This is a genomic window from Achromobacter sp. UMC46 (genome assembly GCF_014170335.1).
Classification (GTDB): Bacteria; Pseudomonadota; Gammaproteobacteria; order Burkholderiales; family Burkholderiaceae_B; genus Achromobacter.
In genome coordinates this window covers 55,815-111,952 of record NZ_LZZS01000033.1, presented here as the reverse complement: position 1 = coordinate 111,952, position 56,138 = coordinate 55,815, and the positions used below count along the sequence as shown (strand labels likewise).

Here is a 56,138-nt window from a genome sequence, read left to right as displayed (position 1 = left end):
CTGGATGCCGTCTTTCGCGCGCTGGCCGATCCCACGCGCCGCGACATGCTGCGCAGTCTGACGCAAGGGGATCAGACCATCGGAGAGCTGGCTGCGCCCTTGCGCATGAGTTTTGCCGGCGCCTCCAAGCATGTGCAGGCCCTGGAACGCGCCGGCCTGATCCGGCGCACCATCCATGGCCGCACCCATATATGCAGCCTGAATCCCGAACCCATGGCCGAAGCCATGGAATGGCTGCGTTTCTATGAACAGTTCTGGGCGGGCAGGCTGGATGCGCTGACCTCGGCGCTGGCCTCCCATTCCCCCCCGCCCCCGTCCCTAGGAGAGCAACATGAGTGATCACGGCGTCGTCATGGATCCCACGACCTTGCGCTTTACCCGCCAGCTACCCGCCAGCGTGGAAACCGTGTGGGCATTTCTGACCGAATCCGAAAAACGGGGCCGCTGGCTGGCCACCGGCGACATGGAACTGCGCGAAGGCGGCGGCGTGACCCTGCGTTTCGTTCATGCGGACCTGTCGTCCGTCACCGAAGCCACGCCGGCCCCCTATCAGGCTTACGAGAACGGCGTGACCACCCACGGCGTCGTCACCCGCTGCGAGCCGCCCCGGCTGCTGGCCTTCACCTGGGGCGGATCCAAGGGCGAACCTTCCGAAGTCATGTTCGAACTCACGCCCGAAGGCGAAGGCACGCGGCTGGTGCTGACGCACCGCAAGCTGAGCTCCCGCGACGCCATGATCGACGTGGCGGGCGGCTGGCATACCCATCTGGGCGTGTTGTCGGCTCGGCTGGAAGGGCGGGATCCGGGCCCGTTCTGGTCCGCGCACCAGCACTGGGAGACCGACTACAAGGCGCGCATCGCGGGCGCATAGAGTCGTTCAGTAGCAACTATCACGGCGCAGCGACAGATAAATACTGGCTAATCGCTGCGCTTTGCAGTAACATCAATCCGTGATTTTTCCGCAAAAAACCGGGCTTCGGTCACTCTGCGTGCCAACCTGTATCCCTTCGGGTCACCCCCAAGATACTCAGGCTGCCCCCGGTTTGGTTGAGATTATCTCGAACGGACTATTACGAACGACGAACGACGCCGCAACATTGTTTTGCCTACCGGCGTTGCAACAATCGCCCCAACCCGCTTCTTCCGGCGCTGTGCGCTTGCACGGTGCCGCGACCAAGCCGCGCACTGCGCGCATATTGCCCACGCTGCGCGAGTATCCGTCATTTCAGACATCCACTGGGGATGCCATGGCCCTTACCCGCGCTTGCCCGAACGTTTCACGTTCAAACCGCTGGACCTGGTTATTTGAGTCCAACGCGCATGCCGCCTCGCGCGGCGCGTCATGCCGCCGGCCTGGCTGCGCGTATTGATCAAGGAGTAGAGAATGGCTAAAGAAGAACTCATCGAATTGGATGGCATCGTTGACGAAGTGCTGCCCGATAGCCGCTACCGCGTCAAACTGGACAACGGCATCGAAGTCGGCGCCTACGCCTCCGGCCGCATCCGCAAGCACCGCATCCGCATCCTGGCGGGCGATCGCGTCACCCTGGAAATGTCGCCGTATGACCTGACCAAGGGCCGCATCAACTTCCGTCACAAGGACGAGCGCGCTCCCGCTCCGCATCGTCCCCAGCAGTACCGCCGTTAAGCCAGGGCTCCAGGGCCGGCCCCAGGCCGGCTCCCTGCTGCCCTTTGTTCGCGCGGGCTTTTAAGCCCGAGCCGCGACATGCCGTAATGCGTGGGACGTCCATTCGTGAAAGAATGGCGCGCTTGCCAGGCGCAATGTCTGGCGGGATACGCATGAAGCAAGATGGAACTTAAAGAAGAGTTGCAAGCCGCTGCCGACCAGCTTTCCCTGGCACGAAGAAGATTCGTGAAAGGGGAGGAAGGCCTGCGCCTGCTCTACCAGTCGCGCGAGGGGTTCATCAACAGCCTTCGCAACACCGGCCTGACCTACGCCGAAGCCAAGATCAAGTACGACAACTGCCTGGACGATCAGGAAGCCCAGCAACGCCATGTGCGCCAGCAGATGGAATACGCCGAGCGCATGCACCAGTTCGTACTGAACAAGATCGCCCAGCAGACCGCCACGGCCTGAACGATCCCGGCCTGGACAATCAGGGCTTGAACGCCCCGATGAAGATCGCGGGATCGACCCGCGCGTCATTCAGGCTGACGTTCCAGTGCAGGTGCGGACCGGTCGCCCGTCCTGTCGCCCCCACCTTGCCTACCACGCCGCCGCGCGGCACCTCGTCGCCCACTTTCACGTCGATGGCCGACATGTGGCAGAACATGCTGACGAAGCCCTGCCCGTGGTCGACGAACACGGTCTTGCCGTTGAAGAAATAATCCCCCACCAGCACCACCACGCCCGCCGCCGGCGCCTTGATCGGCGTCCCCGAAGGCACGGCGAAGTCCAGGCCCGAATGCGGATTGCGTTCCTGGCCGTTGAAGAAGCGGCGCAGGCCGAACGGGCTGGACAGGCGGCCGCCGTTGACCGGGCGGTCAAGCAGCAGGTTGCTGGGCGTGACACCGGCCCGATAGGTTCGGTTGGCCGCGCTTTGCTCGGCCATCTCGCGTTCGATGCGCTTCATGTCGTCCGGGTTGGGATCGACCTGGCGCGGATTCTTCAGGGTGATGTGCTGCGCCACGTATTCCTTGGCGCCCACCTTGAACGGCAGCTTGCGCTGGCCGCGGGCATCGCTGACCACCACCTGCTGCTCGCCGGGCTTCACGCTGAGCGGAATGCCGACCACCGCGATCCACTGCTTGCCCTCTTCCCGCACGACCAGCACGCGCCGGTCCAGGAAGCTCACCTCGGGTGCGCGGTCGGCGTCGCCCAGCGCCAGCACGGCCACGCCACCGGGCACGGGCGCATTGAGCTTGCGCGAAATGAAACCTTGCTGCGCTTGCGCGCGCACGGGCAACCCGAATCCGATGGCGGCGGCGGCCAGGCCTGCGCGCAGCACCTCGCGGCGATTGAACATGGCGCTTACAGGCACAGGTTCGCGGGTTCGATGATGGTTTGGTCGCGACGGGCGATGCGAGTCGACAGGCGGGCTTCGGTCTTGCCCTTCCAGGTCGTGGTCGTCAGCACGGCTTCGACGCCCAGGCTGTCTTCCTGGACCAGCTCAAAGCCGTTGCGTACCGCGTTCTGCTTGAAATTGACGCCCTGGTTCTTCCAGGCGTCGGCCACGCACGTGGTGTAGTCCTCGGCCGTGCGCTGGGTCGCGCCGTAGAAGACCGGATCGCGCTGGCGCACGTCTTTGACATTGGCGCAGGCCGTCAACGCGGCCAGGACGGTAAGGGACAGGGCGAAACGAACCTTCATGACGGGAATACTCTCAAGCGGGGGGGTGGACAGGGGTGGCCAAAACTATAACGCAGCGATAAACGGCAATGACGCCGCCGCGGCTCAGGGCTGCGCCGCGCGGCGCGCCGACTTGGGACGGAAGGCGTCGATGACTGCCGGCTGCGTTTCCGCATACGGGCCGCCAATCAGGTCGATGCAATAAGGGATGGCGGCGAAGATGCCCGGCACCATTATGGTGCCGTCTTCGCCCCTCAACCCTTCCAGCGTCTCGCGTATGGACTTCGGCTGGCCCGGAAGGTTCACGATCAAGGCGGCGTGGGACGGGGTTTCGCGAATGACGGCGACCTGGCGCGACAGGATCGCGGTCGGAACGAAGCGCAGGCTGATCTGGCGCATCTGTTCGCCAAAACCGGGCATTTCCTTGGTGGCGACGGCCAGCGTGGCCTCGGGGGTCACGTCGCGCCTGGCCGGCCCCGTACCGCCGGTGGTCAACACCAGGTCGCACCCGCAGATGTCCACCAGCTCGATCAGCGTTTCGGAAATGCGGGCGGGTTCGTCCGGGATCAGGCGGTCCACCGCTTGCCAGGGGGAAACCAGCGCGGAGCCCAGCCATTCCCGCAGCGCGGGCAGGCCCTGATCCTGATAGGTGCCGGAAGAGGCGCGGTCAGAGACGGACACCAGGCCGATGATCAGGTCGTCGGGATGGCGGCGGGCGATTCGGGGCGTGGCGGTCATGGGCGGCAGCGTGGTGAAAAGGGGAAAAAGGCGGGATCGGCGCCGAATGGCGGCGGTCGGCGAGGTCAATCATGGAAATCCAGAACCACCCCGCGATGTCGATGCTATCGCATTCTTTCCCAGGAGAAAGCGCGCCAGCAGCCGAGCCGGGGCCCCGCGCGCTGTCGCAAAAAAGCGAATTGGGCCCCGGCCCCGGTTTCCCGCGCTTGTTCCCGTCACGCGCGCTGGATAACATCCGCTAACAAAATTCCTTCCGATAGCCCGCCGCGACGCCCGCCCATCCATGTTCAAACGCACTCTACGGCAGCACGCGCTGGCCGCGGCGCTGGCCCTGTCCGCGGCCGCCGCTTGCGGCGGGTGGGCCTGGCATTCCCTGGCGCTGAAAACCGGGCCTGTGCCCGCGGCGGCACCCGGCATCTATATCCCGAACCTGGGCAACACCCTGCAGGAGCAGACGCGCAACCTGTCGCGGATGAGCCAGGCGCTGCGCACGGGGGACCGGCTGGTGATCCTGGGATCGTCCGAGCTCACCAGCAACGACCTGCGCTTCGTGCCCTACCGCTATCTGGCCGACGAATTGCAAATGCCGGTGCTGGCCTATGGCCATTCGGGCTTCCAGTCGCTGGGGATGCAGTTGGTGCTGGCCGCGCTGGCCGACGACCTCTCGCCGGCCTCGCGCGTGGTCGTGATGCTGTCGCCCGGGTGGTTCGACGGCGATGGCGGGCTGGGTCCGGACGAATTCAAGGAGCACGCCAACCCGCTGCTACCCCGCCTGATGCAGCAGCCTGAAGGCCGGGCGGAACTGGCGCGCTGGCTGCGCGACAAGGGCGACGCCGGCGTGGCCTGGTCCATGGTGGCCGAACAGGCCTACGTGTTCCGCCAGCGCCTGGTCGACCTCTGGGCCCCGGCGTACGCCGCACCGGTTCCCGAGCGGGAACGCGACGGCCCGGCGGCGGCGGCCCGCGTGGTGGATTGGGATGCGCTGGCCAGCCAGGCCCAGGAGGCCGAGCAAAGCCAGATGGGCGGCAATCGCTACGCGGTGCGCGACGACTTCTTCAATAAGTACCTGCGCGCGATCCCCGAAGGCGGCAAGACCGCCTACCTGCCTCAGCCGCTGACCGGCCGCGACGAACTGCGGGAACTGACGGCCCTGATGGCGCTGCTGCACCAACGCGGCGCGCGCGCTCTGTTCGTGATGCAGCCCCTGCACCCGATGGTGTTCAAGGACCTGGCCCGTTTCGAGCCTATCCAGCGCGACGTCGCGGCGCTGTGCCAGCGCTACGCCATGACCTGCATGGACATGTATGGCGCCCCCTTCGAAGTCGGCATGCTGCGCGACGTGCAGCACCTGGGCGAACTGGGGTGGCTGCGCGTCAACCAGAAGATCGCCGAAGTCTTCAGACCCTGAAAGGCGCACGCAAATGAAAAGAACCCTTTGGCTCTGCCTGCTGTACCTGGGCGTCGTCGCCGTGATGCTGATCCAGGCCGACACGGCGGCCAATCTGGGCAAACCGATGGAAATCGAGTTCCAGTACTCGAAATTCTGACGCCCCCGGCTTCGCGGGGAAGGCGGCGGTGGTTTTTCGACGCAACCAGGGTCAGGTCACAAATCTGCAATAATCGGCTCCTCTCGCCGGAACCCTCGCCCCCCCGCCTCCATGTTCGACCTATTCCACGGCCTAGATCTCTGGGTTGGCCTCAGTCTTGTGCTGGCCCTGACATTCGTCCTGGCCTTCGAATTCATCAACGGCTTCCACGACACGGCAAACGCCGTGGCGACGGTCATCTACACCAAAGCCATGCCGCCGCATCTGGCGGTGGTGCTGTCGGGCATCTTCAACTTCCTTGGCGTGTTGCTGGGCGGCGTGGGCGTGGCCTACGCGATCGTCCACCTGCTGCCGGTGGAACTGCTGATCAACGTGGACACCGGCCGCGGGCTGGCCATGGTGTTCGCCATGCTGGCGGCCGCCATCGCCTGGAACCTGGGCACCTGGTACTTCGGCATCCCCGCGTCCAGCTCGCACACCCTGATCGGCTCGATCCTGGGCGTGGGCCTGGCCAACGCGCTGATCACCGACCTGCCGCTGGCCGATGGCGTCAACTGGGGCAAGGCCGTCGATATCGGGCTGTCGCTGGTGGCTTCGCCGGTGGCTGGATTCCTGGTGGCGGGCGGCTTGCTGCTGCTGCTCAAGCGCTGGCTGCCGCTGTCCAAGATGCACAAGACGCCGGACCAGCGCCGCGCGATCGACAACAAGAAGCACCCGCCGTTCTGGAACCGCCTGGTGCTGGTGCTGTCGGCCATGGGCGTGAGCTTCGTGCACGGATCCAACGACGGGCAGAAAGGCATCGGTCTGATCATGCTGGTGCTGATCGGCATCGTGCCGGCCAATTTCGTGCTGGACACGACCAGCACCACCTACCAGATCGAGCGCACCCGCGACGCGGCGAACCACCTGAACGTGTTCTACCAGCGCAACGAAGCCATGCTGGGCGACTTCCTGGCGCTCAAGCGCTCGGACGCGGCCACCGAACTGCCGCGCAATTTCCGCTGCGACCCGGAACTGACCGTGCCGACCATCGCCGCGCTGCAGACCGACCTGGCCGGCGTCAGCAACTACGCCGACCTGTCCGCCGACAAGCGCATCGACGTGCGCCGCTACCTCCTGTGCCTGGACGACACCGCCAAGAAGGTCTCGCGCATCGAAGGGCTGCCCGCCCGCGAACGCGCCGACTTGCAACGCCTGCGCGCCGACCTGACCGCCACCACCGAATACGCGCCCTTCTGGGTGATCGTGGCCGTGGCGCTGGCGCTGGGCGCGGGCACCATGGTCGGCTGGCGCCGCGTGGTGCTGACGGTGGGCGAAAAGATCGGCAAACAGGGCATGACGTATGCCCAGGGCATGTCCGCGCAGGTGACGGCGGTGGCCGCCATCGGCCTGGCCAACGTGTTCAGCCTGCCGGTGTCGACCACCCACGTGCTGTCTTCCGGCGTGGCCGGCACGATGATCGCCAACAAGACCGGGTTGCAAGGCAACACCGTGCGCAACATCCTGCTGGCCTGGGTGCTGACCCTGCCCGCCTCGATGGCGCTGGCGGCCGGCCTGTTCTGGATCGGCGTGCAGATCACCGGCTGATCCCGCCCCGCCTTACCGGCCCGCGCAGGCGACCTGCGCGGGCTGCGCAACACTCTGGCTACCGCGCCAGGCTGTTTTCCGCCCCCGCCCGCGTCTACCATGACGCCATGGCGACCCAGACCCCCACCCTGCATTACATTTTCGACCCGCTTTGCGGCTGGTGCTATGGCGCCGCGCCGCTGGTGGATGCCGCGCGCGGCATCGCCGGCCTGGCCGTGGCCGCCCACGGCGGCGGCATGATGACCGGCAGCAACCGCCAGCCCGTCACCGACGCGCTGCGCCGCTACGTCATGCCGCATGACGAACGCATCGCCGGCATGACCGGCCAGGTCTTCGGCAAGGACTACTTCGATGGCCTGCTGCGCGACGCGAACGCGGTGTTCGACTCCGAACCGCCCACCACCGCCATCCTGGCTGCCGGCAACGTGGCCGGCCGGGAATTGGATCTGCTCAAGCGTCTGCAACGCGCGCACTATGTGCAGGGCCTGCGCATCGCCGAGCCAGAAGTGCTGAAGACGCTGGCGCGGGAGATCGGCCTGGACGGCGACGGTTTCGATGCCGCCTATGCGGCCGCGCAAGGCGCCGAAACGGCTGCCCACATCGCCGAAAGCCGCCGCCTGCTGACCCAGGTCGGCGGCTCGGGCTTCCCGACGCTGGCGCTGGAACACAACGGCGCCTATGCGCTGCTGGAACCCGGCCGCTACCTGGGCCGCCCGGCCCAGTGGCAGGCGGACCTGCGCGCTCGCATCCAGGGCTAGGGCAGCGCGCCTGCCCGGCCCCGGGGCAGGCGCGTCAGCCCTCTTCGATGTCTCCGTCGCGCTGCAATGCGCGGTGCATGGCCGGGCGATCGCCCAGCCGCTCCACATAGGCGCTGAAGACCGGCGATTCCGGAATCACCTTCACCTGCATCATGTATTGCAGGGATCCGCCCAGCACGATGTCCACCGCCGAAAAGTGGCTGCCCAGAAAATAGGGCCGCGCTTGCAGGACCCGGGTCAGCACCTGCTCGACTTCATCCGCCGACCCCCACCCAGGGGCGCCGCCCTGGTGCGGCTGCTTGAACGCGCGTTCGACCATGGCGGGTTCGAACACCCCGGTGGAATAGGACAGCCAGGTCAGATACGGGCCGCGGCCGGCGTCGCCGACCAGCGGGCCCAGCCCTTTTTCCGGAAACAGGTCCGTGAGATACAGCGCGATGGCCGGGGTTTCAAATACCGGCACCCCGTCGTGCACCAGCGCCGGCACCTTGCGGTGCGGATGGATGTCGATGTAGTCCGCAGGCATGTGGCCCGCGCTGTCGGTGCCGCGGATGGACACCATTTCGGTGTCGTACGGCACGCCCAGTTCCTCAAGCAGCCACAGGATCCTGAACGACCGCGAGCGCGGCGCATGATAGAGCGTAAGCATGGTCGGCCTCCTTGGAGTCCGATTATTTTGCCTTGGCAGCCTCAGCCCGCCAAGGCCAGCAACACCCCGTATCCCCCCATGCCCAGCAGGACGGCCACGCCGGTATTGCTGACCAGGCGCGCGGCCACGCCGGTGACGACCAGGCCGCCCACATAGGGCGCGATGCGGGCGGCCTGCGTGCCCGCGTCCAGCAAGTCCGGCACGATAACGGCCGCCGCGATGCCCGCCAGCAGGCTGGGGCCCAGCGCGGCCAGCGCCGAGCCTTCGCGCGACAAATGCCGCAGCAGGCGGCTGCGTTCGGACAGCATGAAAGGCAGCGCGCGCGTCAGGTAGGTGATCACGGCCATCGCGATCACTGCGCCCCAGAAACCCAGGCCTTCGGCGTTCATGCGGACCTCTTCAAGCGATAAGCGGCGCAGCCGATGACGGCGCCCGTCAGGATGGCCAGGCTGGTATGCCCCATTGCCGCCACCACGCCCGCGCCCGCCACGGCGGCGATCACAGGCAGGCCCATGCCGCGCTTGGCGCTCTGGCACACCAGCGCCATGAACAGCGCCGGCAACGCGAACCGCATCACCTGGGACAACATGGGGTAATGGCGTTCCAGCCCGTCGCCGGCATAGACGCCGACGGCGGTGCCGGCGATCCAGGTCAACCACGCGCCCAGCCCCAGCGCGATCATCCAGCCTTGGCGGCGACCCGTCGGTACGCTTTGCAGGCGGTTGAAGGCGGTGGCGAAGACTTCATCGGTCAGCAGGAAGGCGACTTTCAGGCGGTCGCGCAGGGCCGCCGGCAGAAAGCGGGACAGCAAGGGCCCGTACAGCAGATGGCGGGCGTTCAGCAGCGAACACAGCGCCACCACCCACAGCCAAGGCGTACCGGCCTTGATCGACGCCAGCAGCAGGAACTGGCTGGCGCCGGCATAGACGAACACCGAAATCAGGATCACCTGCAACGGGGTCAAGCCTGCCGCGATGCCGGCGATCCCGAACGTCACTGCCACCGGAAAATAGCCGATCATGACCGGCAGACAGGATTTCAGCCCGTCGATGCGCGCGCTGCCCGCGAGGGCCTGCGCGGGGGAGGAAGACGTCTCCAAGGTGCTTTCCGCTTGTTTGTTGTGGCAAGGCAAGCGCGTAGTTTACCCATCCTGCAGGGGCGCCCGGCCAGGGCGCCACCTCACTGTTCCGGCATGCCCAGCGCCCGCAAGTGCGCTTTCAGGCGCCGCACCTCCTGGCTCAGGTCCAGGATCAGCGCCACGGCGTCCAGGCTGGCGCCGAAATCGTGCTCCAGCCGGCGCGCGTGCAACGCGCGCTGCAGGTCGACGCTGTAGAAGCACCATTCGGCGGGCTGCCTGCCGCTGGCGTTGACGATGCCCACTTCGACCAGTTGAGCGACCCATTCCACTTCCGCGCCGCAAGCGCGGGCCAGGTCGTCCGCGCTGAGCGGCTGCGATTTGCCCACGACGGTGGCGCTGGTGATGACAAGCTTCTTCATGGTCAGACCCCCAAGTGGCGCCGCGGGTTGAAAGGCACGTCCTGCTGCAGCTTGCGATAGGCCGCACGCGCGGCCTCGCTATCGGCTGGCGGCAGCACCAGGTCCAGCACCAGGTAAAGGTCGCCCGGCGGATCGCCGGGAATGCCGCGGCCGCGCAGCCGCAGCTTGCGCCCGTTGCCGGAGCCGGCCGGGATCGACACCTCGACCGTGCCGCCGGGCGTGGGCGTGTCCACCTGCGCGCCCAGCGCGGCTTCCCACGGGGCGACGGGCAGCGTCATGTAAAGATCGCGGCCTTCCGCCCGGTAGCGCGGGTGCGGCTTGAAGCGCACTTCCAGGTACAGGTCGCCGTTTTCGCCGCCGCCGTAACCGGGCATGCCCTGCCCCGCCAGACGGATGAACTGGCCTTCGCGCACGCCCGGGGGAATGCGCACACTGAGCGTGCGGGTCTTCATGTGGGGATGGCCCTGGTCGTCCATCTCCATCGACCTCAGGCTGATATCGCGCGTGGCGCCCTTGAGCGCGTCTTCCAGATCCACCTCGACTGCGGCGTGGTGGTCCTCGCCGCGTGCGCGGAAGTCCTGCTGGCGCGCCCCGCCCCGCTGGCCGCGGCCGCCGAACAGCGACGAGAAGAATTCGCTGAACTGCGCCTCGTCGCCGGGCGCCGCACCCCGATGGAACTCGAACCCTTCGTCCCACCCGGGCGGCGGCTGGAAACCGCCGTCGGACGACACGCCGGCCGCAAGATTGTCATAGGCCTGGCGCTTTTCCTGGTCGCGCAGGACGTCGTAGGCTTCGTTGACGTCGCGCATGCGTACCTCGGCGTCGCTCTCCTTGCTGACGTCGGGATGGTATTTGCGGGCGAGTTTTCGGTAAGCGCGCCGGATCTCGTCTTCGGAGGCGCCGCGCTCGACACCAAGCGTGCTGTAGTAGTCCTTGAACTCCATGTTCCAGCTCACCTTAAAGGTTTCGGCCGCGTCGGGCGGTGCCGCATCCGGCCTTGAATATCAAGAAGATAGGGGTTGCAGAGCGTTTTTTCAATGCGCAATATCAGGCGCCGGCATGCGTGCATAATGTTTGGTTGCCCCCTTTTCGGGGCATGGCCGGCCGCCGCCGGCCAGGATCTGCCACAGGAACCGATCGTGCTGGAAATCATCGACGTCGACTTCTCAAACCCGGAACATGGCCGCCAGGTGCTGGCCATGCTGAACGACTACGCAAGCGGCCCGATGGGCGGCAATTCGCCCCTGCCCGCCTACGCGCAGCAGAACCTCATCGCCGAACTGGCCCGCCGCCCGACCGCCCACGCCCTGCTTGCCCGTGTCGACGGGCAGCCCGCCGGCGTGGCGATCTATCTGGAAGGCTTCTCCACCTTTGCGTGCCGGCCCCTGATCAACCTGCACGACCTGGGCGTGTCGCCCCGTTTCCAGGGCCAGGGAATCGGCAAGCAGCTGCTGGACGCGCTGGAAGCGCGGGCCCGCCAGATGGGCTGCTGCAAGATCACGCTGGAAGTGCTGGAAGGCAACGCCGTGGCCCAGGGGCTGTACCGCAAACTGGGCTTCGAGGGCTACGCGCTGGACGACACCACCGGCCGCGCGATGTTCTGGCAAAAGAAGCTTGTAGCCTGAGTGGCGTAGTATGTGATTTTTACCGGGCGGCCCCCTTTTCCCGCCGTCCGGCCACCCATCGCAGGATTCACGATGAAGATGAGCAACATCCCCTTCGGCACCACGGACTGGTCCGAAGTGGAACGCACCGAACACGCTGGCGACACCGGCATGGCCTATTGGCGCACCCGCCAGTTCGGCGACCTGAGGGTCCGCATGGTGGAATACACCGCCGGCTACCTGGCCGACCACTGGTGCAGCAAGGGCCACATCCTGCTCTGTCTGGAAGGCGAACTGCTCACCGAGCTGGAAGACGGCCGGCAGTTCGTCCTGACCCCGGGCATGAGCTACCAGGTGGCCGACCAGGCCGAGCCCCACCGCTCCTCCACCGCCACGGGCGCCAAGCTCTTCATCGTCGACTGACGCGCCGGCGCGACACGCGAAATTGCAATTGCGTTACGCTTTGCGATTCATGCGGCGCCGCGCCATCCGCCGGATCCGCACCGCCGACCACGACCCCGCCTGACCGGAGACAAGACTTGGGCGCCCCGATTACGCTATACGTCGATTCCCTGTTTCTCAGCCCCTACGCCATGTCGGCCTATGTGGCGCTGACTGAAAAGAAATTGCCCTTCGAAGTGCGCCCGATCGATCTGGAAGCGGGCGAGCAACGAATGCAGCCGTACCAGTGCCGTGCGCTGACGGCGCGCGTGCCCGCGCTGACGCACGACGGCTTCAACCTGACCGAATCCAGCGTCATCGCCGAATACCTGGAAGACGTGTTCCCCGCGCCCGAGCATGCCGCGCTGTATCCCCAGGCCCCGCGCGAGCGCGCCCGCGCCCGCCAATTGCAGGCCTGGCTGCGCAGCGACCTGGCAACGCTGCGCCAGGAGCGTCCCACCGAAACGGTGTTCTACGGCGCAGCCGGCCAGCCGCTGTCCGATGCCGCGCACGCCGCCTCCGCCAAGCTGATCCAGGTTGCCAGCTACCTTATCGGGGTGGACCAGGCGTCCTTGTTCGACGAATGGTGCATCGCCGACCTGGACCTGGCGGTCATGCTCAAGCGCCTGGCCCTGGACGACCTGCCCGATCCCCTGCGCGCCTACGCCGATGTCCAATGGCAGCGGCCCTCTGTCCGGAAATGGCTGGAGCACAACGCCGCCGCGCGGGCCTGACGACCACCCGGAGCCGTGATGCAATTGCTGGATCACGTCTCCATCCCCGTTTCCGCACTGGCTGACGCCCGGCCGTTCCATGACGCCGGCGCTTCCCGCAACGCAACGTTTCCTGCAAACTCTGCAATAAAGCTGAAAGAAGGGACAGTCTCGTCCCGAATTTGACCGGCATCAAGCCCTTCCATGTTGCGACGCAGCATTCGATGCGGTGTAATGGGGAGGTCAACTCGGCCGGTTCCACTCGGGATCGGCCCGGCGGCCTTCCGCCGTCGGGAGCAACTAACAGGAGATCGCTATGGCCGGAACCGGCAACGATCGCGTCCCCACCCCGTCCTTCAACCCCTGGACGGCCGCCTACGAATATGCCGTGGATGCCTGGCAGCGAGGCGTGCTCTACGCAGACGTGCTGCGCCAGCGCGGCAACCAGTACCACGAACACATGGCCAAGCGAGCGCCCAACGTGCTGAGCATGGAGTTCGAGCTGGTGCTGGATGGCCGCGAACTGCCGCGCCCCGTCAACTACGGGCTGTTGCGCATCAAGCCGCCGGCCGACGTGGAAACCGATCCGATCAAGCGCCCCTTCCTGGTGGTGGATCCGCGCGCGGGCCATGGCCCGGGCATCGGCGGCTTCAAGCCGGAAAGCGAAATCGGCGTGGCGGTGCGCGCGGGCCATCCCTGCTACTTCGCGACCTTCCTGCCCCAGCCCATGCCCGAGCAGACCGTCGAAGACGTGATGATGGCCGAAGCGCGGTTCCTGGAAGAAATCATCGCGCTGCATCCCGACGCCGAAGGCAAGCCGGTCGTGGTGGCCAATTGCCAGGCGGGCTGGCAGATCATGATGACTGCCGCCATCCGCCCGGAATTGTTCGGCCCCATCATCGTGGCCGGCGCCCCGCTGTCGTATTGGGCAGGCTGGCGCGGCAAGAATCCGATGCGCTATTCCGGCGGCCTGCTGGGCGGCAGCTGGCTCACGGCGATGACCAGCGACCTGGGCAATGGCAAGTTCGACGGCGCCTGGCTGGTGCAGAACTTCGAAAACCTGAATCCCGCCAACACCTTGTGGTCCAAGCAGTACAACCTGTACTCCAAGGTGGACACCGAAGCCGACCGCTACCTGAGCTTCGAGAAATGGTGGGGTGGCCACGTTTTCCTGAACGGCCCCGAAATCCAGTACATCGTCGACAACCTGTTCGTGGGCAACCGGTTGGCCACGGCCGGCCTGGTGACCTCCGACGGCATCCGCATCGACCTGCGCAACATCCGGTCGCCGATCGTGGTGTTCTGCTCGAAGGGCGACAACATTACCCCGCCGCCGCAGGCGCTGGGCTGGATCCCCGACCTCTACCAGAACGAAGCCGAAGTGCTGGCCCACGGCCAGACGATCGTCTACGCCGTTCACGAAAGCATCGGCCACCTGGGTATTTTCGTGTCCGGCAGCGTGGCCCGCAAAGAGCACCAGGAGTTCACGTCGAACATCGACATGATCGACGTGCTGCCCCCGGGCATCTACCAGGCGGAGATCGCCGACAAGACGCCCGATACCCCGAACGCGGATCTGGCGTCCGGCAACTACGTGCTGTCGTTCGAACAGCGCACGCTGGATGACGTGCGCGCCATCGTCGACCGCAAGGAAGAGGACGACCGCCGCTTTGCCGCCGTGGCCCGCATCTCGGACATCAACCTGGGCATGTACCGCAGCTTCATGCAGCCGTGGCTGCGCGCGCTGGTCACCCCGCAATTCGCGGAATGGAGCCAACGCCTGCATCCGCTGCGCCTGCCTTATGAACTGATCTCGGACCGCAACCCGGTCATCGCGCCCATCGCCAAGATCGCCGAACAGGTGCGCGAACAGCGCCAGGCGGCCCCGGCCTCCAACCCGTTCCTGATGGCGCAGGAGATGTTCTCGAACTGGGTCGAAACCAGCCTGAACATCTGGCAGGAATTGCGCGATTCGGCCGATGAACGCACGTTCATGGGCGTCTACGGTTCGCCGCTGGTGCAGGACCTGGCCGGCCTGGGCGCCAAGTCCGGCCCGCCGCGCAAGCATCCGGGCGTCTCGCCCGAGCATCGCCGCTTCATGGAAGACCGCGCCGCCGAATTGCGTTCGATGGTGCAGGAAGGCGGCCTGCGCGTCGCCGCCATCCGCATGCTGCTGTATGTGTCCGGCGCCGAAGGCGGCCTGGACGAGCGCAGCTTTGCGCTGATCCGCAAGATGCGCGCCGAATCCGACAACGCGTTGACCTTGCAGCAGTTCAAGGACCTGACCCGCGACCAGGCCCTGATCCTGACGCTGGATTCGGACGCCGCCCTGCTGGCGATGCCGCATCTGCTGGAAGACTCGCCAGCGCCGGCGATCCGCGACGCGCTGGAGACGATGAAGCGCGTGCTGCAAGCGGGCGAACCCCTCAATCCCGCCGCCCGCGCGAGCCTGGACGAGATGGAGCGCATCTTCGTGGCGGCCGAACGCCGCGCGCAGAAGCGCGACACTGCGCACGCGCCGGCCAAGCGACCAGCCAAATTGCCGGCCCCCGCGCCTGCCATGCCCGCCTTGAAGCTGGTCGAAGCCGCCGCCCAGGTGCCGGCCAAGAAGGCACGCCTCCACCCCGCGGCGGCCGAATCGGCAGCGGCCAAGGCTGCGGAGGGCGCCGCGACCAAGGCTGCTGCAAAGGTCGCCACCCAGCGGAGCGCGAAGTCTGCCACGGCATCGACGGCGGCACCGGCAACCAAATCCGCCGCCAAGCCCGCCCCCGCCAAATCCCCTGCGAAACGCGCGACCAAGACCGCAGCCCGTCAATCCGCCAAGGCCAAGACCGCATGACCCTGCCCACCTCGACGCATTACGACAAGCTGATCGCGCGCGCGCAGACGCTGGAAGCGGCCTTCTGCGCCATCGCCCACCCTTGCGACGAGCCCTCGCTGTCCGCCGCGCTGGAGGCACGCGACCTGGGGCTTTTGCATCCCATCCTGGTGGGTCCGGAAAAGAAGATCCGCGACACGGCTGCGCAGTTCAACCTGAACCTGGGCGACGCCCGCATCGTGGACGTGCCGCACAGCCATGCGGCCGCCGAGACCGCCGTGGCGCTGGTGCGCAACGGCGAGGCCACGCTGCTGATGAAGGGCAGCCTGCACACCGACGAGCTGATGCACGAAGTCGTCGCGCGCACGACCGGCCTGCGCAGCGGCCGGCGCATCAGCCATGTGTTCATCATGGAAGTGCCGACCTACGCCGAGCCGCTCTTCATCACCGACGCGGCCATCAACATCTTCCCCGACCTGGAAACCAAAGCGGACATCATCCGCAATGTGATCGACCTGCATCACGGCCTGGGCCTGGGCGAACCGCGCGTGGCGATCCTGTCGGCCGTCGAGCAGGTCACCCCCAGCATCCCCAGCACCATCGAAGCCGCCGCGCTGTGCAAGATGGCCGACCGCGGCCAGATCGCCGGCGGCCTGCTGGACGGCCCGCTGGCGCTGGACAACGCGATCAGCCCGGACGCCGCCCGCATCAAGGGCATCCGCTCGCCGGTGGCCGGCGTGGCGCAGGTGCTTGTCGTGCCCGACCTGGAGGCCGGCAACATGCTGGCCAAGAACCTTACCTTCCTGGCCAATGCGGAAGCGGCGGGCATCGTGCTGGGCGCCCGCGTGCCCATCATCCTGACCAGCCGCGCGGACAGCCCGCGCTCGCGCCTGGCGTCCTGCGCGGTGGCGGCGATCTACGCCCACCACCTGAGCCAGCAGGCGGCCCGCCCGCTGGCGTGACGCGCGCCCCAACGCTACCGGATCCCAGAGCCATGAGCGACACCATCCTCGTCATCAACGCCGGCAGTTCCAGCATCAAGTTCTACCTGTACGACATCGACGGCAACCACGAGCTGGCGCCGCGCCTGGGCGGCCAGCTGGAAGGCATCGGCACGTCGCATCCGAAACTGCGCGTGCGCGACGCCGCCGGCCAGACCCTGGTGGAACGCGACATCGCGCCCAGCCACGCGCCCGACGTGCCCAATGGGCAGGAAGTCGTCGGCACCTGGCTGAGCGGACACCTGGGCGGCGCGCCGCTGGCGGTGGGGCACCGCGTGGTGCACGGCGGCCCCGATCTGTCCGAACCGGTCCTGATCGACGATGCCATCCTGGCCAAGCTGGACACCTTCACCCCGCTTGCGCCGCTGCACCAGCCCAACAACCTGGCGCCCATCCGAGTCATCCGCGAACGCCGGCCCTGGATTCCGCAGGTCGCCTGCTTCGACACCGCGTTCCACCGCAGCCATTCCGACGTGGCCGACCGCTACGCGCTGCCCGAATCGCTGTACCAGGAAGGCGTGCGCCGCTACGGCTTCCACGGCCTGTCCTACGAATACATCGCGCAACGGCTGCGCCAGGCCCTGCCCGAGCTCGCGATGGGCAAGATCATCGCCGCGCACCTGGGCTCGGGCGTTTCCGCCTGCGCCATGTCCGAGGGCAAGAGCGTGGACAGCACGATGGGCTTCACCGCGCTGGAAGGCCTGCCCATGGGCACGCGGCCCGGCCGGCTGGACCCGGGCGTAGTGCTGTGGATGATGGAACGCGGCATGGACCACGACCAGATCGAGCACCTGCTGTATCACGACTGCGGCATGAAGGGCCTGTCCGGCATCAGCAACGACATGCGCGAACTGCTGGCCAGCGATGCACCGTCAGCCCAACTGGCGCTGAAGTATTTCGCCTGGCGCGTGGCCGAAGGCATGATCGGCCTGGGCTGCGCCATGAACGGCATCGACGGCATCGTCTTCACCGCCGGCGTAGGGGAAAACTCCGCCGCGATCCGCCAGTCGGTCGCCGACCACTGGGGCTGGCTGGGCATCAAGCTGGACCCGGAACGCAACGCCCAGCACGGGCCGCGCATCTCCAGCGACGACAGCCGCATCGGCGTATATGTGATCCGCACGAACGAAGAGCTGATCATCGCCCAGCACACGCTGGCATTGGTGCGCCAACGATGAGCGCGCACCTTCCGCTGGCCGGCAAGCGCGGCCTGGTCACGGGCATCGCCAACGCGGACTCCATCGCCTGGGGATGCGCCAAGGCGTTCCGCGCCATGGGCGCCGAGCTGGCCGTGACCTATCTGAACGACAAGGCGCGGCCGCATGTGGAGCCGCTGGCGCGGCAAGTGGACGCGTCGCTGCTGATGCCCTTGAACCTGCTGAACGACGGTGAACTGGAGGCCGTGTTCGGCCGCATCACGGACGAATGGGGCGGCCTGGACTTCGTGCTGCACTCCATCGCCTTCGCGCCGCGCGATGACCTGCATGGCCGCGTGACGGACTGCTCGCGCGCGGGCTTCCTGCAGGCGATGGACGTGTCGTGCTGGTCGTTCATCCGCATGGCCAAGCTTGCCGAGCCGCTGATGGCCAACGGCGGCGCCCTCTTCTGCATGAGCTATTACGGCTCGCAGATGGTTGTCGAGCACTACAACATGATGGGGCCGGTCAAGGCCGCACTGGAATCCGCCACCCGCTACCTGGCCGCGGAACTGGGCCCGCAAGGCATCCGCGTGCACGCCATATCGCCCGGGCCATTGAAAACGCGCGCGGCCTCCGGCATCGCCGAGTTCGACGCCTTGCTGGACCGCGCCCAATCGAAGGCGCCGGCGCGCAGCCTGGTGTCGATCGACGATGTGGGCGAAGCCACCGCCTGGCTGGCCACCGACGCCGCGCGGCGCATGACCGGGCAGACGCTGTACATCGACGGCGGGTACCACATCATCGATTAGGCCAGCACGGGCGCCACGGGGCGCCCGCTGATCCTAGCCCAAGGTGGCCGGTGCCCCCTGGCGCCAACGCTCGATGGCTTCCACCGCCTGTTCAGGGCTGCCGAAAATCTTGTCGCGGCCGATCTTCTTGACCAGCCCCGAGCGCTCCAGCGCCATGCGGAATTGCCCGTGGCCGCCTGCGACCAGCAGCGCGATGCCGCGGGCGTCCAGTTCGCGCTTGAGCTCGTACATCGCTTCGACTGCATCCGCGTCGGCCTGCGTCATTGCTTCAGCGTCCAGCACGAACCATTGCGCGTCTCCGGCTTGCTCCATGACCTCGCGCGCGCGGCGGCGAAAGGCGTCGGCGTTGAAGAACCAGACCGACGATTCGAACAGCCACACGACGACGCCGGGCACGGGTTGCGCGTCGGGATTCAGGTGCAGCTTGCCCAGTACCGATTCCCCCGGCAACCGGCCCAGCAGCGCGTCGCGCGGATTGCCCGACACGTACATGGCGTACAGCAGGGTCGCGCCCACCGACACGGCCACGCCCTGCAGCACGCCGAAACCCACCACGCCCACGGCGGCCAGGATGCCGAACGCCAGTTCGATGCGCGAAATGCGGGCCAGCCGCATGAAGGCCTTGGCATCGAACAGGCTGGCCGCCGCCAGCAGCAGGATGGCCGACAGCACCGCCTGCGGCAGCCAGTACAGCGGCGCGCTCAGCAGGCCCACCACGATGGCCAGCGCAAGCGCCGCGCTGACGCTGACCAGCGGCGACGAGCCGCCCGCGACCAGGCCCACCGCGGTGCGCGAATCCGCGCCCGTCACGACAAAGCCCTGGAACAGCCCTGCCGCCACATTGGCCGCGCCGAACCCCACCAGTTCACGGTTGGGGTCGACGTGTTCACCCGTGCGCGCGGCGAAGCTGCGCGCGGTGACGATGCCGCTGGAAAAACTGACCACCAGCACGCCCGCCGCGCCCAGCAGGATGCTGTCCACGCCCTCCAACTTCACGGGCAGGCTGAACGCCGGCAAGCCGGCCGGCACCTCGCCCACCACCGCGATGCCCAGGCTGGGAAAATCGAAGATCCACGACAGCAGGCAACCGCCAACCACCAGCAGGATCGGACCGGGCCAGGCCGGCCGCCAGCGCTTCACGGCCACCAGCAGCACGCACGAGGCCAGCCCCAGGCACAAGGTCGGAAGCTGGATCTCTTGTAGGCGGCGGCCCAGTTCCAGGAAGGGATGGATCAGCCCGCTGTTGCGCAGGCCCACGCCCGTCAGCCCGCTTAGCTGCGACAACGCCAGCGTGATCGCGACACCCGCCATATAGCCGATCAGCACCGGCCGCGACAACAGGTTGGCCAACACGCCCAGCCGCAGCACGCGCGCAATGAGGCAGCCCGCGCCCACCGTCAGCGCGATGCTTGTCGCGGCCACCAGCCGTTCTTCGGGCGAATGCAGCGCCATCCCGGTCAAGGTGGCGGCGATCAGCGTGCACGTGGCCGTGTCCGGCCCCACGATCAGCGTGCGCGACGACCCGAACAAGGCATAGCCCAGCATGCCGGCGATGGCGGCCCACAGGCCGGCGACCGGCGGCACGCCCATCATCGCCGCGTAGGCCAGGCCCACGGGCAAGGCCACCGCCGCGACGCTCAGGCCCGCCATGATGTCGCGCCGCGCCGAATCCCGGGTGATGCCGCGGAAATTATTCAGGCCAGGGAGAAAACGTAGATTCATGGTGCTGCAAGCCGACCTGATAAGAGGATTCCCGCAAGGCGCGGAACATCCGCCAAGCCTACACCAAGCCCGCGCGTCCGAAACCGTTTCGGATCAAACACCTACCGCCTTTCATTCCTTTTCAGAATGAAGATCGGTGATTTTTTATCCCTTTTGCGCAGTCCACGGATTGCGTAGAGTCCCCCGCATAAGAAAAGCGGCCTCGCGCCGCGCCTGATACACCGACACGGCCCGCCGCGGCGCCCCATGCGACGCGGACACAAGGGCCGGCACTTCTGGAGACTCCATGTCCTTCGCCTACCTGCGGCGCGCCAGCCGCGTGCTCGTCCTGGCCGCGCTTGCCGCCGGCATCGCCCCTGCCGCCCACGCGCAGACCTATCCCGAACGCCCCATCAAACTGGTCGTGCCGTGGCCGCCCGGGGGCGCGACAGACGCACTGGGCCGCCTGCTGGCGCAGCGCCTGACCGAACGCCTGGGCCAGACCGTGATCGTGGACAACAAGGCCGGCGCGGGCGGCAACATCGGCACGGCGGCCTTCGTGCGCGAAAAGGCCGACGGCTACACCTTGCTGATGGCCACCAGTTCCACCAACGCCGCCAACCCGCATCTGTATGCGCGGCTGGGCTTCGACGCCGCGAAAGACTTCGCGCCCGTCGCCTTCGTGGCCGAAATCCCGAACATCCTGGAAGTGCCCAAGCAATCGCGGTTCCAGTCGGTCGCGGACCTGGTGGCGGCCGCGCGCGCGGAACCGGGCAAACTGAACTACGGCTCGGGCGGCGTGGGCTCGTCGCAGCACCTGGCGGGCGCGATGTTCAAGCACCTGACGGGCGCGGACATCCTGCACATCCCCTACAAGGGCAGCGGCCCCGCCGTGTCCGACCTGTTGGCGGGCCAGGTGGACATGATGCTGGACACCGGGTCGCTGGCCCAGGTCCAGGCCGGCGCGCTGCGCGCATTAGCGGTAGCCTCGCGCCAGCGCCTGCCCGCCCTGCCGGACGTCCCCACGTTCGACGAAGCGGGCGTACCGAAGATGTACGCATCCGCCTGGTACGGCATCGTCGCCCCCGCCGGCACCCCGGCGGACGTGGTGCAGCGCTTGAACAAGGAAGTCAACGCGGTGGTCGCCGACCCGGAAGTGAAGAAGCGGATGGAAGGCATGGGCGCGCTGGTGCCGGCCGGCCAGACGCCAGCCGAATTCGGCACCTTCATTCAATCCGAAATCACGCGCTATGCCGAGATCGTGAAGATCTCAGGCGCAAAGATGGAATAGCGTCCAGTCCCCGCCCCGCCGCCGGGCCGTCCCAAGGCGGGGCAGCCCCCTCGGGGGGCAGCCAGCCCGCGAAGCGGGCGTGGCGTCGGGGCCTATTACTCCGCGCGAGCTTCCAGCACGGCCACGGCCGGCAGGGTCTTGCCTTCCAGGAACTCCAGGAACGCGCCGCCGCCGGTCGAGATGTAGCCCACCTGTTCGCCGATGCCGTACTTGGCGATGGCAGCCAGCGTGTCGCCGCCGCCGGCGATCGAAAAGCCGTCCGATTCCGCGATGGCGCGCGCCACCACTTCGGTGCCGTTGGCGAACTGGTCGAACTCGAACACGCCCACGGGGCCGTTCCAGACGATGGTGCCCGCCTTCTTCAGGATCTCGGCCAACTGCGCCGCGGTCTGCGGGCCAATGTCCAGGATCATGTCGTCGTCGGCCACGTCGGCCGCGGCCTTGACCGTGGCTTCGGCATCCGCGCCGAACGCCTTGGCGCACACCACGTCGACCGGAATCGGCACGGCCGCGCCACGCTGCTTCATGATGTCGATCACGGCGCGCGCCTGGTCCACCTGGTCGGGCTCGGCCAGCGACTTGCCGATGGACAGGCCGGCGGCCAACATGAACGTATTGGCGATGCCGCCGCCCACAACCAGCTGGTCGACCTTATCGGCCAGCGATCGCAGGATGGACAGCTTGGTCGATACCTTGGAGCCGCCCACGATGGCGACCAGTGGCCGCTTGGGTTCGTGCAGCGCACGGCCCAGGGCGTCCAGTTCGGCTTCCAGCAAGGGACCGGCGCAGGCGACGGGCGCAAAGCGCGCGATGCCGTGCGTCGTGGCTTCCGCACGATGGGCGGTGCCGAACGCGTCGTTGACGTAGACGTCGCACAGCGCGGCCATCTTCTTCGCCAGCGTCTCGTCGTCTTTCTTTTCACCGACGTTCACGCGGCAGTTTTCCAGCAGCACGACCTGGCCGTGATCGACCTGGACGCCATCGACCCAGTCGCGCACCAGCTGGACGGGCATGCCCAGCAGTTCGGACAGGCGCTGGCCGACCTTGGCCAGCGAGTCCGCCTCGGTCAGCACGCCTTCTTTCGGGCGGCCCAAGTGGGACGTGACCATCACGGCGGCGCCAGCGTCCAGCGCCAGGCGGATGCCGGGGACCGAGGCGCGGATGCGCGTGTCTTCGGAAATGCGGCCGGCGTCGTCGAACGGCACGTTCAAGTCGGCGCGGATGAACACGCGCTTGCCGGACAGGGCGCCGGACTTCGCCAGCGCGGACAGGGTATTGACCTTGGACATAATTGAATTCCTACGATGGGCGAACAAAGGGGACGAACCCATTCTCCGCCTTGGCGGAAAACAAATCCGTCCCCTGTGGACTGACCGTGTGGCTTACTTGGCCGACATCAGCGCGACGGTGGTGTCGAGCATGCGGTTCGAGAAGCCCCACTCGTTGTCGTACCAGGACGAGACCTTGACCAGGCGGCCCGAGACCTTGGTCAGCGACGCGTCAACGGTGCTGGAGGCCGGGTTGTGGTTGTAGTCCACCGAGACGAGCGGTTCGGTGTTGTAGTCCAGGATGCCCTTCAGTTCGCCTTCCGAGGCGGCCTTCAGGATGCTGTTCACTTCTTCGGCGGTCGTGTCGCGGCTGGCCACGAACGACAGGTCGACCAGCGACACGTTGATGGTCGGGACGCGGATGGCGTAGCCGTCCAGCTTGCCGTTCAGTTCCGGCAGCACCAGGCCCACGGCGGCGGCGGCGCCGGTCTTCGTGGGGATCATGCTCATCGTGGCCGAACGCGCGCGGCGCAGGTCTTCGTGGTAGACGTCGGTCAGGACCTGGTCGTTGGTGTAGGCGTGAACGGTCGTCATCAGGCCGTTTTCCAGGCCCAGCTTGTCGTTCAGCGGCTTGACCAGCGGGGCCAGGCAGTTGGTGGTGCACGACGCGTTCGAGATGACCGTGTCGGTCGACTTCAGCACGCCGTGGTTCACGCCGAACACGATGGTGGCGTCCACATCCTTGCCGCCCGGGGCCGAGATGATGACTTTCTTGGCGCCGCCCTTGATGTGCGCGCCGGCCTTTTCCTTGGTCGTGAAGAAGCCCGTGCATTCCAGCACGACGTCGACCTTCAGTTCGCCCCACGGCAGTTCAGCCGGGTTGCGGTTGGCCAGCACGCGGATCTTGTCGCCGTTGACGACCATGAAGTCGCCGTCGACTTCGACGGTGCCCGGGAACTTGCCATGGGCCGTGTCGTAGCGCGTCAGGTGCGCGTTCGTCTTGGGATCGCCCAAGTCGTTGATGGCGACGATTTCGATATCGTGCTTCTTGCCACCTTCATAGTGGGCACGCAGGATGTTGCGGCCGATGCGACCGTAACCGTTGATGGCGACGCGAATGGTCATGACTAAGCTCCTTTTTTACAAAACCTGTTTGACGGTCTCGGCCACCTTGTCGGCGGTCAGTCCGAAGAACTTGAACAGCGCGCCGGCCGGAGCGGACTCGCCGTAGCGGTCGATGCCGACCACGGCGCCTTCCAGGCCCACGTACTTGTGCCAGAAGGCGGTAATGCCGGCTTCCACCGCCACGCGCGGCAGGCCCTTGGGCAACACGGATTGCTTCCAGGCGGCGTCCTGGCGGTCGAACACGTCGGTGCTGGGCATGGAGACCACGCGCACGGCAACGCCTTCCTTGGCCAGTTGCGCCTGCGCATCCAATGCGATGGCGACTTCCGAGCCGGTGGCGATGATGACGGCGCGCGCGCCTTCGGCGTCGCGCAGCACATAGCCGCCGCGGGCGATGGCGTCCACGGTGGCGGCGTCGCGCGGCACGAACGGCAGGTTCTGGCGCGACAGCAACAGGGCCGTCGGGCCACCGTCATGCACGTCCATGCCGATGCTGGTCGGGCGCGTCACGGCGGCGTTCCAGGCCACGGCGGTTTCAGCCGTATCGCAAGGGCGCCACAGGGACAGGTTGGGGATCAGGCGCAGGCTGGCGGCGTGCTCGATGGATTGGTGCGTCGGGCCGTCTTCGCCCAGGCCGATCGAATCGTGGGTGAACACGTGCACGACGCGCTGCTTCATCAGCGCGGCCATGCGGATCGCGTTGCGCGAGTAGTCCGAGAACGTCAGGAACGTGCCGCCGAACGGCAGGTAGCCGCCATGCAGGGCCACGCCGTTCATGATCGCGGCCATGCCGAATTCGCGCACGCCGTAGTTGATGTGGCGGCCGAACTGGATGCCGTGTTCGCCAGCGCGGACGGCGGCAACGCCCTTCCAGTCGGTGAAGTTGGAACCGGTCAGGTCGGCCGAACCACCCAGCATTTCCGGCAGCACCGGGGCCAGCGCGGCGATCGCGAACTGCGAGGCCTTGCGGGTGGCCACGGTTTCGGCCTTTTCCAGGGTCGACGCCAGGAACGTCTTGAACTGGTCGGCGTAGCCGTCGGGCATGTCGCCCTTCATGCGGCGCGTGAATTCGGCGGCCTCGGCGGGGAATTCGGCGGCGTAGGCGTCGAAGGCGGATTGCCATTCAGCCTGCGCCGAAGCGCCCGACTGGCGGCCGTCCCAGCCGTCGTAGACGTCTTGCGGGATCTGGAACGGTTCGGCCGACCAGCCCAGCGCGGCGCGCGTGGCGGCGATCTCATCCTTGCCCAGCGGCGCGCCGTGCACGTTGTGCGTGCCGGCCATGTTGGGCGAACCCTTGCCGATCACGGTGCGGCAGATGACCAGCGTCGGCTTCTCCGATTGCGAACGGGCGGCCTTGATGGCGGCGTCCACGGCGGCGACGTCGTGGCCGTCGACGCCACGGATCACGTTCCAGCCGTAGCCTTCGAAGCGCTTCGCGGTGTCGTCGGCGAACCAGTGTTCGACGTGGCCGTCGATGGAGATGCCGTTGTCGTCATACAGCACGACCAGCTTGGAAAGCTTCAGGGTGCCGGCCAGCGAGCACACTTCGTGCGAAATGCCTTCCATCAGGCAGCCGTCGCCGGTGAAGGCGTAGGTGTGGTGGTCGACGATGGTGTGGCCGGGCTTGTTGAATTCAGCGGCCAGCAACGCTTCCGCCAGCGCCATGCCCACGGCATTGCCCAGGCCCTGGCCCAGCGGGCCGGTGGTGGTTTCCACGCCCGGGGTGATGCCCACTTCGGGGTGGCCCGGCGTCTTGGAATGCAGTTGGCGGAAATTCTTCAGTTCTTCGATCGGCAGATCGTAGCCCGTCAGGTGCAGCAAGGCGTAGATCAGCATCGAACCGTGGCCGTTGGACAGCACGAAGCGGTCGCGGTTGGCCCAGGCGGGATCCTTGGGGTTGTGGCGCAGGTTGCCCGTCCACAGGGCCTGGGCGATTTCCGCCATGCCCATGGGAGCACCCGGGTGCCCGGAGTTCGCTTGTTGCACGGCATCCATCGCGAGGGCGCGGATGGCATCCGCCAAGGCAAGTTTAGGGGCGGTCGGATTGCTCATTCGGAAGGCTCTTTGAAGCTGGCGCGCCCACAGGGAATATAGGGGCCAGTTGAGTAGGTTGCGAAGCAGACGATTTTAGCATCAGGGGATTTCCCTCACGCCATCGCCCTTAAGCCCGATGTAAACAAGCGTTTCCGGACAGGGATGTCAGCGTAGCTCCCACAATTGCGGGAAAGGGGTCCGACATTCAGGATGAAGCCCTGACATCAGCCCTGGAGCCTCCTACCATGAGCCTCATGCTCAATCTGACTATCCCTGTTGAAGGCATCATGGCTCTACGCACCGCCCTGGGCGAAGAGCGGGCGATTGCCGTGGCGCGGGCGTTGGAACACGCTCAAATCAAGGGTGAAACCGAACTTGCCGCCAAGCTCCGGCAAGAATGGCGCAATGACCTGGCGGCGGCCGTGGCCCCGCTTGCGCGACGCGAGGAGCTCGCCGAAATCCGCAAACAGATCGCGCAACTGCCCAACCGCGAAGAACTCAAGCGCTTCGCCACCCACGAAGACTTGTCCGACCTGCGCGCCCACGTCCTGCGCCTGGACAAGAAGATGACGGTGGGCTTCCTGACCCTGCTGGGGCTTAACCTCGCGTCCAGCGCGCCGACCTTCTTCGAATGGGGAGTCAAGGTGGTAGGCTACGCCCTCCGATAACGCTTTCCGCTCCACCCATGTCCGCCCCCCGTTTCTACTGCGACGCCCCGCTTGCCGCCGGCACCCGAATCGCCCTGCCGGAAGCCCTGGCCCACCACGCGCTACGCGTGCTGCGCTTGAAAGCCGGTGAAACCGTCGTGCTGTTCAACGGCCAGGGCGGCGAGTACCCGGCCGTGCTGGATATCGACGGCAAGGCCGGCTTCGCTCAACTGGGCGAATTCAATCCCCGCGAGGCCGAATTGGCCGGCCGCATCACCCTCGTGCAGGGCTTGCCCACCGGCGACAAAATGGACTGGGTGGTGGAAAAGGCCGTGGAACTGGGCGCCGCCCGCGTCAGCCCCATCGCGGCGCAGCGCAGCGTGCTGCAACTGTCGGGCGCCCGGCTGGACAAGCGCGTGGCGCATTGGCAGCGCATTGCGCAATCCGCCGGCGAACAATGCGGCCGCAACCGACTGATGCCGGTGGACGCGCCCCAGGCGCTGGCCGATTGGCTGGCCCAGCCCGCGGACGGCCTGCGCCTGTTGTGCCACCCCGATGCCCCCGACGACCTGGCCGGCAAGCTCCGGGCCGAACCCGGCGCGCAGGCGCTCTGCCTGCTGGTGGGCCCGGAAGGCGGATGGTCGGACAAGGAATTGGAGCAGGCCCGCCAGGCGGGCGTGCAGGCCGTGCGCTTCGGTCCCCGGGTACTGCGCACCGAGACCGCAGGGCTGGCCCTGCTGGCGGCGGTCAGCGCGTTGCAGGGCTGGTAATTCGCCAGGTACGCTGCCAGGCAGGTTGCCAAGTCAGGCGCCAGTCAGGCCGCGGACGCCCCAGCGGGCGCCCGGGCGACCCGCCCACTCAATCGTTTTCGCCGTAAGGCGCCGCCGCGACGCCGGGCTCCGGGTCGGGATGTTTGCCGGCATGTTCAATGACGAACGCAAAGATGCGACCGTTCTCGCGGGCGAAATCCGCCGCGTCCGAGCAGACGGTCTCGATCAGGGCAGCGTCCTCCTCCAGCACCGGGTCGCCCGAATGCAGCCGGTACAGCCACAGCACGACACCGGTCTTGTGGTCCAGCACCGTGTCGCACAGGCAGTCGTAGAGGGCATCCAGGTTGCCTCCGAAGTATTCGGGGAAGTCCACTGCCTTGACGATGGCGCGCAGCACCGCCGAACGGCTGCGGGCAGGGTCGCAGTTGGCGACGAACAGCGCCAGCCCGAGCTCATGGGAAGCATCCACCACGGCCTTCTTGTCCAGCCCTTCATGGGGCAGCGCCCCGCCGCGCAGCAGCTGCTTCTGCAAGGTAGATTGGCCATTGCGCGTCATGCCTGAGCCTCCTTGAAAAAGGCGATCACTTCGTCGTTACGCTGCATCGTATCGGCATAACCCAGTTCGATCAATCGCCTGGTGTAGCTGGATTCGAACAGGAGATAGGACATCAGCGCCCCGCCTCCCGGACGGTGTGGATCGGACGATACACCGAGTACGCGAAAAAGGGCACGTGCTTGCGCAGGCATGTCCTGCAGGTGTTCCAGTGCCATCGTGTCCAGCGACTGGCTGGGCGTGATCGTCAGCACCTGGATGCGCCTGACATTGACCTGTGTGCCGTCCGGCGCCGCATGGTCCATCAGGTAATTGATGCGCTCCAGGCGCTCGACGTCGACCGACAACCCGTCCAGGAAGATGCTGGACAGCGCATGGCCGCCCACCTGCGCCAGAGACGGATACGGCGGCGAATCAGCGCGGTGCTCGGGGTGGGTATCATCGCGGAACCCCGTGCCGATCACCAGCACGCGGTGCGCCCCCAGGTGGATGGCCGGGCTGATCGGCGCCAGTTGGCGCATCGAACCGTCGCCGCACCACTCGCCCTTGCCGTGCACCTGCACCTGGCGGGCCGGAAAGACGAAGGGGATGGACGACGAGGCCATCAGGTGTTCGATGCCGATCGGCGTGGGGATGGCCAGGCGCAGGTAGCGGTGCCAGGGCTCGATGGGCGTGTGCGCCTGGTAGAAGGTCAGGTGTTCGCCGCTGGTGTAGCCGGACGCCGTGATCGCCAGCGCCGACAGCGAGCCGCGCTCCAGGTTGGCGTGCAGGTTGCGGAAGTCCAGCACGCGGCCCAGCAGGGCCTCCATCGGACTGTTGTCCAGCAGGGACTGGGGCCGCTTGCGGGTCAGGCCGGAGTACATCCAGCCCAGGGCCAGCAGGCCCAGCCAGCGCACGCCCGTGCGGATCAGGCCGGGCGCGTCGGCCCGGTAGATCATGTCGGTGTTCAGCGACGACCACAACCGCCGGATGCGCCGCACGCCCAGATGGGGCCGGTCGGCGCGGCAGGCCAGCGCAGCCGCGTTGATCGCGCCAGCTGACGTGCCGCAGATGATGTCGAAGGGGTTCTGGAACCGGGAATGCCAGTCGGGGTCCAGCAGCTCCATGATGGCGCTGAGCACGCCGACCTGATAGGCGGCGCGGGCGCCGCCTCCGGTCAGGACCAGACCGGTCGGCGTGCGTGGGCACGCCGGACCGGCAGGTGTCACGTCAACGTGGCGTGTTGACATCGACCACAGTCATCGCGGTCATATTGACGATGCGGCGCACGGTCGAGCTGGAGGTCAGGATGTGCACCGGCGCATTCGCGCCCAGCAGGAACGGGCCCACCGCCACGTTGCCGCCGGCTGCCGTCTTGAGCAGGTTGTAGGCGATGTTGCCGGAATCCACGTTCGGGCACACCAGCAGGTTCGCCTCGCCTTTCAGCGTGGACGACGGCAGGATGCGCATGCGCAGCGCTTCGTCCAGCGCGCAGTCGCCGTGCATTTCACCGTCGATTTCCAGATCGGGCGCTTTTTCGCGCACGATTTCCAGCGCGCGCCGCATCTTGGCGCCCGAGGCCGAGCTGCCCGATCCGAAGTTCGACCGCGACAGCAGCGCCACCTTCGGCGCCAGGTACATGCGGCGCATTTCGTTGGCCGCGGCGATCGTGAATTCCGCGATCTGCTCGGCCGTGGGCTCGTCGTTCACGTGCGTGTCCACCAGTACCACCGTGCGCTCGTTGAGCAGCAGGATGTTCATGGCGGCATACACGTTGTGGCCCGGGCGGCGGCCGATCACTTCGTCCACGAAACGCAGGTGGTCGTGGTAGGCGCCCACCGACCCGCAGACCATGCCGTCGGCATCGCCCAGGTGCACCATCATCGCGCCGATCAAGGTCATGCGGCGGCGCATTTCCACGCGCGCCATTTCCTTGGTGATGCCGCGGCGGCACATGCGTTCCCAGTACGTCGTCCAGTACTGGTGGAAGCGTTCGTCGTATTCGGGGTTGGTCACCTCGACATCCTCGCCCAGGCGCAGACGCAGGCCCAGCTTTTCGATGCGGGTCAGCAGCACCGACGGACGGCCCACCAGGATGGGACGGGCCAGGCCTTCGTCCACCACCACCTGCACGGCGCGCAGCACGCGTTCGTCTTCGCCTTCCGCGAACACGATGCGGGCCGGGCCGCCTTCACGCACAATGCGCTTGGCCGCCGAGAACAGCGGCTTCATGAACGCGCCCGAGTGGTACACGAACTGCTGCAGCTGCTCTTCGTAGGCTTCCAGGTCGGCCAGCGGGCGCGTGGCCACGCCGCCGTCCATCGCCGCCTTGGCCACCGCCGGCGCGATGCGCACGATCAGGCGCGGATCGAACGGCTTGGGGATCAGGTATTCCGGGCCGAACGAGATATCAAACGTGCCGTAGGCCGCGGCCACGACTTCGTTCTGCTCTTCCTGCGCCAGTTGGGCGATGGCATACACCGCCGCCTTTTCCATTTCACGGGTGATGGTGGTTGCGCCCACATCCAGCGCGCCGCGGAAGATGTACGGGAAGCACAGCACGTTGTTGACCTGGTTCGGGTAGTCCGAACGGCCCGTGGCCATGACCACGTCGTCGCGCACCGAATGCGCAAGCTCGGGCAGGATTTCCGGCGTGGGGTTGGCCAGCGCCAGGATCAGCGGGCGCGAGCCCATCGCGGCGACCATTTCGGGCTTGAGCACGCCGCCTGCCGACAGGCCCAGGAACACGTCGGCGTCCTGGATCACTTCGGCCAGCTTGCGGGCTTCCGTCTTTTGCGCGAAGCGCGCCTTGTCCGGATCCATCAGCACGGTGCGGCCTTCGAAGACCACGCCTTCCAGGTCCGTCACCCAGATGTTTTCCAGCGGCAGGCCCAGGTCCACCATCAGGTCCAGGCACGCCAGCGCGGCGGCGCCTGCGCCGGAGGTCACGACCTTGACCTTGTCGATTTCCTTGCCCACGACCTTCAGGCCGTTGATAAACGCCGCCGACACGCAGATGGCCGTGCCGTGCTGGTCGTCGTGAAAGACCGGGATCTTCATGCGTTCACGGAGCTTGCGCTCGACGGTGAAGCATTCCGGGGCCTTGATGTCTTCCAGGTTGATGCCGCCGAAGGTGGCTTCCAGGCCGGCGATGATCTCGACCAGCTTGTCCGGGTCGGTTTCATTGATTTCGATGTCGAAGACATCCAGGCCGGCGAACTTCTTGAATAGCACCGCCTTGCCTTCCATGACCGGCTTGGAAGCCAGCGCGCCGATGTTGCCCAGGCCCAGCACCGCAGTGCCGTTGGTGATCACGCCCACCAGGTTGCCGCGCGCCGTGTAGCGGAACACATTGGCCGGATCGGCCACGATCTCCTCACAGGCCGCCGCCACGCCGGGCGAGTACGCCAACGCCAGATCGCGCTGGTTGGTCAGCTGCTTGGTCGGCATGACCGATATTTTGCCGGGGCGCCCGTGCTCGTGATATTCAAGGGCGGCTTTGCGAAGGTTGGCATCCATAGGGCGGCTACTGGCTAATTAAGTGAGACACGGAAAGAGGGGGGAATTCTATTCCCATGAGGCGCGGCGCGATACGTCCGCGGCGCCTTCCCCCTTCGTTCGAGACGAGCGGCGAAATCTTACAGTAAGCTGAAACGATGTCAGGTTTCACGGGGCATGAATAAGGGAAAACGACCATCGGGGTCGAACAGCGCCTTGACGCGGCCGTCCAGCCGGACCGTCGCCAATCCGGGCGCCTCCGGCGCCTCGGCCGTCGCGCCCGTCGCCTGAAACGCCGGCGCATCGGTCAGCGTCACGGCTTGCACCCAGGCCAGCGTGCCGCCGTGCCCCAGCAGCAGGTGCGCCAGGTTCACGGTGGCCGGCGCGTCGGGCTTCAAGGCGTCCAGCCGGTAGCGTCCCAGCCAGTGGCAACCGTCGCGGGTGGCGAAGGCGTCTCCGCCCGAGGCCAGTTTGAACAGCTCGGGCACCAGGCTTTGCACCGTGGCCGAGCGCAGCGGCTGCACGTCGGCCTCGCCGAAGGGCCCCAAGGATTCTTCGATGCCGTCGGCCAGCATCACCTCTGCGGACAGGACGCCCGACGCCGCGCAGCCCCCTGCGGGCCACGGCGCGGGCGCGGCCAGCCATTCGGCCAGCGTCATGGCGCCGGGATAACCGTCGAATTGCCGCAATCCAGCCTGGGTCAGCGCCGCCAGCGGCACGCCTGGCTGGGCCCGCCAGCGCGGCGCATCGCCTGCCAGACGGGCCAGGCCGGCCATCCGGGACGGGTCGATCCGCAGGCGCGGGCCGGCGGCCGGCACGTAAGGCCCCGTCGCCCCTTCCAGCGCCATCACGACGCGGTACTCCGCGCACAGCGTGCGCGCATGCGCGACATCGGCATCGCGCAACGGGGTCAAGACGGCCTGCGCCCCGCCGGGGCCGTCTTCGCCCAGGTCATTGACCTGCCCCTGGCACAGCAGTTTCAAACGCTGCATGAAGGCCGCCCAGGGGGTCTGGGCCGGCCTGCGGCCAAGCAGGAAGGCGCGCCGGGATGGCTGCATGACTACAATTCCTTTTCCGCTACAAAACGCTTTCGAGAATCCAATGCCCCGCCTTGCCACGCGCACCCATGATTTTCTGACTTTCCACGCAGTGGAACTCTTCAAGCAAGGGCAGGCGCTGCAAGCGGCAGGTAAAGACATTATCAGCCTGGGCATCGGCGAACCGGACTTTACCGCGCCCCCTCAGGTCGTGGAAGCGCTGGAGCGCGCGGCCCGCGCCGGCCTGAGCGGCTACAGCCCGCCCGCCGGCCTGATGCCGCTGCGTGAAGCCATCGCGCAGTTCTACCATGACAAGTTCGGCGCCCGGATCAGTCCGGCGCGCGTCATTGTCACCGCGGGCGCTTCTGGCGCGCTGACGCTGGCCTGCGCGGCGCTGGTCAACAGCGGCGGCGAAGTGCTGATGCCGGACCCGTCCTACCCCGCCAACAGCAATTTCGTGCTGGCGGCCGGCGGCGTGCCGCGCCTGATTCCCAGCTCGGCGGAAAAACGTTTCCAGTTGTCGGCCCAGGACGTGGCGCGGAACTGGTCCCCGGCCACGCAAGGCGTCATGGTGGCCTCGCCCAGCAACCCCACCGGCACGTCGATCGCCCCGGACGAACTGGCCGACCTGCTGGCGCAGGTCCGCCAGCGCGGCGGCTTCGCCATCGTCGACGAAATCTACCTGGGCCTGTCGTATGAGGGCGAAGCGCGCTCCGCGCTGACGCTGGACGACGATGTCATCATCATCAACAGCTTCTCGAAGTATTTCCATATGACGGGCTGGCGCCTGGGCTGGATGATCGTGCCCGAGGACATGGTGGCCCCGGTGGAGAAGATCGCCGCCAGCTTGCAGATCTGCGCGCCCACGCTCGCCCAGCACGCCGCCCTGGCCTGCTTCACGGAACAGGCGTTGAAGACCTTCGAGCATCGCCGCGAAGCCTTCAAGCAACGCCGCGACTACCTGCTGCCCGAATTCGAGCGGCTGGGCATCCAGGTGCCGGTCAAGCCGGACGGCGCGTTCTACATCTACGCCGACATCGCCAGCCTGGGCATGGACAGTTCCACGTTTTCGCAGCGCCTGCTGCTGGAAGCCGGCGTCGCCGCCGTGCCCGGCCTGGACTTCGGACCGGCCCACGGCAGCCACACCATGCGCTTTTCGTATGCCACGGGCCTGGACCGGCTGGAAGAGGCCGTGGCCCGCATCGGAACACTGCTGCGGGCTTAGTCCCGGGCCAGTGCGATGCCGGATGCCAACGCCAGGCGCCGGCGTTCGGCTTGCACCTTGGCGCCGTAGCCGTTGTCGTCCGGCCCCGTGGAACCCACGTAGCAGGCCAGGCCGCCATCGATGGAACCGCGGCGGTTGATGCAGTCGCGCAAGATCGTGGCCCCGACGCTGATATTGGCGATCGGATCCAGCGCGGTCTTGCCGACGGCGTCGAACTTCTCCTGGTGCACGCTGGTCATCACCTGCATCAGGCCCTGCGCGCCCACATGGCTTTCGGCCAACGGGTTGTAGCGGGACTCGATGGCGATCACGGCCAGGACCAGCAAGGGGTCAAGCTGCTTTTCGCGGCTGACCTTGTACACGGTGTTCAGCAGCGGACCGGTGGCGTCATACGCCACCTTGTATTTGCGCGAGATATAGTTGCGCAACGCTTCCGCCTGCGGACCGGTCGCCACCGTGGCGGGCTTCTTCGGTACCGGAGGCGCGACGCGGGCCGGCCCCAGCATGCCGGTGGCATTGCTGGCGGGAGCGGTTGGTACGGCCATGGCAATTGCCGACGCAGTGTCGGAACCCAATTCGGAACCGACATCGGATTCGGTGCCGGCTTGCATGGATGAAGGCGCTAGGGCGGTCAACAAGGCTTTGTGCACTTGCAATGCCTGATCGCGCAAACCAGGCAAGGCAAATCCCATGCTTACCGTCACAATCACCGCGATGCCCAGATAGACTGAGCAGATACGCAAGGACTCGGCAAGATATTGGTGCACTCCTTGGGCCATGTTCCTGAACAGGCTGGCCACTGACGCATCGGGCATAAAAACCTCCTGCGTGAAAAAGAGGGAGTCAATGTTAACCTCTCTTTCACCCCAAAATGTAACCAAATCGCTGGGATCTGTAGTGAAATACCGCGACCTTAGAGACTTCCTCGCTCAACTTGAACGGATGGGCGACCTGAAACGCATTGCCGCTCCGGTGTCGACGCGGCTGGAAATGACCGAAATTTCCGACCGCGTCCTGCGCGCCGAGGGCCCGGCCCTGCTGTTCGAAAAAGCCCAGCATGACGGCCAACCCGCGCAGATGCCGGTGCTTACCAATCTGTTCGGCACCCCCTCGCGCGTGGCGCGCGGCATGGGCGCCGACAACGTCAGCGCGCTGCGCGACATCGGCGAACTGCTGGCGTCCCTGCGCGAACCCGAAGCGCCCAAGGGCCTGCGCGACGCGCTGGCCAAGGTATCGATGCTGAAGGCCGCCTTGTGGGACATGAGCCCCAAGAACGTCAAAAGCCCGGCTTGCCAGGAAGTGGTCTGGGAAGGCAAGGACGTGGACCTGACCCGCCTGCCGATCCAGACCTGCTGGCCCGGCGACGTGGCCCCGCTCCTGACCTGGGGCCTGGTGATCACGCGCGGCCCCAACGCCAAGCGGCAGAACCTGGGCATCTATCGCCAGCAATTGCTGGGGCCGAACAAGCTGATCATGCGCTGGCTGTCGCACCGCGGCGGCGCGCTGGATTTCCGTGACCATGCGCTGGCCAATCCGGGCACGCCCTTCCCCATCGCCGTCGCGCTGGGCGCCGACCCGGCCACTACGCTGGGCGCCGTCACGCCGGTGCCCGACAGCCTGTCCGAATATCAGTTCGCCGGCCTGCTGCGCGGTTCCCGCACGGAAGTGGCTCAGGCGCTGGGCAGCAACCTGTCGGTGCCCGCCTGGGCCGAGATCGTGCTTGAGGGCCATCTGCTGCCGTCGTCCGACCCGCGCGCCGTCAAGCCCGTGGTGCCCGAAGGCGTCAACCCGCCGGCCAACACCGACTACGAGATGGCGCTGGAAGGCCCCTACGGCGACCACACCGGCTACTACAACGAGCAGGACTGGTTCCCCGTGTTCACGGTTGAGCGCATCACCATGCGCCGCAACCCGATCTACCACTCGACCTACACCGGCAAGCCGCCGGACGAGCCCGCGGTGCTGGGCGTGGCGCTGAACGAAGTGTTCGTGCCCTTGCTGCGCCGCCAGCTGCCCGAGATCGTGGACTTCTACCTGCCGCCCGAAGGGTGCAGCTACCGGTTGGCCGTGGTGTCGATCCGCAAGCAGTACGCGGGGCACGCAAAGCGCGTCATGTTCGGCCTGTGGAGCATCCTGCGCCAGTTCATGTATACCAAGTTCATCGTGGTGGTCGACGAAGACATCGACCCGCGCGACTGGAAGGAAGTGGTGTGGGCGATGACCACGCGCATGGATCCGGTGCGCGACACGCTGCTGGTCGAGAACACCCCCATCGACTATCTGGACTTCGCCTCGCCCGTGTCCGGACTGGGCGGCAAGATGGGCCTGGACGCCACCAACAAATGGCCCGGCGAAACCCATCGCGAATGGGGTACCCCCATCACGATGGATGCCGACGTCAAGAAGCGCGTGGACGACCTGTGGGGCCAACTGGGCCTGTGACGGCGGCGGACAACCGCCACCGCAAATAAAAACCCCGGCCTGCGATGTGAACTGGCCGGGGTTTTTGTTTGCTAACGCGCGTCTGCTAACGCGTGTCTGCTAACGCGCGTCTGCTAACGCGCGTCCGACTCGCCATCCTCTTTCGAGCTTTGCCACAGCTTGTACAGCTGCCAGCCCACCAGTGCGCCGCCGGCGATCTTCAGCAGCTTGAACCGTTTGCCGCCCCGCATGAGCAGCGTGGACAACGACGAACTGACCAGCGGATAGCGCCGGGCCAGCGTGATCGCCTGCAACGCCCAGCGCGACGCGCCGCCCGAGGCCAACCGGGGCAGCAAGCCCCGGATGATCGCAGACGGCTCCAGCCTGCGGCCGGTGGTCACGATGCTTTGCGCCAGCGATTCGCGTTCGATGGCGGCGCGGGCGCGCAGCAGTTCGATGCGGACGGCGCGATCGACGGTAGGAGACCTTTTCGACATGGCTCAGTCCTCCTGGCGCCGGCGTGCCGGCGCGTCGTCGTCGTCCTGCGCATCGCGGACCCGTTCCAGCAGTTCCGCATCGCGGCTCAGCTCTTCCAGGGTGGCCGCGAACGGCGGCGCGCCGTACACGAGACCATGGCGTACCGCCAGCAGCAGCCCAAGGCCGACGATGCCGTAGAAAGCCGCCAGCAGGCCCAAGGCCAGATAGCGGTCTTCGGTCGGCCAGAACAGCACCGCCACCGTCACCGTGAACACCAGCACCGCCAGCGTCAGGAACAGCAGCGCGGCAAAGGCCATGCCCAGCAACTTGAGCAAGCGTGCCTTTTCATCGGCGGCCTCAAGGGCCAGCAACTCCAGGCGCGTGCGCGTCAGCCCGACCAGGCTGGACGCAACTCCGAAAACAGATTTTCGTAGACCCATGGCGTCAAGAACGCCGGGCGGGCAACGCGGCACATGGCCGGCGCTGCCCGCCCGGACGTTCAAGCCTTATCAGCGGCGGCTGATCAGCAAGCCGAGCAGCAGGCCGGTCACGCCCGCGATGCCGATGGCTTGCCAGGGATTGTCGTGCACGTAGTCGTCCGTGGCGCGGGCGGCTTTGCGGCCGCGTTCCAGCACGGCGTCTTGCGCCTCGTAAAGGGCTTCGCGCGTGCGCTTGAGCGACGTCATGGCGCGCTCGCGCAATTCGTTTGCCTTTTCGCCGGTGGTGCCGGCCGCTTCGCGCAGCAGGCTTTCCGCGTCATTCAAACTGGTCTTGACACTGTCGATGAGTTTTTCTTTTGCGACTTCTTCGGATTTTCTCGTGGCCATTTTTTGAGCTCCTGTTGTGTGTCTATGACAAAACCATCATACCAGCCGCCATGCCCGCTGCATGACGTGCTTGCTACCGTGTGCTACTTGATCTGCGTAATTTCAACGGCTGACTTCACGCCGCCCTGATCGATGTCCTGCTTCATCACCAGATTCACCGCCGGGCAGTACCAGTCGGTGACCGTCGTGTTCATGCCGGGAATCGGAATCGTCAGGCCCTGGAAGGTGGCCATCGTAGGATCGGAATTGCGCGAATACGTGATGGGATGGCAGGACTGCTGGCCCAGTGCGGTTTTCAGCGGCGTCTTCTGGCCCACGGACTTCTCGCCGATGCGCACTGTGGTGCTGGGCTGACCGCCCACCGGCGCCTCCTTGCCGATCTTCAAGCGGAACGACGAACCGGGCAATTTCTGGCCGGCATTGAGCTTGCCGTCGTAGGCGAACAGGCCCAGCATGCGCAAGTCGAACTGGCCTTCGGAAGGCTTCGGGGCTTCGCCCGCGCTGGCGTATTTCAGGAAGGTGGCCTGGCCGCCCTTCACCGTCATCAGGTAGTCCAGTTTGGATTTCCCGGGCGGCAAACCGGCGTAGCCGAAGGTGGCCACGCCCTGCACGCGCGCGCGGCAGTTGTCGCCATTGCTTTTTGTAACTTCGGCGAAGGTCAGGTCAGCACCCAGCGACAGATTGCCCGAACCGGTCAATTGCACCGCGCCGCCGTCATGCATGAATTGCGCATCGCACACGCCAGCCTGCGCCGAAGCGGCCGCGCCCAACGCGCCAGCCGCCAAAATCAGGGATGCCATTTTTCGCATCGTCACAAGCCACTCCAGAAATCAGAAAACGCCGCCCGCTACCCGCGACGGCTGGCTTGATACTACACCGGTTGCCGTGCCCAGCGCATGTCCGTTCGTGACCGCGGCGGCCGGTATCCGGGCGACCAACGATTGGATTTCCGGCACGCAGGAACCGCAGCCCGTGCCGCAGCCCAGCGTGGATTTCAGCGCCGCCACGTCGCAACCGCGCCCGATGCCCACCATGATGGCCGCCTCGCTGACGCCATTGCAGACGCAGACGGTGCGCGACCTTGCGGCCCCTGCCTCCCGCCCCGTCAGCAAGGCGGATACGCTGGCGGGCGCCGCCGCACCTGCCGCCCAGGACAGCAGCGCGTCCTGCGCGCGCAAGTCGCCGGCCAGCAGAAAGGCGCGCAACGCGCCCTGCTCCACCGCCACCCGGCGCATCCTGCCCTGCGCGGGATCATCGAACACCACATCGGCACGGCCCAGGCCGAGCGCGTCCGCCAACTCGGCCAGAAGCGCCGGCCCCGGCAAGGCATCGGTTGCCAGGCGGATCCGCACCCCGCCGGCGCCGACGGGCAGCACCACCGCGTAATCGAATCGGCGCAGCCATGGCGCGAGGCGCGCGCGCAGGGCCGCGCCATCGCCTTGCAGCCACCCCGCCGCCTGCCACGCCAAGCCGGCGGGCTCGGCGGAAATGGCACTGAACTTCAGCTCGGGCTGACGCGACACCGGGTCGGTCGCCGGACTCGTCAACGCATTGACGCCCAGGCCCGCCATGAAAGCGCTGCCCCAATGCATGGGCAGAAAGGCCTGCCCGGGCTGCATGCCGTCGTCTTCGCGCACCGGCAGCACGACGCTGCCGCGTCGAGAACGCAGCCGCGCAAGCGCGCCCGCTTCCAGTTTCAGCCGGCGCATATCGTCCGGATGCATCGACACCCACGGCTCTTCGACATGCTGCGTCAATGCGCCGGCAAGCGCCGTGCGCGCCATCGTGTGCCAATGGTCGCGCAGGCGGCCCGTCGTCAGCCGCAGCGGGAATTCGGACGTCACTTCGTCGGCCGGCGGCCGATAGTCCACGTCGCAAAAGCGGGCGCGGCCGCTGGGCGTGGGGAACACACCATCGGCGTACAGCCGCGCCGTGCCGCGCCCCGCGCGGTAAGGCCATTGCTGCGGCCCGTCGCGGCCCAGGACGCCGTAGTCCAACGCGCTGTAGTCCAGATCGCGCCCCGCGGTCATGCGGGCGTGTTCCGCGAACACCTCGCTTTCATCGCCATACGCGAACCGCGCCGCCTTGTCCGGCGCGATGCGGGCGGCCAGCCGCTGCGCCACCGCCTGCGCCAGCCGCCAATCCGGCTGCGCGTCGCCGGGCGGCGTGATGGCTGCCTGCACGCGGCTCACGCGGCGTTCGGAATTTGTCACCGTGCCGGACTTCTCCGGCCACGTCGCGGCGGGCAGCACCAGGTCGGCATAGGCCAGCGTCTCGGTGCCCGCGAACGCCTCTTGCACGATGACGCATTCGGCGCGCGCAAGCGCTGCGCGCACGCGCGCCTGGTCCGGCAGCGACTGCGCGGGGTTGGTTGCCGCGATCCACAGCACCTTGATGTGCCCTTCCAGGACGGCGTCGAACATGTCCAGCGCCGTCGTGCCCGGCGCGTCGGGCAACTTGTCCACGCCCCACAGCGCGGCCACGTCGGCGCGGTCCAAGGCACTTCCCGGGTCCCGATGGCCCGGCAGCAAGGTGGCCATGCCACCGGCCTCGCGGCCGCCCATCGCATTGGGCTGGCCCGTCAGGGAAAACGGGCCCGCGCCCGGCTTGCCGATCTGGCCCGTCGCCAGATGCAGATGGATCAACGCGGCGTTCTTGTCGGTGCCGCTGGTGGACTGGTTCAGCCCCATCGTGTACAGGGACAGCGCCGCCTGCGCGCCGCCGAACCAGCGGGCCGCCTGGATGATGTCCTGCGCGGGCACGCCGCAAATGCGCTGCGCCGCTTGCGGCGGATACGCGTCCACGCGCGCCCGCAACGCCTCGAAGCCTTCGGTGTGGCGTTGGATGTAGTCGGTGTCGATCAGGCCTTCGCGCACCATGACATGCAGTATGGCGAGAAACAGGGCCACGTCGGTGCCCGGCGCGATCGCCAGATGCAGGTCCGCGAACGCGGCCGTGTCCGTGCGCCGGGGGTCCACCGCGATCACCTTCATGCCCGGGCGGCGCGCCCGCGCCGCCTCCAGGCGGCGGAACAGCACGGGGTGCGCGTAAGCCATGTTGGAGCCGGCGATCAGCACGGTATCCGCCAGTTCCAGGTCTTCATAGCAGGCGGGCGGCGCGTCCGCGCCCAGCGTGCGCTTGTAGCCCGACACCGCGCTGGACATGCACAGGCGGGAATTGGTGTCGATATTGTTGGTGCCGGCCAGCGCACGCGCCAGCTTGTTGAAGACGGCGTAGTCCTCGGTCAGCAACTGGCCCGACAGGTAGAAACCCACCGCGTCGGGGCCATGCGACCGGATCACGCGGGCCAGCGTCTCGGCCGCGATATCCAGCGCCTGCCCCAGCCCGATGTCCCGCATCGGCTGGCCGCGCGCCTCGCGCCATTGCGCCGACAGTACGCGCGCGCCGTCGCGGCGTACCGTGTCGCCCAGCGCCAACCCCTTGCTGCACAGCTTTCCGTGGTTGGCGGGATGCGTCGGGTCGCCCTCGACGCGCAGCACGGCGCCATCCCGCACGTGGACGCGTACGCCGCAGCCCGTGCCACAATAACAGCACACCGACGCCACGGCGCGCCCTTCGCTCACGTCGGCGATGGGAATCCGCGCGATTGACGGCATGTTCATCCGCCTATCCCCCCGCCAGACTTTCGCCTGCCATCAAGCGGTCCCGCAGGGCGCCGATTTCCTGCCCGTCCCGGATCAGCCGCATATACCAGGCGCCGTCCGCCGTGTCGCCGTACAGGCAGACGCCCACCAGCTTATTGCCACGAATCACCAGCTTCTTGTAGACGCCGTCCAGCGCGTCGCACAACGTGATGCTCTCCGCTTGCCCGCCGCCCGCGAAGTCCCCGGCTGAAAACAGATCGATGCCGGTGACCTTCAATTTGGCCGAGGTCACGCTGCCCTCGTAGCGGCCGATGCCATGCAGGGCCAGATGGTTGGCCGCCACCTTGGCCTGTTCGAACAAGGGCGCGACCAGCCCGTAGGCCGTGCCGCGATGGCTGACGCATTCGCCGACCGCATAGATGCGCGGATCGTAAGTCTGCAAGGTATCGGTCACCACCACGCCCCGGTCCACATGCAGCCCGCAGCGTTCGGCCAGTTCCGTGTTGGGACGCACGCCCGCGGCCATCACCACCAGGTCCGCCGGAATCTCCTGGCCATCGGCAAAGCGCAGCGCGCGCACCCGCCCGTCGTCGCCCGCCAGGATCGCCTGCGTCTGGCGTCCCAGCAGGAATGTCAGGCCGCGCGCCTCCAGGCTCTTCTGCAACATCGCGGAGGCCTCGCCGTCCAACTGGCGGTCCAGCAGCGCGTGGCCCAGATGCACGACCGACACGTCCATGCCGCGCGCGGCCAATCCGTTGGCGGCCTCCAGGCCCAGCAGGCCGCCGCCGACCACCACGGCGTGGCGATAGCGCGACGACGCTTCGATCATCCGGTTCACATCGCCGATATCGCGAAAGGCGACCACGCCGTCCAGATCGTTGCCCGGCACGGGCAGGATGAACGGGTTCGAGCCGGTGGCCAGCAGCAGCCGGTCATAAGGCGCTTCGGTGCCGTCATCGGCCTGCGCGACGCGGCGCAGGCGGTCCACCCGCGTCACCTTGCGGTTGCGCAACAGCCGTATGCCGTAGCGGGCATACCAATCCTCGTCGTTCAGCACGATATCCTGCAGCGTCCGTTCGCCGGTCAGCACCGGCGACAGCAGGATCCGGTTGTAGTTAGTGTGGGGCTCGGCGCCGAACACCGTGATGTCGTACAGGTCGGGCGCCAGCGCCAGCAGTTCCTCCACCGTGCGGATGCCCGCCATGCCGTTGCCCACCACCACCAGTTTCTGCTTCGTGCCCATGAGAATCCCCGTGGCCGGCGTTCAGGCCACGGCGCGGGTCGCGACGGCCGCAGCCTCGCTCTCGACCTCCCTCTCCGAACCGGTCGCGTCCAGGACCGCATTGGCCTGCGCCGCCGCCTGCGAGCGCTCGGGATTGCCGTGGCGGCGGTGCAGGAAATCCACCACTGACGCGCGGCATTCCAGATAGGTGGCGTCATTGGTCAACCGCACGCGATCGCGCGGACGCGCCAGCGGCACGGGCAGGATCTCGCCGATGGTCGCGGCCGGACCGTTGGTCAGCATGACGATGCGGTCGGACAGCAGCACGGCCTCGTCCACGTCATGCGTGACCATGATGGCCGTGGTGCGGGTCTTGGCCACGATCTTCAGCAATTCGTCCTGCAGATGCGCCCGCGTCAACGCGTCCAACGCGCCGAACGGCTCGTCCATCAGCAGCACGCCCGGTTCGATCGCCAGCGCCCGGGCAATGCCCACGCGCTGCTTCATGCCGCCGGAGATCTCGCGCGGCAGCTTGTTCTGCGCCGGCAGCAACCCCACCAGCTCCAGCGCGGCGCGCGTGCGCTCGGCCAGTTGCGGACGCTTTTCCTTGCCTCCGAAGACGCGCTCGACGGCCAGGTACACGTTCTGGAAGCAGGTCAGCCACGGCAGCAGCGAATGGTTCTGGAACACGACCGCCCGGTCCGGTCCCGGGCCGGTGATTTCGCGTTCGGCGCAAAGCAGCACGCCGCTGGTCGGACGCGTCAGCCCGGCGATCAGGTTCAACAAGGTGGACTTGCCGCAACCCGAATGGCCGATCAGCGTGATGAACTCGCCTTGGTCCACCGTCAGGTCGATGTCGCGCAGCGCCACGAAAGCGCCTTTGCGGGTGGTGAACGTCTGGCCCACGCGTTCGATGCGTACGAATTTCTTCATGGCGCTATTCCTCGGTGTAGGTGAATCGGCGGGCCAGCGCGACCAGCAGGGTTTCCAGCAGCAGCCCCACGATGCCGATCACGAAGATGGCGATGACGATGTGCTCGACCTTCAGGTTGTTCCACTCGTCCCACAGCCAAAAGCCGATGCCCGTGCCGCCGGTCAGCATTTCGGCCGCCACGATCACCAGCCACGCCGTGCCGATGGACAGGCGCACCCCGGTCAGCATGTAAGGCAGCACCGCCGGCAGCAGCACCTTGGTCGTGACCTTCCATTCCGACAGGTTCAGCACCCGCGCCACGTTCAGGTAGTCCTGCGGCACGCGCGACACGCCCACTGCGGTGTTGATGATCATCGGCCAGATCGAACAGATGAAGATGGCCCAGATCGCGGCCGGGTTGGCCGCCTTGAAAAGCAGCAGCCCCAGCGGCAGCCAGGCCAGCGGCGACACTGGCCTCAGCAGACTCACGATGGGCGAGAACATGGCGTTGATCGCGGCGTACCGGCCGATGGCGAACCCGACCGGGATGCCGATCACCGCGGCCAGCCCGAAGCCGATCGCCACGCGTTCCAGCGACGCCAGCAGGTTCCAACCGATTCCCTTGTCGTTGGGGCCGTTGTCATAGAATGGATCCGAAAACAATTCCACGGCTGCATGCCAGGTGACGCCCGGCGTCGGGATCTCCGGAATACGCATGGCCACCACCTGCCACACCAGCACGAACAGCGCGAAACCGGCCACCGGGCCCGCCAAGGCCTTCAGTACCGATTCCAGCCTCTCGCGCCCGGCGGCGAATATCGCGTCGGCGCGACCCACATTCGTTACGGTAGACATTGCATGCCCCTTTATTTCCGTGTCGGCGCTCAGGCCTTGACCTTGAACCCGTCGGCATAAGCCGCGGGGTTGCTGCCGTCCCACGCCACGCCGTCGATCAACGTCGAGCGGCGCGTCTCGCTGGCGGGCAACGCCACGCCAGCGGCCGACGCGGCCTGCTTGTAGAGTTCGATGCGGTTGATCTGCGTGGCCACCGCCAGATAGTCGGGATGCTCTTTCAACAGGCCCCAGCGCTTGTGCTGCGTCAGGAACCACATGCCGTCGCTCAGATACGGGAAGTTGGCTGCGCCGTCGGCATAGAAGCGCATCGCGTGCGCGTCGGTCCACGACTTGCCCAAGCCGTCGTCGTAGCGGCCCTGCATGCGGTCCACGATGCCGCTGGCGTCCGTGTTGACATAGGATTTGGCGGCGATGGTTTCAGCCGTCTTCTGGCGGTTGGCCGGCGACGCGTCGATCCATTTCCCGGCCTCAAGGATGGCCGCGGTAACGGCGCGCGCCGTGTTCGGATGGCGCGACACGAATTCCGCGCTGGTGCCCAGCACCTTTTCAGGGTGGTCCTGCCAGATGCCTTGCGTGGTCACGGCGGTGTAGCCGATCTTGTCCATGATGGCGCGCGCCCCCCAGGGTTCGCCCACGCAGAAGCCGTCCATGTTGCCCACACGCATGTTCGCCACCATCTGGGGCGGCGGCACCGTGATGACCTTGGCGTCCTTCATCGGGTTGATACCGTAGGCCGCCAGCCAGTAATACAGCCACATGGCGTGCGTGCCGGTCGGGAAGGTTTGCGCAAAGGTGTATTCGCGCTTGTCGGCCGCCATCAGCTTCGCCAGCGATTCGCCGTCGCGCGCGCCGGCCTGCAGCAGCTTGTTCGACAGCGTGATCGCCTGGCCGTTCTGGTTCAGGTTCATCAGAACGGCCATGTCCTTCTTTGGCCCGCCGACGCCCAGGTGCACGCCGTAGACCAGCCCGTACAGCACGTGCGCCATGTCCAGCTCGCCGTTCATGAGCTTGTCGCGCACCGCCGCCCACGAGGCCTCCTTCGACGGCGTGATCGTCACCCCATGCTTCTTGTCGATGCCCAGCACCGAGGCCATCACGACCGACGCGCAATCCGTCAGCGGGATGAAGCCGATCTTCACCTCGGTCTTCTCTGGCGCGTCGGTGCCCGCCGCCCAGGCGCCTGCGCGCACCAGCGGATCGACCAGCGACAACAGGCTGGCGCCCGCCACGGCGCGCGCCGTTCCGCTCAACCATTTGCGGCGGCCGGCGTCGGCGGTCTGGTCCGCGCCGGCGGCGGGGCGGGCAGAGGGGCTACGTGTCACTGGCGTCATGCATGGCTCCTGGCAAAAAAAAACGTCCCGCGCGCCATGGAACCCAGTCCATTGGCGCTGCGGAACGTCGTTGTTCCTTGCCGCGAATTGCGGCGCGTTGCATCGGGCGACCGCCGTTGGTCCCCGTTACCTCTTAAGCAAGCATCGTGCCAGGCGGCCGGCTTGTCTGCCGGATGCGCCCGCGCCCTACGCCAATGCTGGCTTTGCGCCTGACCCGCACGTTGCCCGCCTGCGCCCGCGCCCCCACCTCGAACCAAGTTGGTGCATGCGTCGATGCGGCGGCGCACCATGCCTGTGCGGCGCGCGCCCTGGCGCTGTGCCCCGCCGCGCCGCCCCGCGGGCCAGCCGGATGGCACGGAACTTGCATCAACGGAAGCATACGGGGGGTCTCATGCTCAAGGTGATGTTGCTGAACGATGGCGAAGGGCGCGCGGCGTCGCTGCGGCAGACGCTTGCTGCGGCGGGCGTGCGCATCGTGTCGGAAGTGGCGCCGGGCATGGACCTGGCCGCCGCCATCGCGCAGGCAGCGCCCGACGTGGTGTTGATCGACAGCGACGCCCCCGGGCGCGACACACTGGAAAACGTCTGCGTGGCCAGCGAGCACAGCGACCGCCCGGTTGTGATGTTCACCGACAACGGCAACCGCGACACCATCCGCACCGCGCTGCGAGCCGGCGTCGCGGCCTACGTGGTGGGCGACGTGCCGGCCGCCCGCATCGAACCGTTGCTGACGGTGGCGATCGAACGCTTCGCCATGGAGAAGTCGCGGCGCGAAGAACTGCGCGAGGCGCAAATGCGCCTGGCCGACCGCCAGTGGGTGGAAAAGGCCAAGGGGATCCTGATGAAGGCGCGCGCCATCCCCGAGGACGAAGCGCACCGCCTGTTGCGCGAACGCGCCATGCAGAGCCAGAAGCGCTTGGGCGAGGTCGCCCGGGAGGTCGTCGAAATGAGCCAATGGCTGGGCAAAGCCTAGCCACATGATTTTTAGCTATATGGATTCAAGAAATCAAAAGTTGTGGGGATGAAACCCGCTCCCTATGATCAGTTGATATTTTGCCGGGTACGCCCGGGGCGGGCATTTGATGAAGCTTTTCCCGATTTTTGCCGACTTGAAAGGCCGGCTGGTGCTGGTAGTGGGCGGTGGCGCCGTGGCCGAGCGCAAGACGCTCACCCTGCTGGAAGCCGCCGCCGACGTCGTCGTCGGCGCGCCGGAATTGACGCCGGCCCTGGCCGCGCTGGCCGCGCAAGGCCGCATCCGCCATCTGGCCGGCCGTTTTGATCCCGCCTGGCTGGACGAGGTCTGGCTGGTGGTCGCCGCCACCGACGACCGCGCCGCCAACGCCGCCGTGTCCGACGCCGCCGGCGCCCGCCGCATCTTCACCAACGTGGTGGACGATCCCGAACTGTCGTCCTTCCAGGTGCCCTCCATCGTGGACCGGTCGCCCGTCATCGTGGCCATCTCGTCGTCCGGCGTGGCGCCGGTGCTGGCGCGCCGCATCCGCGAACGCATCGAGTCCCTGTTCGACCACACGCTGGGCCAGTTGGCCGGCCTGGCCGCCACCTACCGCAAGCGCATCCGGGCCAGCCATCCCGACCTGGGCGCGCGCCGCCGCTTCTACGACTGGCTGCTGGACGGCCCCGTGGCCGGCTTCCTGCGCCAGCAGCAGCCCACGCGGGCTGAAGCCGCGTTGGCCGACGCGCTGGCCGCACCGCTGGCGCCCGCCGAAGGCAGCGTGGTGCTGGTGGGAGCCGGCCCCGGCGACCCCGGCCTGCTGACGCTTAAGGCGTTGCGCGCGCTGAACGAAGCCGACGTGATCCTGTATGACCGTCTGGTCAGCGACGACGTCATGTCGCTGGCGCGCCGCGACGCCGACCGCGTGCCGGTGGGCAAGCTGCCCGGCGAAAACCACCACGCCACCCAGGCGCGCATCCACGCGCTGCTGGTCGAGCATGCGCGGGCGGGCCGCCGCGTGGTGCGCCTGAAAGGCGGCGACGCGTTCATTTTCGGACGTGGCGGTGAAGAACTGGAATATCTGCGCGCGCATGGCGTGCGCTATGAAGTGGTGCCCGGCATCACGGCCGCGCTGGCCTGTGCGGCCTATGCCGGCATCCCGCTGACGCATCGCGAGCATGCGCAATCGGTGCGGCTGATCACGGCGCATTGCCGCGAAGACGAAGACAATCTGGACTGGCCCGCGCTGGCGCGCGAGCGGCAGACGCTGGCGTTCTATATGGGAGTGGGCCAGCTGGAATTGCTGACCCGCCGCCTGCTGCACCATGGCCGGTCGGCCCAGACGCCGTTCGCGCTGATCGAAAATGGCAGCCGGCCCGAACAGCGCGTGCTGTCGGGCACGCTGGAAGAACTGCCCCGACTGGCCGTCGCGCATGGCATCCGGTCGCCCGCCCTGCTGATCGTGGGCGAAGTCGCCGGCCTGGCGCCGCAATTGCAGTGGTTCGGCCAGCATATCGATGGCCGGCCGCAGCGGCTGGCGGCGTAATGGATTCCCGCGTAACGGGCGGCACGCTACCCGTTACGCCGTCAGCATCATTCCGTCTTCTGGGTCGTGCCGAAGATCCGGTCGCCCGCATCGCCCAGGCCCGGCATGATGTAGCCATGCTCGTTCAAGCCGTCATCGATGGACGCCGTGTAGATATGCACGTCCGGGTGCTTGGCCAGCACGGCGTCGATGCCGACGGGCGCGGCCACCAGGACCAGCGCGCGGATTTCCTTGCAGCCGGCGCGCTTGAGCAGGTCGATGGCGGCAACCATCGAACCGCCGGTCGCCAGCATCGGATCGACGATCAGCGCTAGGCGCTGGTCCAGCTCGCCGACCAGGCGTTCCAGATACGTATGCGCTTCCAGCGTCTCTTCGTTGCGGGCCACGCCCACCACGCTGACCTTGGCGCCCGGAATCAGGCTGAGCACGCCATCCAGCATGCCGATGCCGGCGCGCAGGATGGGCACCACGGTGACTTTTTTGCCGGCAATCTTCTCGACCTGGACCTCGCCACACCAGCCTTGCACGGTGGTCGGCGCCAGCGGCAGGTCTTTGGACGCTTCGTAGGTCAGCAGCGCGCCCACTTCCTGCGACAACTCTCGGAAGCTCTTGGTGCTGAGGTCGGCGCGACGCATGATCCCGAGCTTATGGCGGATCAACGGATGGCGGATTTCGTGCACAGGCATGTGCGTAACACTCCAGAATATTGAAAAGACGGGGTTTTTCGCCTCAGGCGCGACCGGAACGGCGCAACGCTTGCGTTGCCCGCTTTGGGGGCCACTCCCGAGGATCGTAATCGGTTTAGAAAGAAAATGGCCTATTGGTCTGCAAGCCAGGCAATCAACGCGTCGTCGAAGGCGCGGACGGCGCCCGCCTGCTCATGGTTGACGATGCTGACCACCACATAGCGCTTGCCGCTGGCGCCCAGCACATAGCCGGCGATCGAGCGCACGTCGCGCAACGATCCGGTCTTCAGGTGGGCCATGCCCAGCGTGCCGTCGCCCTTCAGGCGGCGGCGCACGGTGCCGTCCACCCCGGCGATCGCGAAGGATGAGATGTACTCCGGCATGACCGGCGAATTCCAGGCCACCGTCAGCATCGACGCCAGGCTGTCGGCCGACACCCGGGCCTCGCGCGACAAGCCGGCGCCGTTGTCGATGACCAGTTCAGGCATGTCCAGCCCCTGCTTGGCCAGCAGCCCCTTGGCCACGGCCTCGCTGCTGGTCACGGTGGCCGGCCGGCGGCCCTTTTCCGCACCCAGGGTCAGCAGCAGCGTGCGCGCCATGACGTTGTTGCTGCGCTTGTTGATCTGGCGGATCACCTCGGCCAGGGTGGGGGAATCGTGCGAGGCCAGCACGACGGCGTCCGCCGGCACCATCCCGGACCGAACTTGTCCCTTGAACGTGCCGCCCAGCTCTTTCCAGAGCATGCGGAAGATTTCGGTGGCGTAGTCGGGCTGCGACAGGGCCAGGCGGTACAGGCTGAATTCCCCGCACGAGCCGGCCACCTTGCCGCCCACGCGGATCGTCACGCCCTGCTGGGTGATCAGCGGTTCGGTCGTCACGACCGGGGGGCCCGGGCAGCGGACGTCGCTCCATTCCACATTGCCCTCGATCTTCAGGCCGGGCAGCGGCGGATCGATCAACGGCACCCACTTGTGGGCGGCGGCGTCCGGCGTGAACAACAGGCGCAGCGCGCCGAAACCCACCATCAGGGCGTCGGGGCTGGCGTTGTAGGCCCGGTCCGGGGCGCCGTCGAAGGCGCCGGGGTCGGTGGCGACCTGGCCGAAGATGCTGCGGTCGATGACCAGGTCGTTGATCTGCTTGACCCCGCGCAAGCGCAGCTCGCGCAGCAGGGCCCACAGGTCCTGCATCAGAAATTGGGGATCGCCCCCGGCGCGCAGGTACAGCGGGCCGGCCAGCACGCCCTTGGCGTCCGGCCGCGCGCCCGGCGCCGTCATGAATTCGGTGCGCCAGACGTAGTTCGGACCCAGTTCGGACAGCGCCGCCCAGGTCGTGACCAGTTTCATCACCGATGCCGGGTTGCGCGATTCCTTGGCGTTCAGCGCCACCATGCGCTGCCCGCCCAATTCTTGCACCACCAGCGACAGCGAACTGTCGGGCAGCTTGCTGGCCTTCCAGGCGTTCATCACATTGGGCGGCAGGCCCTGGACCTGCGCGCAGGCGGTGCCCGCCGACAGGGTCAGCAGCCCGCCGGCCAGCCATTGCCTCAGCCCGCCCACCCGCTTTTTCGCTTGTCCCGTCATGCTGCGTCCACCCGGTTGCTAGTCCTGCAAAACCGAGAGCATACAAAACCTGGGACGGTTGCGGGCGGAAGAGGCCCGCCCGCCACGCGCTTTACTGCAGCCGCCACTTGCCGGAGGCCACCGTCGCCATCACCAGCGCCCGTTCGTCCAGCCCGTTGTGGTCGGTCGGGCTCATGCTGACCACGCCGGTCGCCGTGGGCAGGTTCTTGACGTTTTCCAGCGCGTCGCGCAGCGCCGCCCGGAATTCGGGCGTGCCGGGCTTGGCGGTCTTCAGAGCCACGGGAATGGCCTGTTGCAGCAGCAGGCCCACATCCCAGGTGTAGGCGGCAAAGAGCGACACGCTGCCCGCGCCGTTGGCGGCCTCGTACTTCTTGGCGAACCCCTGGGCCGTGGCTTTGACGGGATTGTTGTCGGGCAGCAGGTCGGCCACCATCACCGGCCCCACCGGCACCCACGCCCCCTCGCACGCCGCGCCGCACACCCGCAGGAAGTCGTTATTGGCCACCCCGTGGTTGAAATAGATCTTGCCCTTGAAACCCCGTTCGCGCAGGTCGCGGGCCGGCATGGCGGCCGGCGTGCCGGAGGCGCCGACCACGACGGCATCGGGCGCCGCGCCGATCAGTTTCAGGGTTTGGGCCACGGCGGACGTGTCGGTCGGCGCGAAGCTTTCCTTGCCGACGACCTCGATGCCGTGCTTCTTGGCGGCTTTCTCGATTTCCACCCAGAACGTCTCGCCCAGGGCGTTGTTGAACCCCACGAAGGCCAGCTTCTTCACGCCGTTGGCGGCGGCGTGCCTGGCGATGCCTTCGGCCATCAGCGAATCCGAGTGCGGCGTCTTGAACACCCAGCGCCGCTTGTCGTCCACCGGCTCGATCAGCCGGGCCGACGAGGCCAGCGTGATCACCGGCGTGGCGCCCGTCGCCACGGTGTCCAGCATGGCCATCGTGTTGGGCGTGGTGGTGGATCCGATGATCAGGTCGACCTTGTTCTCGGAAATCAGTTTGTGGGAATTGCTGACGGCCCGGGTGGTGTCCGAGGCGTCGTCCAGCACCACGTATTCGACCTTCATGCCGCCTATCTCGGTGGGCAGCAGGCTGATGGTGTTGCGCTCCGGGATGCCCAGCGACGCCTGCGGGCCGGTCGTGGACAGGGTGGCGCCGATCTTCACTTGCGCCAGCGCGGGCGCGGCGCCCGTAGCCAGCAAAGCCGCCAGGGCGGCGGCCATCAGGGTGCGACGAGGGGTCATGCGGTTGTCTCCTTGGGTACGCGGATATCGTTTTTCGCATTGCGCCGATCCGCTACGGCGTAGAACGCAGTTATACGGCGGGAAGCGGCGTTTCGCCACGGTTCCGCCCCTATTAGCCGTCCCATTTACAATATCGGGTTGCCCCGAGCCGGCCTGGCCGGCGCGGCCCGCGGTTTTTGCCGGGCCGCCCCCTCTGACAGACAGATACCCGCGTGACCCAGTCCCTGACCGTTTCCGATTTCAATTACGAGCTGCCGCCCGAACTCATCGCGCAGACGCCCGCCGCCGAACGCACAGGCAGCCGCCTGCTGCACCTGGACGGCGCCAGCCAGCTGCACGACCGCCAGTTCGCCGATCTGGCCGGCCTGCTTCGCGCAGGCGACCTGCTCGTCTTCAACGACACCCGCGTCATCAAGGCCCGCCTGCCCGGCCACAAGATCACCGGCGGCAAGATCGAGGTCCTGGTCGAACGCATCACCGAGACCGACCGCGTCCTGGCCCATGTGCGCGCCAGCAAGTCGCCCGGCCCCGGCATGGTGCTGCGCCTGGCCGACGCCTTCGACGCCACGGTCCTGGGCCGCGAGGGCGAACTGTTCGACATCCGCTTCCCCGGCCCGGTGCTGGACCTGCTGGATGCCCATGGCGCCACGCCGCTTCCGCCCTACATCACGCACGCGGCCGACGCCGGCGACGACGACCGCTATCAGACGGTCTACGCCCGCGAACCCGGCGCCGTGGCGGCCCCCACCGCCGGCCTGCACTTCGACCAGGCCACGCTGGACCGCCTGGACGGACTGGGCGTGGCGCGCGCCTTCGTCACGCTGCACGTGGGCGCGGGCACGTTCCAGCCGGTGCGCGTGGATAACCTGGCCGACCACATCATGCACGCCGAGTGGTTCACGGTGCCGCAAGCCACGGTGGACGCCATCGCCGCCGCCCGCGCCCGCGGCGGCCGCGTGATCGCCGTCGGCACCACCAGCGTGCGCGCCCTGGAATCCGCCGCCGCCCAGACCGAAGGCCGCACGGCCCCCGGACTGCCGTTGGCCGCCGCCCAGGGCGACACCCGCCTGTTCATCACCCCTGGCTACCGATACCGCGTCGTGGACGCGCTGGTCACCAACTTCCACCTTCCCCAGTCGACCTTGCTGATGCTGGTGTCGGCGCTGGCCGGCGTCGAGCCGATCCGCCGCGCCTACGCCCACGCGGTGGCCCAGCGCTACCGCTTCTTCAGCTATGGCGACGCCATGTTCATCGAATCCCCTGCCCCATGACCGGACTGAACTTCGAACTGCTCGCCACTGACGGCGGCGCCCGCCGCGGCCGCATCACGCTGAACCACGGCGTGGTCGAAACTCCCATCTTCATGCCTGTCGGCACCTACGGCAGCGTGAAGGCCATGATGCCGCACGAGCTGAAAGAGATCGGCTCGCAGATCGTGCTGGGCAACACGTTCCACCTGTGGCTGCGCCCGGGCACGGAAATCATGGAAAAGCACGGCGGCCTGCATGGCTTCATGCAGTGGGACAAGCCGATCCTGACCGATTCCGGCGGTTTCCAGGTGTTCAGCCTGCAAGGCATGCGCAAGATCACCGAGGAAGGCGTGAAATTCGCCTCCCCGATCGACGGCGCGCGCCTGTTCCTGACGCCGGAAGAGTCCATGCGCATCCAGCGCTCGCTGAATTCCGACATCGTCATGGTGTTCGACGAATGCACGCCCTATGAGATCGACGGGCGCCCCGCCACGGTAGAGGAAGCCGCCCGCTCGATGCGCATGTCGCTGCGCTGGGCGCGCCGCTCGCGCGACGAATTCGACCGGCTGGGCAATCCCAACGCCCTGTTCGGCATCGTCCAGGGCGGCATGTACGAATCGCTGCGCGACGAATCCCTGGCCGGCCTGCAAGACATCGGCTTCCATGGCTACGCCATCGGCGGCCTGTCGGTGGGCGAGCCCAAGGAAGACATGATGCGCATCCTGGCGCACGTGACGCCCAAGCTGCCGGCCCAGGCGCCCCGCTACCTGATGGGCGTGGGCACGCCGGAGGACCTGGTCGAAGGCGTCTCCCGCGGCGTGGACATGTTCGACTGCGTCATGCCGACCCGCAACGCCCGCAACGGGTGGCTGTTCACCCGCTTCGGCGACGTCAAGATCCGCAACGCCAAGTACCGCGACGACACCCGCCCGCTGGATCCGAGCTGCTCATGCCACACCTGCGCCAATTTCTCGCGCGCCTACCTGCACCACCTGCAACGGGCCAACGAGATCACCGGCGCACGGCTCAATACGCTGCATAACCTGCATTTCTACCTGACCATCATGAAGGAAATGCGCGAAGCCATCGCCGAGGGCCGCTTCGACGCCTGGCGGGCGCAATTCGCCGCCGACCGCGCCCGCGGCATCGAGTAATCCGGCAAGGTAAAAGGGCCTCTTCCGGAGGCAGCAAGCGGGCGGAACATGCGCAGCTTGGGGGCCTTTTTTTAGAGAGGGCCTTTTCTATCGGGGATTCGCCCCCATAGATTGGGATCCCTCCCTAGTGAAAGGCCAGCAATAAGATAGATACAATAGTCGGCTTGCCCTATCCATGGCTCGCGCGGGGATGGGCGCATAAAAACACAGCTAAAGTATGGCCATGACCCGCATGCCCCGCCAGGAACCGTCGTTACATAGGCAGTCCTGGCATATAAAACCAGGGAAACAAACCCGGGAATGGCCAGCCAAAGCAACAAACAACCCAAACAGACTTAAACGCAGGAGAATTCAATGTCCGTTATCGATACCGCCAGCCTCGTCGTGGCCCAAGCCGCCCCTGAAGGCAATGCGCTGATGGGCATGCTGCCCATCATCCTGATGTTCGTGATCCTCTATTTCCTGATGATCCGTCCCCAGATGAAGCGCCAAAAAGAGCACCGTAACCTGATCGCCGCCCTGGCCAAGGGCGACGAAGTGGTTACCGCCGGCGGCATGCTTGGCAAGGTCACCAAGGTCAACGACAGCTACGTGACCGTTGAAGTCTCCGAACTGGCCGACAAGCCGGTTGAAGTGATCATGCAGAAGTCGTCGGTTTCGACCGTGCTGCCCAAGGGAACCATCAAGGCCCTGTAAGCGTCCCATAGAGCCCCGTCGGGCTCTTTTGTCCGATGGCGCCTGCCGCCGCCCGCTGCGCTAGCCGCCCGGGCGGCCCTTTCATCACTCTTACATGAAGTAGCCGGCAATGAACCGCTATCCCCTCTGGAAGTACATTACGGTCCTGATCGCGGTCATCATTGGCCTGCTGTACACGCTTCCCAATTTCTACGGCGAATCCCCTGCCGTCCAGGTTTCCAGCGCCAAGGCCACCATCAAGGTGGACACGGCCATGCTGAGCCGGGTCGAGCAGATCCTCACGGACGCCAAGATCCCCAACGAAGGGGTCTTCTTCGAAACAAACGGCACGCTCGGCACCGTGCGCGCCCGCTTCACGTCGACCGACCTGCAATTGCAGGCCCGCGACCTCATCGACAAATCCCTCAATACCGTCGCCGGCGACCCGCACTACACCGTGGCGCTGAACCTGCTGCCCGCCTCGCCCGCCTGGATGCGCGCGATGGGCTGGTTCGCCCCCAAGCCCATGTACCTGGGCCTGGACTTGCGCGGCGGCGTGCACTTCCTGCTGCAAGTCGACATGCAGGGCGCCCTGACCGCCCGCTACGACTCGCTGGCCGCCGACGTGCGCTCGGTGCTGCGCGACCAGAAGGTCAACGTGGCCGGCGTCGAACGCTCGGGGATGGGCATTGCCGCTACCTTCGCCAACACGGACGACCGCGACCGCGCCATCTCGACCCTGCGCACCCGCCTGCCCGACCTGGAATTCACCGAACGCGAAGAGAACGGCAAGCAGCTGCTGCTGGGCGCCCTGAACCCCGCCGCCGTCCAGCGCGTGCAGGATTCCGCCCTGAAGCAGAACATCAACACCCTGCACAACCGGATCAACGAACTGGGCGTGGCCGAGCCGGTCATCCAGCAGCAAGGCGCGGACCGCATCGTGGTGCAGTTGCCCGGCGTGCAAGACGTGGCCAAGGCCAAGGAACTGCTGGGCCGCACCGCCACGCTGGAAATCCGCATGGTCGACGACACCCCCACCGCGCAAGCCGCGCTGCTGGGCGGCACCGTCCCCTTCGGCCTGGAGCGCTACAACGACCGCGACGGCCGTCCGATCCTGGTGCGCCGCCAGGTCGTCCTGACGGGTGAAAACCTGCAAGACGCCCAACCCGGCCGCGACTCGCAGACCCAGCAGGCCGCCGTGCACCTGACGCTGGACTCCAAGGGCGCCCGCATCTTCCGCGACGTCACCCGCGACAACATCGGCAAGCGCATGGCCATCCTGCTGTTCGAAAACGGCAAGGGCGAAGTGGTCACGGCGCCGGTCATCCGCAGCGAAATCGCGGGCGGCCAAGTGCAGATCTCGGGCAGCATGAGCTCGGAAGAAGCCGCCGACACCGCGCTGCTGCTGCGCGCAGGCGCCTTGGCCGCGCCAATGTCCATCATCGAAGAACGCACCATCGGCCCGAGCCTGGGCGCCGACAACATCTCGAAGGGTTTCCATTCGACGCTGTACGGTTTCCTGGCCATCGCCGTCTTCATCATCCTGTACTACCACCTGTTCGGCGTGTTCTCCACGGTCGGCCTGACCCTGAACGTGCTGCTGCTGCTGGCGCTGTTGTCCATGTTGCAGGCCACGCTCACCCTGCCAGGCATCGCCGC

Annotated in this window: 54 protein-coding genes and 1 pseudogene (2 of these 55 cut by a window edge); 26 read left to right on the top strand and 29 right to left on the bottom strand. The window is 66.9% G+C overall.

The genetic code is table 11. The features are described from left to right. The 4 genes from A9973_RS22370 to A9973_RS22355 form a co-directional block, all read left to right on the top strand. Nucleotides 1–339, top strand: partial view of a helix-turn-helix transcriptional regulator gene (locus A9973_RS22370; RefSeq protein ID WP_183015866.1) — the 3' portion only. It extends 27 nt beyond the left edge of the window; the window shows 339 of its 366 coding nt (coding positions 28–366); its start codon lies off the left edge, out of view; the stop codon is at nt 337–339. Then, the gene (locus tag A9973_RS22365) at nt 332–871 is read left to right on the top strand and encodes an SRPBCC family protein (RefSeq protein WP_183015865.1); all 540 of its coding nucleotides are present in this window, start codon (nt 332–334) and stop codon (nt 869–871) included. The genes A9973_RS22370 and A9973_RS22365 overlap by 8 nt, the downstream gene beginning before the upstream one ends. A 513-nt stretch (nt 872–1,384) precedes the next feature. Further along, on the top strand, nt 1,385–1,648 hold the full coding sequence (gene infA, locus A9973_RS22360) for a translation initiation factor IF-1 (protein WP_006221179.1): 264 nt from the start codon (nt 1,385–1,387) through the stop codon (nt 1,646–1,648). A 162-nt stretch (nt 1,649–1,810) separates the two neighbouring features. Further along, a complete protein-coding gene (locus tag A9973_RS22355) occupies nt 1,811–2,098 on the top strand; it encodes a hypothetical protein (RefSeq protein ID WP_183015864.1) in 288 nt (95 codons plus the stop codon). 19 nt (nt 2,099–2,117) lie between these two features. Here A9973_RS22355 and A9973_RS22350 read toward each other — a convergent pair whose 3' ends face one another. The 3 genes from A9973_RS22350 to mog all read right to left on the bottom strand — a co-directional run bounded on the left by A9973_RS22350 (nt 2,118) and on the right by mog (nt 4,048). After that, the gene (locus tag A9973_RS22350; protein WP_183015863.1) at nt 2,118–2,987 is read right to left on the bottom strand and encodes a M23 family metallopeptidase; all 870 of its coding nucleotides are present in this window, start codon (nt 2,985–2,987) and stop codon (nt 2,118–2,120) included. A gap of 5 nt (nt 2,988–2,992) precedes the next feature. Next, nucleotides 2,993–3,331 carry a hypothetical protein gene (locus A9973_RS22345; RefSeq protein ID WP_183015862.1) on the bottom strand — a complete coding sequence of 113 codons (339 nt, stop codon included), beginning with the start codon at nt 3,329–3,331 and terminating at the stop codon, nt 2,993–2,995. 84 nt (nt 3,332–3,415) lie between these two features. After that, entirely contained in the window at nt 3,416–4,048 is a 633-nt protein-coding gene (gene mog / locus A9973_RS22340) for a molybdopterin adenylyltransferase (protein WP_183015861.1), read from the bottom strand. 283 nt (nt 4,049–4,331) lie between these two features. Between mog and A9973_RS22335 the strand changes: the two genes are divergently transcribed. From A9973_RS22335 to A9973_RS22325, 4 genes are all read left to right on the top strand, one after another. Further along, nucleotides 4,332–5,456, top strand: a complete 1,125-nt coding sequence (locus tag A9973_RS22335; protein WP_183015860.1) for a D-alanyl-lipoteichoic acid biosynthesis protein DltD — start codon at nt 4,332–4,334, stop codon at nt 5,454–5,456. Nucleotides 5,457–5,469: 13 nt separating this feature from the next. Then, nucleotides 5,470–5,595, top strand: coding sequence for a hypothetical protein (locus A9973_RS31255; RefSeq protein WP_255410200.1), 126 nt, complete (start codon nt 5,470–5,472; stop codon nt 5,593–5,595). 111 nt (nt 5,596–5,706) lie between these two features. Next, nucleotides 5,707–7,182, top strand: a complete 1,476-nt coding sequence (locus A9973_RS22330) for an inorganic phosphate transporter (RefSeq protein WP_183015859.1) — start codon at nt 5,707–5,709, stop codon at nt 7,180–7,182. A gap of 107 nt (nt 7,183–7,289) precedes the next feature. After that, nucleotides 7,290–7,940 (top strand): DsbA family protein, encoded by a 651-nt coding sequence (locus tag A9973_RS22325; protein ID WP_183015858.1) that lies wholly within the window; start codon nt 7,290–7,292, stop codon nt 7,938–7,940. 34 nt (nt 7,941–7,974) lie between these two features. Here the strand turns inward: A9973_RS22325 and A9973_RS22320 are convergent, their stop codons facing one another. The 5 genes from A9973_RS22320 to A9973_RS22300 form a co-directional block, all read right to left on the bottom strand. Further along, entirely contained in the window at nt 7,975–8,589 is a 615-nt protein-coding gene (locus A9973_RS22320; protein ID WP_183015857.1) for a glutathione S-transferase family protein, read from the bottom strand. Between the two features lie 41 nt (nt 8,590–8,630). Further along, on the bottom strand, nt 8,631–8,978 hold the full coding sequence (locus A9973_RS22315) for an AzlD domain-containing protein (protein ID WP_183015856.1): 348 nt from the start codon (nt 8,976–8,978) through the stop codon (nt 8,631–8,633). Continuing rightward, nucleotides 8,975–9,688 carry an AzlC family ABC transporter permease gene (locus tag A9973_RS22310; RefSeq protein WP_183015855.1) on the bottom strand — a complete coding sequence of 238 codons (714 nt, stop codon included), beginning with the start codon at nt 9,686–9,688 and terminating at the stop codon, nt 8,975–8,977. Before A9973_RS22310 ends, A9973_RS22315 begins: the two co-directional genes overlap by 4 nt. Before the next feature lie 80 nt (nt 9,689–9,768). Continuing rightward, entirely contained in the window at nt 9,769–10,086 is a 318-nt protein-coding gene (locus A9973_RS22305; RefSeq protein ID WP_183015854.1) for a chaperone modulator CbpM, read from the bottom strand. Nucleotides 10,087–10,088: 2 nt separating this feature from the next. Then, entirely contained in the window at nt 10,089–11,030 is a 942-nt protein-coding gene (locus A9973_RS22300) for a DnaJ C-terminal domain-containing protein (protein WP_183016012.1), read from the bottom strand. A gap of 195 nt (nt 11,031–11,225) precedes the next feature. Here A9973_RS22300 and A9973_RS22295 point away from each other — a divergent pair, with 195 nt between their 5' ends. The 7 genes from A9973_RS22295 to fabI all read left to right on the top strand — a co-directional run bounded on the left by A9973_RS22295 (nt 11,226) and on the right by fabI (nt 18,611). Beyond that, nucleotides 11,226–11,711, top strand: a complete 486-nt coding sequence (locus tag A9973_RS22295; RefSeq protein WP_183015853.1) for a GNAT family N-acetyltransferase — start codon at nt 11,226–11,228, stop codon at nt 11,709–11,711. Between the two features lie 72 nt (nt 11,712–11,783). After that, nucleotides 11,784–12,113 carry a DHCW motif cupin fold protein gene (locus A9973_RS22290; protein ID WP_183015852.1) on the top strand — a complete coding sequence of 110 codons (330 nt, stop codon included), beginning with the start codon at nt 11,784–11,786 and terminating at the stop codon, nt 12,111–12,113. A 116-nt stretch (nt 12,114–12,229) separates the two neighbouring features. Beyond that, nucleotides 12,230–12,865 (top strand): glutathione transferase, encoded by a 636-nt coding sequence (gene yfcF / locus A9973_RS22285; protein ID WP_183015851.1) that lies wholly within the window; start codon nt 12,230–12,232, stop codon nt 12,863–12,865. Nucleotides 12,866–13,160: 295 nt separating this feature from the next. After that, a complete protein-coding gene (locus A9973_RS22280) occupies nt 13,161–15,683 on the top strand; it encodes a DUF3141 domain-containing protein (protein ID WP_183015850.1) in 2,523 nt (840 codons plus the stop codon). Continuing rightward, nucleotides 15,680–16,624: a phosphate acetyltransferase gene (locus A9973_RS22275; RefSeq protein ID WP_183015849.1), complete on the top strand. Its 945-nt coding sequence runs from the start codon at nt 15,680–15,682 to the stop codon at nt 16,622–16,624. Before A9973_RS22280 ends, A9973_RS22275 begins: the two co-directional genes overlap by 4 nt. Nucleotides 16,625–16,656: 32 nt before the next feature. Then, entirely contained in the window at nt 16,657–17,841 is a 1,185-nt protein-coding gene (locus A9973_RS22270) for an acetate/propionate family kinase (RefSeq protein ID WP_183015848.1), read from the top strand. Further along, entirely contained in the window at nt 17,838–18,611 is a 774-nt protein-coding gene (gene fabI / locus A9973_RS22265) for an enoyl-ACP reductase FabI (protein WP_183015847.1), read from the top strand. Before A9973_RS22270 ends, fabI begins: the two co-directional genes overlap by 4 nt. Nucleotides 18,612–18,644: 33 nt before the next feature. Here the strand turns inward: fabI and A9973_RS22260 are convergent, their stop codons facing one another. Continuing rightward, entirely contained in the window at nt 18,645–20,333 is a 1,689-nt protein-coding gene (locus A9973_RS22260) for a SulP family inorganic anion transporter (protein ID WP_183015846.1), read from the bottom strand. A gap of 286 nt (nt 20,334–20,619) precedes the next feature. On the opposite strand from A9973_RS22260, the gene A9973_RS22255 reads away from it, so the two are divergent. Next, on the top strand, nt 20,620–21,603 hold the full coding sequence (locus A9973_RS22255) for a tripartite tricarboxylate transporter substrate binding protein (protein ID WP_183015845.1): 984 nt from the start codon (nt 20,620–20,622) through the stop codon (nt 21,601–21,603). Nucleotides 21,604–21,698: 95 nt separating this feature from the next. Here the strand turns inward: A9973_RS22255 and A9973_RS22250 are convergent, their stop codons facing one another. The 3 genes from A9973_RS22250 to tkt form a co-directional block, all read right to left on the bottom strand. Further along, nucleotides 21,699–22,892 (bottom strand): phosphoglycerate kinase, encoded by a 1,194-nt coding sequence (locus A9973_RS22250; RefSeq protein WP_183015844.1) that lies wholly within the window; start codon nt 22,890–22,892, stop codon nt 21,699–21,701. A 93-nt stretch (nt 22,893–22,985) separates the two neighbouring features. Beyond that, the gene (gene gap / locus A9973_RS22245) at nt 22,986–23,996 is read right to left on the bottom strand and encodes a type I glyceraldehyde-3-phosphate dehydrogenase (RefSeq protein WP_006221200.1); all 1,011 of its coding nucleotides are present in this window, start codon (nt 23,994–23,996) and stop codon (nt 22,986–22,988) included. A 15-nt stretch (nt 23,997–24,011) separates the two neighbouring features. Further along, the gene (gene tkt, locus A9973_RS22240; RefSeq protein WP_183015843.1) at nt 24,012–26,048 is read right to left on the bottom strand and encodes a transketolase; all 2,037 of its coding nucleotides are present in this window, start codon (nt 26,046–26,048) and stop codon (nt 24,012–24,014) included. A 227-nt stretch (nt 26,049–26,275) separates the two neighbouring features. Between tkt and A9973_RS22235 the strand changes: the two genes are divergently transcribed. Together A9973_RS22235 and A9973_RS22230 are read left to right on the top strand one after the other, a co-directional pair. After that, complete coding sequence (locus A9973_RS22235) at nt 26,276–26,698, top strand: hypothetical protein (protein WP_105559145.1); 423 nt, start codon at nt 26,276–26,278, stop codon at nt 26,696–26,698. A gap of 17 nt (nt 26,699–26,715) precedes the next feature. Beyond that, a complete protein-coding gene (locus A9973_RS22230) occupies nt 26,716–27,447 on the top strand; it encodes a 16S rRNA (uracil(1498)-N(3))-methyltransferase (RefSeq protein WP_183015842.1) in 732 nt (243 codons plus the stop codon). A gap of 88 nt (nt 27,448–27,535) precedes the next feature. Here the strand turns inward: A9973_RS22230 and A9973_RS22225 are convergent, their stop codons facing one another. The 4 genes from A9973_RS22225 to A9973_RS22210 all read right to left on the bottom strand — a co-directional run bounded on the left by A9973_RS22225 (nt 27,536) and on the right by A9973_RS22210 (nt 32,535). Continuing rightward, nucleotides 27,536–28,003, bottom strand: coding sequence for a barstar family protein (locus tag A9973_RS22225; protein WP_183015841.1), 468 nt, complete (start codon nt 28,001–28,003; stop codon nt 27,536–27,538). Next, on the bottom strand, nt 28,000–29,229 hold the full coding sequence (locus tag A9973_RS22220) for a patatin-like phospholipase family protein (protein ID WP_255469265.1): 1,230 nt from the start codon (nt 29,227–29,229) through the stop codon (nt 28,000–28,002). The genes A9973_RS22225 and A9973_RS22220 overlap by 4 nt, the downstream gene beginning before the upstream one ends. Then, nucleotides 29,210–31,498: an NADP-dependent malic enzyme gene (locus A9973_RS22215; protein WP_183015840.1), complete on the bottom strand. Its 2,289-nt coding sequence runs from the start codon at nt 31,496–31,498 to the stop codon at nt 29,210–29,212. The genes A9973_RS22220 and A9973_RS22215 overlap by 20 nt, the downstream gene beginning before the upstream one ends. A gap of 140 nt (nt 31,499–31,638) precedes the next feature. Further along, the gene (locus A9973_RS22210) at nt 31,639–32,535 is read right to left on the bottom strand and encodes an FAD-binding protein (protein ID WP_183015839.1); all 897 of its coding nucleotides are present in this window, start codon (nt 32,533–32,535) and stop codon (nt 31,639–31,641) included. A gap of 43 nt (nt 32,536–32,578) precedes the next feature. Here A9973_RS22210 and A9973_RS22205 point away from each other — a divergent pair, with 43 nt between their 5' ends. Then, nucleotides 32,579–33,739, top strand: a complete 1,161-nt coding sequence (locus A9973_RS22205) for a pyridoxal phosphate-dependent aminotransferase (protein ID WP_183015838.1) — start codon at nt 32,579–32,581, stop codon at nt 33,737–33,739. On the opposite strand, the gene A9973_RS22200 is transcribed toward A9973_RS22205, so the two are convergent. Next, nucleotides 33,736–34,554, bottom strand: coding sequence for a transglycosylase SLT domain-containing protein (locus tag A9973_RS22200; protein WP_183015837.1), 819 nt, complete (start codon nt 34,552–34,554; stop codon nt 33,736–33,738). The two genes, A9973_RS22205 and A9973_RS22200, sit on opposite strands and share 4 nt — an antisense overlap. An 82-nt stretch (nt 34,555–34,636) precedes the next feature. Between A9973_RS22200 and ubiD the strand changes: the two genes are divergently transcribed. Further along, complete coding sequence (gene ubiD / locus A9973_RS22195) at nt 34,637–36,181, top strand: 4-hydroxy-3-polyprenylbenzoate decarboxylase (protein WP_183015836.1); 1,545 nt, start codon at nt 34,637–34,639, stop codon at nt 36,179–36,181. A 113-nt stretch (nt 36,182–36,294) separates the two neighbouring features. Here ubiD and A9973_RS22190 read toward each other — a convergent pair whose 3' ends face one another. From A9973_RS22190 to A9973_RS22150, 9 genes and pseudogenes are all read right to left on the bottom strand, one after another. Continuing rightward, entirely contained in the window at nt 36,295–36,657 is a 363-nt protein-coding gene (locus A9973_RS22190; RefSeq protein ID WP_183015835.1) for a hypothetical protein, read from the bottom strand. A 3-nt stretch (nt 36,658–36,660) separates the two neighbouring features. Further along, nucleotides 36,661–37,077, bottom strand: a complete 417-nt coding sequence (locus tag A9973_RS22185; protein WP_183015834.1) for a phage holin family protein — start codon at nt 37,075–37,077, stop codon at nt 36,661–36,663. A gap of 69 nt (nt 37,078–37,146) precedes the next feature. Continuing rightward, the gene (locus A9973_RS22180; RefSeq protein WP_183015833.1) at nt 37,147–37,464 is read right to left on the bottom strand and encodes a YqjD family protein; all 318 of its coding nucleotides are present in this window, start codon (nt 37,462–37,464) and stop codon (nt 37,147–37,149) included. Nucleotides 37,465–37,547: 83 nt separating this feature from the next. Beyond that, nucleotides 37,548–38,273 (bottom strand): hypothetical protein, encoded by a 726-nt coding sequence (locus A9973_RS22175; protein WP_183016010.1) that lies wholly within the window; start codon nt 38,271–38,273, stop codon nt 37,548–37,550. A 21-nt stretch (nt 38,274–38,294) separates the two neighbouring features. Continuing rightward, entirely contained in the window at nt 38,295–41,087 is a 2,793-nt protein-coding gene (locus A9973_RS22170) for a nitrate reductase (protein ID WP_183015832.1), read from the bottom strand. 10 nt (nt 41,088–41,097) lie between these two features. Continuing rightward, nucleotides 41,098–42,312: pseudogene (locus tag A9973_RS22165) on the bottom strand (NAD(P)/FAD-dependent oxidoreductase); the annotation flags it as partial. Nucleotides 42,313–42,333: 21 nt separating this feature from the next. Beyond that, nucleotides 42,334–43,224 (bottom strand): ABC transporter ATP-binding protein, encoded by an 891-nt coding sequence (locus A9973_RS22160; RefSeq protein WP_183015830.1) that lies wholly within the window; start codon nt 43,222–43,224, stop codon nt 42,334–42,336. 4 nt (nt 43,225–43,228) lie between these two features. Beyond that, nucleotides 43,229–44,059 (bottom strand): nitrate ABC transporter permease, encoded by an 831-nt coding sequence (gene ntrB, locus A9973_RS22155; RefSeq protein WP_183015829.1) that lies wholly within the window; start codon nt 44,057–44,059, stop codon nt 43,229–43,231. A 29-nt stretch (nt 44,060–44,088) separates the two neighbouring features. Next, the gene (locus A9973_RS22150) at nt 44,089–45,390 is read right to left on the bottom strand and encodes a CmpA/NrtA family ABC transporter substrate-binding protein (RefSeq protein WP_183015828.1); all 1,302 of its coding nucleotides are present in this window, start codon (nt 45,388–45,390) and stop codon (nt 44,089–44,091) included. A 391-nt stretch (nt 45,391–45,781) separates the two neighbouring features. On the opposite strand from A9973_RS22150, the gene A9973_RS22145 reads away from it, so the two are divergent. Further along, a complete protein-coding gene (locus A9973_RS22145) occupies nt 45,782–46,363 on the top strand; it encodes an ANTAR domain-containing response regulator (protein ID WP_183015827.1) in 582 nt (193 codons plus the stop codon). 109 nt (nt 46,364–46,472) lie between these two features. After that, the gene (cysG, locus tag A9973_RS22140) at nt 46,473–47,888 is read left to right on the top strand and encodes a siroheme synthase CysG (RefSeq protein ID WP_183015826.1); all 1,416 of its coding nucleotides are present in this window, start codon (nt 46,473–46,475) and stop codon (nt 47,886–47,888) included. A 47-nt stretch (nt 47,889–47,935) separates the two neighbouring features. Here the strand turns inward: cysG and upp are convergent, their stop codons facing one another. The 3 genes from upp to A9973_RS22125 form a co-directional block, all read right to left on the bottom strand. After that, nucleotides 47,936–48,574 (bottom strand): uracil phosphoribosyltransferase, encoded by a 639-nt coding sequence (gene upp / locus A9973_RS22135; protein WP_183015825.1) that lies wholly within the window; start codon nt 48,572–48,574, stop codon nt 47,936–47,938. Nucleotides 48,575–48,705: 131 nt separating this feature from the next. After that, nucleotides 48,706–50,154, bottom strand: a complete 1,449-nt coding sequence (gene dacB / locus A9973_RS22130; RefSeq protein ID WP_183015824.1) for a D-alanyl-D-alanine carboxypeptidase/D-alanyl-D-alanine-endopeptidase — start codon at nt 50,152–50,154, stop codon at nt 48,706–48,708. 91 nt (nt 50,155–50,245) lie between these two features. Then, a complete protein-coding gene (locus A9973_RS22125; protein ID WP_183015823.1) occupies nt 50,246–51,400 on the bottom strand; it encodes an ABC transporter substrate-binding protein in 1,155 nt (384 codons plus the stop codon). Nucleotides 51,401–51,612: 212 nt separating this feature from the next. Here A9973_RS22125 and queA point away from each other — a divergent pair, with 212 nt between their 5' ends. From queA to secD, 4 genes are all read left to right on the top strand, one after another. Further along, the gene (queA, locus tag A9973_RS22120; protein ID WP_183015822.1) at nt 51,613–52,671 is read left to right on the top strand and encodes a tRNA preQ1(34) S-adenosylmethionine ribosyltransferase-isomerase QueA; all 1,059 of its coding nucleotides are present in this window, start codon (nt 51,613–51,615) and stop codon (nt 52,669–52,671) included. Continuing rightward, nucleotides 52,668–53,804 carry a tRNA guanosine(34) transglycosylase Tgt gene (gene tgt / locus A9973_RS22115; RefSeq protein WP_183015821.1) on the top strand — a complete coding sequence of 379 codons (1,137 nt, stop codon included), beginning with the start codon at nt 52,668–52,670 and terminating at the stop codon, nt 53,802–53,804. Before queA ends, tgt begins: the two co-directional genes overlap by 4 nt. Before the next feature lie 354 nt (nt 53,805–54,158). Next, the gene (gene yajC, locus A9973_RS22110; RefSeq protein WP_013395762.1) at nt 54,159–54,500 is read left to right on the top strand and encodes a preprotein translocase subunit YajC; all 342 of its coding nucleotides are present in this window, start codon (nt 54,159–54,161) and stop codon (nt 54,498–54,500) included. Between the two features lie 109 nt (nt 54,501–54,609). After that, on the top strand, nt 54,610–56,138 hold the 5' portion of the coding sequence (gene secD / locus A9973_RS22105; RefSeq protein WP_183015820.1) for a protein translocase subunit SecD. It continues 352 nt past the right edge of the window; the window shows 1,529 of its 1,881 coding nt (coding positions 1–1,529); it begins with the start codon at nt 54,610–54,612; its stop codon lies off the right edge, out of view.

Coding starts and splice junctions, on each gene's coding strand:
- tkt (WP_183015843.1), bottom strand. CDS start 26,048: ATGAGCAATCCGACCGCCCCTAAACTTGCCTTGGCGGATGCCATCCGC.
- A9973_RS31255 (WP_255410200.1), top strand. CDS start 5,470: ATGAAAAGAACCCTTTGGCTCTGCCTGCTGTACCTGGGCGTCGTCGCC.
- A9973_RS22230 (WP_183015842.1), top strand. CDS start 26,716: ATGTCCGCCCCCCGTTTCTACTGCGACGCCCCGCTTGCCGCCGGCACC.
- A9973_RS22320 (WP_183015857.1), bottom strand. CDS start 8,589: ATGCTTACGCTCTATCATGCGCCGCGCTCGCGGTCGTTCAGGATCCTG.
- A9973_RS22365 (WP_183015865.1), top strand. CDS start 332: ATGAGTGATCACGGCGTCGTCATGGATCCCACGACCTTGCGCTTTACC.
- gap (WP_006221200.1), bottom strand. CDS start 23,996: ATGACCATTCGCGTCGCCATCAACGGTTACGGTCGCATCGGCCGCAAC.
- tgt (WP_183015821.1), top strand. CDS start 52,668: ATGACCGGACTGAACTTCGAACTGCTCGCCACTGACGGCGGCGCCCGC.
- dacB (WP_183015824.1), bottom strand. CDS start 50,154: ATGACGGGACAAGCGAAAAAGCGGGTGGGCGGGCTGAGGCAATGGCTG.
- A9973_RS22180 (WP_183015833.1), bottom strand. CDS start 37,464: ATGGCCACGAGAAAATCCGAAGAAGTCGCAAAAGAAAAACTCATCGAC.
- yajC (WP_013395762.1), top strand. CDS start 54,159: ATGTCCGTTATCGATACCGCCAGCCTCGTCGTGGCCCAAGCCGCCCCT.
- A9973_RS22170 (WP_183015832.1), bottom strand. CDS start 41,087: ATGAACATGCCGTCAATCGCGCGGATTCCCATCGCCGACGTGAGCGAA.
- A9973_RS22275 (WP_183015849.1), top strand. CDS start 15,680: ATGACCCTGCCCACCTCGACGCATTACGACAAGCTGATCGCGCGCGCG.
- mog (WP_183015861.1), bottom strand. CDS start 4,048: ATGACCGCCACGCCCCGAATCGCCCGCCGCCATCCCGACGACCTGATC.
- A9973_RS22325 (WP_183015858.1), top strand. CDS start 7,290: ATGGCGACCCAGACCCCCACCCTGCATTACATTTTCGACCCGCTTTGC.
- A9973_RS22345 (WP_183015862.1), bottom strand. CDS start 3,331: ATGAAGGTTCGTTTCGCCCTGTCCCTTACCGTCCTGGCCGCGTTGACG.
- A9973_RS22280 (WP_183015850.1), top strand. CDS start 13,161: ATGGCCGGAACCGGCAACGATCGCGTCCCCACCCCGTCCTTCAACCCC.
- A9973_RS22255 (WP_183015845.1), top strand. CDS start 20,620: ATGTCCTTCGCCTACCTGCGGCGCGCCAGCCGCGTGCTCGTCCTGGCC.
- A9973_RS22190 (WP_183015835.1), bottom strand. CDS start 36,657: ATGTCGAAAAGGTCTCCTACCGTCGATCGCGCCGTCCGCATCGAACTG.
- A9973_RS22350 (WP_183015863.1), bottom strand. CDS start 2,987: ATGTTCAATCGCCGCGAGGTGCTGCGCGCAGGCCTGGCCGCCGCCGCC.
- ntrB (WP_183015829.1), bottom strand. CDS start 44,059: ATGTCTACCGTAACGAATGTGGGTCGCGCCGACGCGATATTCGCCGCC.
- infA (WP_006221179.1), top strand. CDS start 1,385: ATGGCTAAAGAAGAACTCATCGAATTGGATGGCATCGTTGACGAAGTG.
- A9973_RS22260 (WP_183015846.1), bottom strand. CDS start 20,333: ATGAATCTACGTTTTCTCCCTGGCCTGAATAATTTCCGCGGCATCACC.
- A9973_RS22125 (WP_183015823.1), bottom strand. CDS start 51,400: ATGACCCCTCGTCGCACCCTGATGGCCGCCGCCCTGGCGGCTTTGCTG.
- A9973_RS22315 (WP_183015856.1), bottom strand. CDS start 8,978: ATGAACGCCGAAGGCCTGGGTTTCTGGGGCGCAGTGATCGCGATGGCC.
- A9973_RS22205 (WP_183015838.1), top strand. CDS start 32,579: ATGCCCCGCCTTGCCACGCGCACCCATGATTTTCTGACTTTCCACGCA.
- A9973_RS22220 (WP_255469265.1), bottom strand. CDS start 29,229: ATGTCAACACGCCACGTTGACGTGACACCTGCCGGTCCGGCGTGCCCA.
- A9973_RS22160 (WP_183015830.1), bottom strand. CDS start 43,224: ATGAAGAAATTCGTACGCATCGAACGCGTGGGCCAGACGTTCACCACC.
- A9973_RS22290 (WP_183015852.1), top strand. CDS start 11,784: ATGAAGATGAGCAACATCCCCTTCGGCACCACGGACTGGTCCGAAGTG.
- upp (WP_183015825.1), bottom strand. CDS start 48,574: ATGCCTGTGCACGAAATCCGCCATCCGTTGATCCGCCATAAGCTCGGG.
- A9973_RS22270 (WP_183015848.1), top strand. CDS start 16,657: ATGAGCGACACCATCCTCGTCATCAACGCCGGCAGTTCCAGCATCAAG.
- A9973_RS22300 (WP_183016012.1), bottom strand. CDS start 11,030: ATGGAGTTCAAGGACTACTACAGCACGCTTGGTGTCGAGCGCGGCGCC.
- fabI (WP_183015847.1), top strand. CDS start 17,838: ATGAGCGCGCACCTTCCGCTGGCCGGCAAGCGCGGCCTGGTCACGGGC.
- A9973_RS22235 (WP_105559145.1), top strand. CDS start 26,276: ATGAGCCTCATGCTCAATCTGACTATCCCTGTTGAAGGCATCATGGCT.
- A9973_RS22145 (WP_183015827.1), top strand. CDS start 45,782: ATGCTCAAGGTGATGTTGCTGAACGATGGCGAAGGGCGCGCGGCGTCG.
- A9973_RS22250 (WP_183015844.1), bottom strand. CDS start 22,892: ATGTCCAAGGTCAATACCCTGTCCGCGCTGGCGAAGTCCGGCGCCCTG.
- A9973_RS22225 (WP_183015841.1), bottom strand. CDS start 28,003: ATGACGCGCAATGGCCAATCTACCTTGCAGAAGCAGCTGCTGCGCGGC.
- A9973_RS22150 (WP_183015828.1), bottom strand. CDS start 45,390: ATGACGCCAGTGACACGTAGCCCCTCTGCCCGCCCCGCCGCCGGCGCG.
- A9973_RS22175 (WP_183016010.1), bottom strand. CDS start 38,273: ATGCGAAAAATGGCATCCCTGATTTTGGCGGCTGGCGCGTTGGGCGCG.
- A9973_RS22305 (WP_183015854.1), bottom strand. CDS start 10,086: ATGAAGAAGCTTGTCATCACCAGCGCCACCGTCGTGGGCAAATCGCAG.
- cysG (WP_183015826.1), top strand. CDS start 46,473: ATGAAGCTTTTCCCGATTTTTGCCGACTTGAAAGGCCGGCTGGTGCTG.
- A9973_RS22200 (WP_183015837.1), bottom strand. CDS start 34,554: ATGCCCGATGCGTCAGTGGCCAGCCTGTTCAGGAACATGGCCCAAGGA.
- A9973_RS22355 (WP_183015864.1), top strand. CDS start 1,811: ATGGAACTTAAAGAAGAGTTGCAAGCCGCTGCCGACCAGCTTTCCCTG.
- A9973_RS22330 (WP_183015859.1), top strand. CDS start 5,707: ATGTTCGACCTATTCCACGGCCTAGATCTCTGGGTTGGCCTCAGTCTT.
- A9973_RS22335 (WP_183015860.1), top strand. CDS start 4,332: ATGTTCAAACGCACTCTACGGCAGCACGCGCTGGCCGCGGCGCTGGCC.
- A9973_RS22215 (WP_183015840.1), bottom strand. CDS start 31,498: ATGGATGCCAACCTTCGCAAAGCCGCCCTTGAATATCACGAGCACGGG.
- A9973_RS22210 (WP_183015839.1), bottom strand. CDS start 32,535: ATGCAGCCATCCCGGCGCGCCTTCCTGCTTGGCCGCAGGCCGGCCCAG.
- A9973_RS22185 (WP_183015834.1), bottom strand. CDS start 37,077: ATGGGTCTACGAAAATCTGTTTTCGGAGTTGCGTCCAGCCTGGTCGGG.